This is a genomic window from Photorhabdus kleinii, assembly GCF_025384885.1.
GTDB lineage: Bacteria > Pseudomonadota > Gammaproteobacteria > Enterobacterales > Enterobacteriaceae > Photorhabdus > Photorhabdus kayaii.
The window spans coordinates 1-56,721 of the sequence record NZ_JAJAFY010000034.1; the positions used below are offsets into that span (position 1 = coordinate 1).

General features: G+C 41.5%; 51 protein-coding genes and 1 pseudogene. 24 read left to right on the forward strand and 28 right to left on the reverse strand.

Features of this window, described 5'->3' with window-relative positions; all coding sequences use genetic code 11:
* The first annotated feature begins 275 nt into the window (after positions 1-275).
* Positions 276-452: a hypothetical protein gene (locus LG003_RS15605; protein ID WP_158537826.1), complete on the forward strand. Its 177-nt coding sequence runs from the start codon at positions 276-278 to the stop codon at positions 450-452.
* On the opposite strand, the gene LG003_RS15610 is transcribed toward LG003_RS15605, so the two are convergent.
* The 5 genes from LG003_RS15610 to LG003_RS15630 all read right to left on the reverse strand — a co-directional run bounded on the left by LG003_RS15610 (position 449) and on the right by LG003_RS15630 (position 2,584).
* Entirely contained in the window at positions 449-604 is a 156-nt protein-coding gene (locus tag LG003_RS15610; protein WP_158537825.1) for a hypothetical protein, read from the reverse strand. The two genes, LG003_RS15605 and LG003_RS15610, sit on opposite strands and share 4 nt — an antisense overlap.
* A 141-nt stretch (positions 605-745) precedes the next feature.
* Positions 746-1,195: a lysis protein gene (locus LG003_RS15615; protein ID WP_112879891.1), complete on the reverse strand. Its 450-nt coding sequence runs from the start codon at positions 1,193-1,195 to the stop codon at positions 746-748.
* Entirely contained in the window at positions 1,192-1,617 is a 426-nt protein-coding gene (locus LG003_RS15620) for a lysozyme (protein WP_262981121.1), read from the reverse strand. The genes LG003_RS15615 and LG003_RS15620 overlap by 4 nt, the downstream gene beginning before the upstream one ends.
* The gene (locus LG003_RS15625) at positions 1,604-1,888 is read right to left on the reverse strand and encodes a phage holin, lambda family (protein WP_262981136.1); all 285 of its coding nucleotides are present in this window, start codon (positions 1,886-1,888) and stop codon (positions 1,604-1,606) included. The genes LG003_RS15620 and LG003_RS15625 overlap by 14 nt, the downstream gene beginning before the upstream one ends.
* A 177-nt stretch (positions 1,889-2,065) precedes the next feature.
* Positions 2,066-2,584 carry a hypothetical protein gene (locus tag LG003_RS15630; protein ID WP_112878227.1) on the reverse strand — a complete coding sequence of 173 codons (519 nt, stop codon included), beginning with the start codon at positions 2,582-2,584 and terminating at the stop codon, positions 2,066-2,068.
* Positions 2,585-2,742: 158 nt separating this feature from the next.
* Here LG003_RS15630 and LG003_RS15635 point away from each other — a divergent pair, with 158 nt between their 5' ends.
* The gene (locus LG003_RS15635) at positions 2,743-2,976 is read left to right on the forward strand and encodes a hypothetical protein (RefSeq protein ID WP_036847822.1); all 234 of its coding nucleotides are present in this window, start codon (positions 2,743-2,745) and stop codon (positions 2,974-2,976) included.
* Here the strand turns inward: LG003_RS15635 and LG003_RS15640 are convergent.
* Positions 2,942-3,127 (reverse strand): hypothetical protein, encoded by a 186-nt coding sequence (locus LG003_RS15640; protein ID WP_158537784.1) that lies wholly within the window; start codon positions 3,125-3,127, stop codon positions 2,942-2,944. The two genes, LG003_RS15635 and LG003_RS15640, sit on opposite strands and share 35 nt — an antisense overlap.
* A pseudogene (locus LG003_RS15645) lies at positions 3,127-3,240 on the reverse strand (antitermination protein); the annotation flags it as partial. The gene LG003_RS15640 and the pseudogene LG003_RS15645, both read right to left, overlap by 1 nt.
* A 31-nt stretch (positions 3,241-3,271) precedes the next feature.
* On the opposite strand from LG003_RS15645, the gene LG003_RS15650 reads away from it, so the two are divergent.
* The 4 genes from LG003_RS15650 (at position 3,272) to LG003_RS15665 (ending at position 5,960) form a co-directional block, all read left to right on the forward strand.
* Entirely contained in the window at positions 3,272-4,102 is an 831-nt protein-coding gene (locus LG003_RS15650; RefSeq protein ID WP_262981122.1) for an aminotransferase class I/II-fold pyridoxal phosphate-dependent enzyme, read from the forward strand.
* 28 nt (positions 4,103-4,130) lie between these two features.
* A complete protein-coding gene (locus LG003_RS15655) occupies positions 4,131-4,715 on the forward strand; it encodes a hypothetical protein (protein ID WP_112878225.1) in 585 nt (194 codons plus the stop codon).
* Between the two features lie 118 nt (positions 4,716-4,833).
* The gene (locus LG003_RS15660; RefSeq protein WP_112878224.1) at positions 4,834-5,418 is read left to right on the forward strand and encodes a hypothetical protein; all 585 of its coding nucleotides are present in this window, start codon (positions 4,834-4,836) and stop codon (positions 5,416-5,418) included.
* Positions 5,419-5,462: 44 nt separating this feature from the next.
* Positions 5,463-5,960: a hypothetical protein gene (locus LG003_RS15665; protein ID WP_112878223.1), complete on the forward strand. Its 498-nt coding sequence runs from the start codon at positions 5,463-5,465 to the stop codon at positions 5,958-5,960.
* Here the strand turns inward: LG003_RS15665 and LG003_RS15670 are convergent, their stop codons facing one another.
* Positions 5,961-7,724, reverse strand: coding sequence for an acyl-CoA dehydrogenase family protein (locus LG003_RS15670; protein ID WP_262981123.1), 1,764 nt, complete (start codon positions 7,722-7,724; stop codon positions 5,961-5,963). It abuts the gene before it with no gap.
* Between the two features lie 672 nt (positions 7,725-8,396).
* Here LG003_RS15670 and LG003_RS15675 point away from each other — a divergent pair.
* Positions 8,397-8,711 carry a hypothetical protein gene (locus tag LG003_RS15675; RefSeq protein WP_112878221.1) on the forward strand — a complete coding sequence of 105 codons (315 nt, stop codon included), beginning with the start codon at positions 8,397-8,399 and terminating at the stop codon, positions 8,709-8,711.
* A 156-nt stretch (positions 8,712-8,867) separates the two neighbouring features.
* Here LG003_RS15675 and LG003_RS15680 read toward each other — a convergent pair whose 3' ends face one another.
* The 5 genes from LG003_RS15680 to LG003_RS15700 all read right to left on the reverse strand — a co-directional run bounded on the left by LG003_RS15680 (position 8,868) and on the right by LG003_RS15700 (position 14,480).
* Positions 8,868-9,308 (reverse strand): OsmC family protein, encoded by a 441-nt coding sequence (locus LG003_RS15680; RefSeq protein WP_105399738.1) that lies wholly within the window; start codon positions 9,306-9,308, stop codon positions 8,868-8,870.
* 14 nt (positions 9,309-9,322) lie between these two features.
* Positions 9,323-9,763: a DUF29 domain-containing protein gene (locus LG003_RS15685; protein WP_262981124.1), complete on the reverse strand. Its 441-nt coding sequence runs from the start codon at positions 9,761-9,763 to the stop codon at positions 9,323-9,325.
* 92 nt (positions 9,764-9,855) lie between these two features.
* Positions 9,856-11,064 carry a tyrosine transporter TyrP gene (gene tyrP / locus LG003_RS15690; protein ID WP_112878219.1) on the reverse strand — a complete coding sequence of 403 codons (1,209 nt, stop codon included), beginning with the start codon at positions 11,062-11,064 and terminating at the stop codon, positions 9,856-9,858.
* Positions 11,065-11,108: 44 nt separating this feature from the next.
* A complete protein-coding gene (locus LG003_RS15695; RefSeq protein WP_112893788.1) occupies positions 11,109-13,028 on the reverse strand; it encodes a pyridoxal phosphate-dependent decarboxylase family protein in 1,920 nt (639 codons plus the stop codon).
* 435 nt (positions 13,029-13,463) lie between these two features.
* Positions 13,464-14,480, reverse strand: coding sequence for an NAD(P)H-quinone oxidoreductase (locus LG003_RS15700; protein WP_112878217.1), 1,017 nt, complete (start codon positions 14,478-14,480; stop codon positions 13,464-13,466).
* Between the two features lie 748 nt (positions 14,481-15,228).
* Between LG003_RS15700 and LG003_RS15705 the strand changes: the two genes are divergently transcribed.
* The gene (locus tag LG003_RS15705; RefSeq protein WP_262981125.1) at positions 15,229-15,912 is read left to right on the forward strand and encodes a hypothetical protein; all 684 of its coding nucleotides are present in this window, start codon (positions 15,229-15,231) and stop codon (positions 15,910-15,912) included.
* Positions 15,913-16,115: 203 nt separating this feature from the next.
* On the opposite strand, the gene LG003_RS15710 is transcribed toward LG003_RS15705, so the two are convergent.
* The 7 genes from LG003_RS15710 to LG003_RS15740 form a co-directional block, all read right to left on the reverse strand.
* Entirely contained in the window at positions 16,116-16,886 is a 771-nt protein-coding gene (locus tag LG003_RS15710) for a glucose 1-dehydrogenase (RefSeq protein WP_112878216.1), read from the reverse strand.
* A gap of 273 nt (positions 16,887-17,159) precedes the next feature.
* Positions 17,160-18,701: an NAD(P)/FAD-dependent oxidoreductase gene (locus LG003_RS15715; RefSeq protein WP_262981126.1), complete on the reverse strand. Its 1,542-nt coding sequence runs from the start codon at positions 18,699-18,701 to the stop codon at positions 17,160-17,162.
* Positions 18,702-18,758: 57 nt separating this feature from the next.
* Positions 18,759-19,127, reverse strand: coding sequence for a DUF805 domain-containing protein (locus tag LG003_RS15720; RefSeq protein ID WP_262981127.1), 369 nt, complete (start codon positions 19,125-19,127; stop codon positions 18,759-18,761).
* Between the two features lie 33 nt (positions 19,128-19,160).
* Positions 19,161-20,438 (reverse strand): 4-aminobutyrate--2-oxoglutarate transaminase, encoded by a 1,278-nt coding sequence (locus LG003_RS15725; RefSeq protein ID WP_262981128.1) that lies wholly within the window; start codon positions 20,436-20,438, stop codon positions 19,161-19,163.
* A 178-nt stretch (positions 20,439-20,616) separates the two neighbouring features.
* Positions 20,617-21,390, reverse strand: coding sequence for a nuclear transport factor 2 family protein (locus LG003_RS15730; RefSeq protein WP_262981129.1), 774 nt, complete (start codon positions 21,388-21,390; stop codon positions 20,617-20,619).
* Positions 21,391-21,405: 15 nt separating this feature from the next.
* Positions 21,406-22,836, reverse strand: coding sequence for a gamma-aminobutyraldehyde dehydrogenase (locus LG003_RS15735; protein WP_112878211.1), 1,431 nt, complete (start codon positions 22,834-22,836; stop codon positions 21,406-21,408).
* 507 nt (positions 22,837-23,343) lie between these two features.
* The gene (locus LG003_RS15740; RefSeq protein ID WP_390894145.1) at positions 23,344-25,776 is read right to left on the reverse strand and encodes a DMSO/selenate family reductase complex A subunit; all 2,433 of its coding nucleotides are present in this window, start codon (positions 25,774-25,776) and stop codon (positions 23,344-23,346) included.
* A 539-nt stretch (positions 25,777-26,315) separates the two neighbouring features.
* Between LG003_RS15740 and LG003_RS15745 the strand changes: the two genes are divergently transcribed.
* On the forward strand, positions 26,316-27,923 hold the full coding sequence (locus LG003_RS15745) for an ABC transporter substrate-binding protein (RefSeq protein WP_112878209.1): 1,608 nt from the start codon (positions 26,316-26,318) through the stop codon (positions 27,921-27,923).
* A 453-nt stretch (positions 27,924-28,376) separates the two neighbouring features.
* Complete coding sequence (locus LG003_RS15750) at positions 28,377-28,976, forward strand: lytic polysaccharide monooxygenase (RefSeq protein WP_112878208.1); 600 nt, start codon at positions 28,377-28,379, stop codon at positions 28,974-28,976.
* A 129-nt stretch (positions 28,977-29,105) separates the two neighbouring features.
* Here LG003_RS15750 and LG003_RS15755 read toward each other — a convergent pair whose 3' ends face one another.
* Together LG003_RS15755 and LG003_RS15760 are read right to left on the reverse strand one after the other, a co-directional pair.
* Positions 29,106-30,221 (reverse strand): class II histone deacetylase, encoded by a 1,116-nt coding sequence (locus tag LG003_RS15755; RefSeq protein ID WP_262981131.1) that lies wholly within the window; start codon positions 30,219-30,221, stop codon positions 29,106-29,108.
* A 161-nt stretch (positions 30,222-30,382) separates the two neighbouring features.
* Positions 30,383-30,844 carry a hypothetical protein gene (locus LG003_RS15760; RefSeq protein WP_262981132.1) on the reverse strand — a complete coding sequence of 154 codons (462 nt, stop codon included), beginning with the start codon at positions 30,842-30,844 and terminating at the stop codon, positions 30,383-30,385.
* A 511-nt stretch (positions 30,845-31,355) separates the two neighbouring features.
* Between LG003_RS15760 and tus the strand changes: the two genes are divergently transcribed.
* Positions 31,356-32,282, forward strand: a complete 927-nt coding sequence (gene tus, locus LG003_RS15765) for a DNA replication terminus site-binding protein (protein WP_112878205.1) — start codon at positions 31,356-31,358, stop codon at positions 32,280-32,282.
* A gap of 154 nt (positions 32,283-32,436) precedes the next feature.
* Here the strand turns inward: tus and fumC are convergent, their stop codons facing one another.
* Positions 32,437-33,831 (reverse strand): class II fumarate hydratase, encoded by a 1,395-nt coding sequence (gene fumC, locus LG003_RS15770; protein WP_262981133.1) that lies wholly within the window; start codon positions 33,829-33,831, stop codon positions 32,437-32,439.
* A 295-nt stretch (positions 33,832-34,126) separates the two neighbouring features.
* On the opposite strand from fumC, the gene manA reads away from it, so the two are divergent.
* From manA to add, 3 genes are all read left to right on the forward strand, one after another.
* Entirely contained in the window at positions 34,127-35,299 is a 1,173-nt protein-coding gene (gene manA / locus LG003_RS15775) for a mannose-6-phosphate isomerase (protein WP_112878203.1), read from the forward strand.
* A 139-nt stretch (positions 35,300-35,438) separates the two neighbouring features.
* Positions 35,439-36,989: a YdgA family protein gene (locus LG003_RS15780; protein ID WP_112878202.1), complete on the forward strand. Its 1,551-nt coding sequence runs from the start codon at positions 35,439-35,441 to the stop codon at positions 36,987-36,989.
* A 77-nt stretch (positions 36,990-37,066) separates the two neighbouring features.
* Complete coding sequence (add, locus tag LG003_RS15785) at positions 37,067-38,068, forward strand: adenosine deaminase (RefSeq protein WP_112878201.1); 1,002 nt, start codon at positions 37,067-37,069, stop codon at positions 38,066-38,068.
* Between the two features lie 46 nt (positions 38,069-38,114).
* Here add and LG003_RS15790 read toward each other — a convergent pair whose 3' ends face one another.
* The 5 genes from LG003_RS15790 to LG003_RS15810 all read right to left on the reverse strand — a co-directional run bounded on the left by LG003_RS15790 (position 38,115) and on the right by LG003_RS15810 (position 41,805).
* Complete coding sequence (locus tag LG003_RS15790; RefSeq protein WP_112878200.1) at positions 38,115-38,516, reverse strand: type II toxin-antitoxin system VapC family toxin; 402 nt, start codon at positions 38,514-38,516, stop codon at positions 38,115-38,117.
* Entirely contained in the window at positions 38,516-38,761 is a 246-nt protein-coding gene (locus LG003_RS15795) for a type II toxin-antitoxin system Phd/YefM family antitoxin (protein ID WP_112878199.1), read from the reverse strand. The genes LG003_RS15790 and LG003_RS15795 overlap by 1 nt, the downstream gene beginning before the upstream one ends.
* A gap of 286 nt (positions 38,762-39,047) precedes the next feature.
* The gene (locus tag LG003_RS15800) at positions 39,048-40,019 is read right to left on the reverse strand and encodes a bile acid:sodium symporter family protein (protein ID WP_112878198.1); all 972 of its coding nucleotides are present in this window, start codon (positions 40,017-40,019) and stop codon (positions 39,048-39,050) included.
* A gap of 104 nt (positions 40,020-40,123) precedes the next feature.
* Positions 40,124-40,771: a Qnr family pentapeptide repeat protein gene (locus LG003_RS15805; RefSeq protein WP_112878197.1), complete on the reverse strand. Its 648-nt coding sequence runs from the start codon at positions 40,769-40,771 to the stop codon at positions 40,124-40,126.
* The gene (locus LG003_RS15810) at positions 40,768-41,805 is read right to left on the reverse strand and encodes an oxidoreductase (protein ID WP_112878196.1); all 1,038 of its coding nucleotides are present in this window, start codon (positions 41,803-41,805) and stop codon (positions 40,768-40,770) included. Before LG003_RS15810 ends, LG003_RS15805 begins: the two co-directional genes overlap by 4 nt.
* 183 nt (positions 41,806-41,988) lie before the next feature.
* Here LG003_RS15810 and LG003_RS15815 point away from each other — a divergent pair, with 183 nt between their 5' ends.
* From LG003_RS15815 to LG003_RS15860, 10 genes are all read left to right on the forward strand, one after another.
* Entirely contained in the window at positions 41,989-42,429 is a 441-nt protein-coding gene (locus LG003_RS15815; RefSeq protein ID WP_112878195.1) for a DUF2569 domain-containing protein, read from the forward strand.
* Positions 42,430-42,536: 107 nt separating this feature from the next.
* On the forward strand, positions 42,537-43,118 hold the full coding sequence (gene rsxA / locus LG003_RS15820) for an electron transport complex subunit RsxA (RefSeq protein ID WP_011146612.1): 582 nt from the start codon (positions 42,537-42,539) through the stop codon (positions 43,116-43,118).
* Positions 43,118-43,750 carry an electron transport complex subunit RsxB gene (gene rsxB, locus LG003_RS15825; protein WP_112878194.1) on the forward strand — a complete coding sequence of 211 codons (633 nt, stop codon included), beginning with the start codon at positions 43,118-43,120 and terminating at the stop codon, positions 43,748-43,750. The genes rsxA and rsxB overlap by 1 nt, the downstream gene beginning before the upstream one ends.
* Positions 43,743-46,079 carry an electron transport complex subunit RsxC gene (rsxC, locus tag LG003_RS15830; protein ID WP_262981134.1) on the forward strand — a complete coding sequence of 779 codons (2,337 nt, stop codon included), beginning with the start codon at positions 43,743-43,745 and terminating at the stop codon, positions 46,077-46,079. Before rsxB ends, rsxC begins: the two co-directional genes overlap by 8 nt.
* A 12-nt stretch (positions 46,080-46,091) precedes the next feature.
* Positions 46,092-47,171, forward strand: a complete 1,080-nt coding sequence (rsxD, locus tag LG003_RS15835) for an electron transport complex subunit RsxD (RefSeq protein ID WP_112878192.1) — start codon at positions 46,092-46,094, stop codon at positions 47,169-47,171.
* Positions 47,172-47,180: 9 nt separating this feature from the next.
* Positions 47,181-47,810, forward strand: a complete 630-nt coding sequence (gene rsxG / locus LG003_RS15840; protein ID WP_112878191.1) for an electron transport complex subunit RsxG — start codon at positions 47,181-47,183, stop codon at positions 47,808-47,810.
* Positions 47,807-48,490, forward strand: a complete 684-nt coding sequence (locus tag LG003_RS15845) for an electron transport complex subunit E (RefSeq protein WP_112878190.1) — start codon at positions 47,807-47,809, stop codon at positions 48,488-48,490. The genes rsxG and LG003_RS15845 overlap by 4 nt, the downstream gene beginning before the upstream one ends.
* A gap of 16 nt (positions 48,491-48,506) precedes the next feature.
* The gene (gene nth, locus LG003_RS15850; RefSeq protein WP_112878189.1) at positions 48,507-49,145 is read left to right on the forward strand and encodes an endonuclease III; all 639 of its coding nucleotides are present in this window, start codon (positions 48,507-48,509) and stop codon (positions 49,143-49,145) included.
* Between the two features lie 139 nt (positions 49,146-49,284).
* Entirely contained in the window at positions 49,285-51,228 is a 1,944-nt protein-coding gene (locus LG003_RS15855; protein WP_112878188.1) for an exoribonuclease II, read from the forward strand.
* 508 nt (positions 51,229-51,736) lie between these two features.
* Complete coding sequence (locus tag LG003_RS15860) at positions 51,737-56,653, forward strand: type III secretion system effector protein (RefSeq protein WP_262981135.1); 4,917 nt, start codon at positions 51,737-51,739, stop codon at positions 56,651-56,653.
* The last annotated feature ends 68 nt before the right edge of the window (positions 56,654-56,721 follow it).

Below are 56,721 nucleotides of genomic sequence, written 5' to 3' on the forward strand. Positions count from 1 at the left end.
CTGGGCGACTGTTATCTGATTTTCCACCACGCCCACGCAGCGGATAGACCCCAGCACATTAAGCCGTACAGAAAATTGCCCCACGTACCGTGCAGCATGAACCAGAAACCACCGAGTATCGGAGTTATCCAACAATAGAATTCAAAATCGTTCATATTTTAATTTCCGGTATTACTGCTTCACCATTAACGACTTATCTGATTATATGCCTGCTTTGTTAACCCACTCAGGCGGCGCGGGTTTCTTACTTTCCACAGTCAAAAAAGGAAAGTGAAATGTCTGATGTTATTGATCCTAAAAAGAACCCAGAACAAGCAGCTCAGCAAGTACTTATTGAGTTAATCCGGGCGGGTAAAACTGGTGGTATGCACGGAGCAGGAACAAAAAGCAGTACAGAAGCATTACTGTACGCATACACATCAATTTATAATCACTTCAAAAAGCTCAGTTAATAACTATCTTCATACAATGAAGTAAAAGCTTTGCTAATCGAACAAGCCATTTCTTTGGCTTGTTCTTTGTCTGCGTTATTTTTCTCTATCATTTCCTTTAACGTATTAGCAGCAACTAATTGAATTATTTCTGATAAATCTTCAAATTTCATTTCAAACCCTCTCTAAACCCTTTCCAAATCGAAAACAGTTGGAATTAGAGTTTTATGCTAAAAAGTCAGTCTCCATCCGCCGGGCGCCCATAGCTAAATAACTACTATCGAGCACTCTGTCAGTAGAATGCTCTGGATTAGCTATTGACACTGGGTTTTGATGTAGTCCTGCAAGTATTTTGTTTGTTGCTCGTTCTCAATAATCATTCTTCGGAGATCGAAATAATCTTGTTCAGTTGCCGGGTTAAATCGTGGGGCTCCTGCATAGCCCATGCCTGAGGGGGAAGTGGCTTCTCTCTTTGGACAGGTGGCCGCGATGCGCAACCGACGATGACCAGCGGCAACATCAGTACGAAGAGCATCAATTTCAGATTTCGCATGAGCAAGTTCCTTTGTATGCTGATTATCCAGTTCAGACAAGAGTCTTATCCTCTCCTGCTGATTAACGATTTCATTCTGCTGCTCCAGCAACTCACTCTGTAGCTTAACTGTCGTATCAAGCTGTTGGGTATACTTACCGTAATAGTGGTAAGCCAGAAGCGAGACAAGCGCTAGTGCAATAAGCGTGTAGTAGTGAGCGTTGAATTTCATGATAAAAACATCGTTTTCTCAGCTGCTCGCCTGGCATCTAAGCCGGGTAATACACGTCCACCCGCTTTATTCCACTCCATAAACTGAGACGCGGCGCCTTTGTAGTCACCAGCATTGAGTTTCTTAAGCAGCGTAGAACGAACGAAAGCACCGGTGCCGAGATTGAATATGAATGAACACAAAGCATCGAACTGGCCCTGAGTCAGCGGCACTTTGACTGAGTTTTCCAAAGTAATGTAAACCGGGGCCAAATCATCAAGTAAGAATTGTTCGGCCTGCCGTTCTGTGATTGCATCACCTGGCTTTACTCCGTGAGTGTGACCGTAACCGATAGTCCAAACTCTTGCAGGGCAAAGGTATGCAGTTAGACTGCAACCCTCATAAATTTTGAGTTCCGCTAAACCGTGTTCACTGATTTGCATCTGATACCCCTGCTCTTTTCTCTGCTGATTTACGAAGTAATTGACCAATGAAATCCGTACCAAGATAGCCAATCACCACACTACCGATGTAGGCCAAATCAGGATTCAGACCAAAAAGATTTAAAATGTCACGAATGAACCACGCGAACATGGCACACATAAAGGCATCAATTGAGACACGCAGCCATCCCCCGCCGTTATAGCGACCCCTGAGAAAAGCCATTGTCCCCGATAGTATTGCACCTATACCCTGTTCTTTGACTGACAGCAGCCATAATCATAGCTGCATCCATATATCAGGCTGCTTGTCCATGAGTTTCATATCCACCCCCATAAAATGGGCGTCCGTGGGGGTGAGCTATGTTCGCTCCGTGAATGAGTTAATAGGATGCCGTTATCGGAATTCCGATATCGGCAAGATTTCAATAGATTATAAAAAAGAGGGCGGTTATTCTGGAGCGGTTTGCTTAATAAGATCCATGGTCATTAGCTTCAAAGTTTCAGCCGCCTCGCTGTAGACAGTTAATAAATTCCCCTGCGGAATACGACATGATACTGTTTCAGAGCTACCAGTAAAAACAAACGTGACAACCCCAGATTGCCTGCTTATCGTTATTGGGGATGCAATCCATGTAGATTGAGGGTCTTTCGTTGTGATAACAGTTTTGATAACAAACGACAAACTAAAGTCATCAGATAGCTTGAGTTCATGCAAATGCTTTTCTTTGAATATGCCATTCTCGTTAATACCCAGTGTCACAATTTTCTCTTGCTGGCCTTTGTGATCCCTGAAAGTCCGATCGACTATTGCAAGAGATTGTTCATATTGTTCAATAAAATGACTAATACACCCCCTCAATATCTCTACGTGGGTGAATCTTTTTTCATTGGCTTCCTCTGCGGTTTTTTGTAAGTCCTCATAGGTGATCATGGTTTTTATCTCGCTATATCCAAATAGAACACTCATGTTTATCACCTTTAGAGAAATTTTACTGTGACTAATGCAAAAAAGACCACTCCATGCGCAGCCTCCATAATCAATTGAATTCGTTCCGTTATGGGAGTTCCTGCATCTGCTATTATTAAATCTCGACAAGTAACCATAGCTAATAGAAAGAGGAACTAATGAGCAGAACAATTAATGAAGCTGTCCGCGAGCTGGAAATCAGCATCACAGCTACAGAGCGGATCGTGATTGCAATGTTACAACTACTTTCACCCGTACAAAAAGATGCCCTGAAAGATATTCTCTTTTCAGAATGTCAAATAGCCTCTGAAATAATTCCTGCGGATAACGAACAATTAATCAAAAGAGAAAAACAAATCACTGAGAAGATTCACACTCTTTTGCAACTCTGAGCATAAGTTCCTGGCGTTTTTTCTCCTGTTCAATAAATCCCCCCCACTTGCCATTAGGGTGAGGGGTATTTACTGCTTTCAAAAACGCTTCGCGATCACAATCTCTACTCTCATCTTTGTATTCGTCAGAAACGCTGCTATAGCGCTCCATAACGCTGCCATGATATCAGTACCCGTGATCCGGTCTGTTGACGTGCATTTAGACGAATTATTGATTGCCAGTCCTTTTGGACTGAAATGTTTTAGTGCTGATTCGAGTTTCATTATTCCGCCCACTTCTTAAAAGACAGTTAACATGACCGTTATTGGTCATTTAATGCAGCGTGGCGATCTCATTTTGTACGATGAATATAGCCATGACAGCCTTCTCCAGGGCGGAAATTTGTCTCAGGCAGACATGTTACCGTTTGCGCATAATAATTGGCAAATGGCTGATGAACTTCTTAATAAGAAAAGGAAATATTACAGGAAAGTCATGCTCTTTATAGAAGGTGCTTATAGCATGGATGGTGATATTCCTAATTTGAAGAAATTTTTTGAAATAAAGAAAAAACATAAAGCATTGTTGATGGTAGATGAATGTCTTTCCATTGGAGTTGTGGGAGAAAGTGGACGGGGTGTTTGTGAACATTGCGATGTCATGCCATCTGAAATAGATATTTGTATGGGTGGAATTAGTAAAAGTTTTGCAAGCTGTGGTGGTTATATCGCCGGCAAGCGATCCTTTATAACTTATCTACGGTATATGACGCCGGGTTTTGTTTATACCACAGGCATGCCACCGGCTGTTACCGCATCGGCGCTTACCGCCATTAAAGTGATACAAAAGGAAAAATACAGAGTTCATGAAGTACAAGAATTATCAAAATATTTCGTTAATAAAGCGAATGCACTTGGCTTAGATACAGGATTCAGTAAAGATACCCCAGTTATCCCTCTTATGATAGGCGACGAAAATAAATGTATCTATATTTATCAAAAGCTAAGGGAGAATTTAATCAATGTGCAACCTATCTTGCATCCAGCCGTGCCTGAGAATAAAGCTCGTTTACGTTTTTTTATTAACTATGGACACACGGTTGAGGACATCAATAAGGTTCTTAATATCATAAAAGAGTACATTTAATGAACTTTCGATATAATGGAAACCAACAATGAGCACGATGATGAAAAAAAGAGAGCATTATAAGAACGCATGTCTCTTTTTAGGGCATAATGCTTCAGAGGTCATATGGAATAATGCCGATGATATGTTTGCCATTGAAGATGAAAAAGAGAGTCGCTCAAAAGATGGAGAATATGTTCCCATCCACACAATATTGAAATTGATGAAATATGACGTTGATGAATTGAATGTCATTAATTTTCTTGGCGAGATTGATTATAACCATACTATAAAGGCTTTATGTGGCAACGATAGAGAAATATTTGAGAAATTCATAAAAAGAGTCAATCTGTATGAATTGAAAATAAACCATCATGCTACCCATGCGATAAATGGCATCATTGAAGCCTGGGAACATCATAAAGAAAACAATCTACCTAAAAAATATCATATATTGATTACTGATGGTACGGGAGATGATTATGAATCGACATCTCTCTATACCGTGGTAATTGATAAAAACAAAGCATTGGCAGATTGCATAAAGACCCTACAGCGGGTGAAAAGAATTTCCGCAGCAGATCTTTCATGCGGAATATTATTTGCCCACGCCGATACAGGTTTTCGCCGTTGAAAGACGAATATATATCCGTCATCTTTCAAGTTGCCTCTTTGTTGGCTGCGCTCACTCACCCCGGTCACATAGTTCTCTATGCTCCCGGGGACTCGCTCCCTTGCCGTCGCGATGCATCTTGAAATCTATAGGGTATAAGTCACTTGGTTACGAAACGGAAATAACACGCCTGTTAGACGATAATAAACTTAATAAACTCAACCTAATTATAATAAAATTATCCGATGGTTTTCTGTCAAATAAGAAATGTGGTTTGATGTCAGCTATTAGAAGTGATATCAAATCTTTCCTACCCGGCGTTAATGATGAAAATTTTTCTAAAAAGAAGGTGTATTACCACGAACGTGATAAAATCCAGCTTGAATGGAGCAGTTCTCGTAATCCTGTTACCCTATTGGGGATAAAGAAGTTTCCGTCAGAAATTCTTTTAGAAAAAAGTGAGCATCAGCATTTTTTACATGGCTTTTCTGTTAAATATATGCAGGAAATGGCCGTGAAGCATGTGAGAATGCCGTTGTGGTTGCTGCGGTACTTAAATGGATTAAGTCAATATGAGATCCGTGTTATTTCTTCCTATATTGCTAACAAGTTTTTAGAAACTTACTTGGTAAAACTCATTGCTAGTGAAAAAGTTGAAAACCTGATTGTTGGTGGTGGCGTTCATTTCAATGTCAAACTCCACGCTGTGTTTACCGACTGGTGAGTTGAAGCAAGAAATTAACCATTCTTAATGGCCGGGATGACCATATGCCAATAGCCCCTGTATTAAGATCAGAGAATTTGCCGGTTCTCTTTAACATTAAAGAAGTAAACAGAGTAACAGGCTCACTTCATGGCATGATTATTGCGCTAAGTTATAACGATAATATACTTGAAGAAAAATATGAGGGAGTGATGCATAAAATGCATGATGGTAGAACCACTGGCAGGCCGCTTGTGGTCAAATCAGACGTTGATGTCGAAATGCTACAGAAAGTTGAAAATGAAACTGGCTATGCAGCACCTCTTTCAACATTCATGGTTATTCTACAGTTCAGCGGATGCAACATGCATATCACGACTTCGATTATCAGTGCAGGAAAGCTGAAAAAGCGGGTATCAGTAAGCCTTTTCTTATTATCGGCAACTTTTGAAATCCATAGAGTTATAGGTAATCGCCCTTTCATTAACGGTGACCTTTTAGCTGGCCACCGAATTTTTTCTATATATTCACAACAGTGTCTCGCATTTAAACCTGTTTTATAGTTAATTGTTTTTTAATTGATGGTGATTATTTGCATACCAGGAAATATAATCATCACTGGATATTGGCGTTTCGATTCCAGCCTTATCCACGCCAAAACTGGAAATATAATCATTTATTCTGTCTGCATGCTGACGTATATACTCAATGCGTCTCTCGTCTATTTTTTTAGATTCTTGTAAATTGATCACTTCACTTCTCAGGAGATTGCTCATGCTACGATGAATCCAGTCGAGAAGATAACCTTCGATGATCATATAAAAATCATCATCATTATTGTTGTGGTATGTATCAATAATGGTCGTTACCACGGATAAAACGGCATATGTTTGGCTTAGTTCTAGAAAATCCCTACTATGCTTATTAAGCATATCTAAATTTATTTTTTTATTGTTACTCACTGTTAATCCATTTAGTTTTTTATATAAAAAGTTCATATAATCATTTAAAATGGTAAATAGATTATGTTGGAAAGATGTTTTTTCTATTTCTTTCATCTTATTGAGAATGATCATCCCTCCGGCTTTTAGTGATAATACAAGGTTATCACCTTCCGAAGTAATCGTACCAAAATTAGATATCAAATAATGGGATATCTTGTTAACAGTAAATAATCCCTGTGCGCCGCAACGCTCACGACAATTAATTAATATTTCTTGTGTACGCCATGTGCACAGAGACTTGGTAGTAATGATTTCAATAAGTAGTTCATCTGAAAACTTAAAGTTTTTAACTGATTCTGATAATATAGCTGAAACTTTTCTTATTAATTCTCTTAAGTATAACGCATGAGTGATTGTGCTCAGGGTATCCCAAGCAATACCTTCTTTGAAATGAGAATAATTAATTATTGGCATAGTACCTGAGTAACCGAATGTTTTTCGTTTATTTCCATATGTGCTAGTTATATGAAGAGCTGATTTGGCCCCTGTAACTGAGATCATTGCCATGCATAACTTGCCTGAATGTATTCTATTTGTAATTAACGAAAATCTTTCTCTTAATTCTTTAGTATGCAATGATACTTTACCCTCCCTGGTCAGTGTTATCATATTGCCCGCAAGGATCCCTTCAAAAGGAATTTCGACATTATCAAATGAAGTTATTGCGTTATCTAAATAAAGCCCTGGCTTATCGCCAAGTGGAGTAATTTTAACGCCAGGAGTTAATTTTCCATTTGCAGATAGAGGAAGAATAAATGGGAAAATACCATATTTCTTTCCTGATACATTTAACTGAGCCAAAATTACAGCCACTTTAGGTAATTCACAAGGCATGGTATTAGGCATAAATTTATATGCATTTGGGCTAGGTGAATTCAACATGAATACGCCTTTTTCCGGCAGATAATTAGCCTGTGTTTCGATTGCGATTAGATCATTCCCATGAGCTAGCTCAGTCGCCAGATATACTCCAATGGCACGACCTGAACAAAGTTTTTGGTAAAGATCTTCCACATATGGAGTTTGCATTCCTAAGTTAGCGATAGTGCCGATGGCTAAATTAAAATGAATTGATAGCATAGAAACTACAGCGCAATCATGTGGAGTTACAAGTTCATGAAGCGAAACTAATTCATTAAATGGTTTCGTGTGAATATTATTATTTTGAATATACTCAAGCAGTTCTATGAATTTTTTTACTGACGACTGATAATTGTCACAATTGCTTTTAAGTACCGCTACAAGGTTATCAGATACTCCCTCATTTCCTATACCTAAATAAGATTTTAATGTTGATTTTGAATTGCACAATGATTTATTCATATCGATGGAGCCTTTTACTAGAATAATAATATGTATATACCCAATGGATTTCAAGATGCATCGCGACGGCAAGGGAGTGAATCCCCGGGAGCATAGATAACTATGTGACCGGGGTGAGCGAGTGCAGACAACAAAGAGGCAACTTGAAAGATGACGGGTATATTAACTATTTAATAGTGTAATGGGATACACCAGAAATATATACTTCTACGTTAAAAATTTTTTAATAGAAGTGATTTGTTAAAAATTTTTCTTCTTAGAGTCCAGTAGAGAAAGCGATATTAAAACATATTTATCAAGTAAATAATTCATCGTTGTTATTTTATTTAAACAGATGATTAATCATTTCATCTTCACCATAAAAATTATATTGATATAAATAGTTTGTTATGAGAATGGATTTTTGTTGTTTTAATATAATTAGTTGGTGAATTGGTTATGAACCATTGTAGGTAGAGGTTTTTTATTATTTCAAACAATGTTGATGTTATTTTTATAGATAAAGATTACCATGTTACTTTTATCAATTACTTAATTTTAATGAAAAAAATTTTGGCATTATTTATCATGTGAGGCACCTATTATATTAATGTGAAGTTGGTGCAAAGATTATTTGCATAATTTACACTTCAAATGCGTCAGATTTTCTTTATTATTAACTAGGAGTAGAATATGAAAAAATTGATATCTATGTTATTTATTTTCATTGGTATGATTAGCGCCCCTGCATTTTCTGCGGAAACGAATAGTGGCATTGTCAGAGTCGCAGAAATTAAAGCTGATTGGGACAATCCTGCACATTATTTTTATACATTCAGTGGAAGCTTAGCCGGTAACTGTGGAAAACCAGGTTATATTTGGTCAGGATCAAGCGCTGATAACATTAACAAGCTATTAAGCCAGGCTTATGCACAGGGTTTAAATATTAAAGTTGGTATAGAAAATGTAAGTTGTAATATAACTACAGTTTACGTCATTAAACAATAGTAATTATTTCTTATGCTGTTATCAATGGGATAAAGAGATAGATAAACATTGATTTACCTAACTTTATAACGAATCCCTCTACTGTAAAGTAGAGGGATTTTTAAATTAACTTAAATGATTTTTCCTTTTCAGAATTATTTCAACTCAGAATTTATCTTATTCGCAATATATTTCAGTGACAAAACTTGGTGCATTTTCGATAGTATCATGAACCGGGCAGGTTCTATTAATAAAGTCGACAAAGGCATGAATTTCTTCTTCACTATTATCAGCTTTAATATGAAATTTTGTCACTATTTTGGAGAAACCTAATTTCGCTTGTTTATTTCTACCAGTGAAACCATCAGTATCAAGCTCACCTTCCAGATCAACGTGAATATCAATTAAGTTGATTTTGTGCAGTTTAGCAAAAGCCTTTGCTACGATACATTTACAGGCCCCGAGAGAACAGAGTAAAGCTTCAACTGGATTCATCCCCTGATCAGTACCACCTAAATTACGCGGTTCATCCAAATAAAAGGAGAAATCTCTTGATGTACATTCAACTTTCAATCCAGCTACAGATTTTACTGTGGCAGTAAATAATTCTTTCGCCATGATGATCTAACTCCTTAATTGTTTTCCGGATAAAACTCAGGGGACAGTATCTGGGACATACCCCAAATGGATACATCGGGAAACACGTCTAACCCGGTTTCGTTCATTGCTGAGGCAACGGCTTTAGACCAGACAACATCAACCCAATTTGAATCATCTAACTTTGTCTTTAAACTAGGTGATTCTTTTAAACCATAAAGAATCTCTTTTCTTTGCGCTTTAATTGTTCTTTCCCAACTTGTTCCTCTATGACTTGGCTGGTATTTCCATTTTAATAAGTGAGCAATTAATACTGCCATGCAGCTAGCCAATTCACGCTGTTCACTCTTGCCCACGTCTTCGATCTCCTCAGCAATATTGGCTATATCAATCTCAGAGAGTTTACCGGCACGTAATAACGCTGCCTGCTCATTTGCCCAAGCGACCACATCAGTTTCGTAACGGGTATGATTCATAATTGCCTCCGCTAATTAGGTCTATTATGCTAGCAGTCTGTCAGAGAATACGCTTTAGGTCAAAAAAGAACTTATCTTCGATAACCCAGTGTCTACCCTACTTCCGGCAACATTCCACTCACTATGCCAATCTGGATTGCTATTACTGCAATACCGCAGGTAAATACCAGCAAGAGTACAGGTTTACCGCCAGGTACCCGATATCGACGTTCATTTTGTTGACGGGATTTATATGCCAGGAGGCTAGGCAATACTAACGCCAAAATTGATAGCGCGACCGCGGCATATCCCAACGCCATCACAAATCCTTTTGGGTAAAATAGCGCGAAAATCAACGGCGGAACGAAAGTTAACAAACCAGTTTGCATACGCCCGGCTACGCTATTTCTGCGTTTAAACAGATCACCCAGAAAATCAAACAGGCCAAGTGTGACACCGAGGAATGAGGTTGCGAGCGCCAGGTTGGCAAACATTTGTACTGCAAGCTCAGTTTTCGGTGAAGCAACAACTTCGCGAATGCTGTGTAATAAGCCATTCAACCCTGCGTTTTCAGCTAAGATATCGACGAATGTGCTGGAATTAATACTTCCGAGTGTCGCCAATTGCCAGAGGATATAAGCAAGTAGCGGAATTGCGCTGCCGATGATAAACACCCAGCGGAGTCGACGGATATCGCCATCCATATATTTCACAATACTGGGAACACTACCGTGAAAACCAAACGATGTGAATATCACAGGAATTGAAGATAGTATTAATCCTTGTTCTAATGGCATGGTCAGTAAGTTAATATGCTGAACATGCGGCATCATCATCCCCAACATCAATACTAGGAAAATAATTTTTGCACTGAAAATAACCCGATTAACCATATCTACTGAACTGGTGCCAATACAAACAACTCCTCCGCCAATCACTGTAAACAGGATAACACCTGCTGAGGCAGGAAGAGATAGATTCAGCCATTTGTTGAGGCTGACTGTCAGTAATTCCCCGGCGCCACTAATATAGGCTGATGTTAATGCATACATTAGAAACATCATGCTGAAACCGGCTAACATTTTGCCACCGTTGCCAAGATAACGTTGAGCAAGTGTCCCTAACCCCGTATCAGGGGATTCATATTGGTAAGTTTCAACCAGCAATAACGCGGTGTAACTCATCAAAACCCACAAGCTAACCAACATGATCAAACTTACGCCAAATCCTACACCGGCGGTTGCTAATGGCATGGCCAACATACCAGCGCCGATGGTTGTTCCTGCTATGATAAAAGTACTGCCAAAAGTACGGTTCTTCACGTTTTTTCCCTTCGAATCAACAGCAAATATTTAATAATAGAAAATCAGGCCACTTTCTTTTTTTCTTCTTCATCAACAATTTGAGTCAGTTTTTGAATAAAAATTTTCTGGAGCCTTTCCCAATACTCGTCAAAATCGTCAGCATTATGTAAACAGTGAGTCATCACAGCAGCACGTAAGACATATAAACTGTGGACTTTCTGCCATTCTTCTTGGGCAAAACCGCAACGTTCAACATAATGCCAGGGAGTATCACCATACTCTTCATAACTAAGGGAGGTGGAAGAAGTCAAAAAATCATTGGTATAAGTGCGTCCAGAGGCATATGAACAAAGTTCGTACATCCGTTTATTAAGACGATTATGATGCATTAAGTCATCATTTCCTTGCTCTTTAAAAGTAAAATTGACCATATGGAAATCAGGATTCGGCATGGCATGAATTTCAAACCGGCGTTTATCAACAACCAATGGTTCTGTGGTTAAAAGTTTTTTAACCATCCAATTGGCCGTCACAATACCGGCAGCAATTACTTTTCCGTAGCCACTGATATTAAGTGGAACCAATCGATGCGCAGCCCAAATTGCGGCGGCGATAGCTCCGGCTTTAGATCCCTCCATAATAGAAGCACCGAGCACGACACGCCGGTTAACGGCTTGATCCTGTTGAGTATCAACATCTTCAAAAACATAAGCTGCACGGTAGGAAATTAGGTCAACAATACGCCTATCTTTCATACATACCGCACCGGCTGCATATTGAATAAATCCAACTTTGTGAGGATCTACGGTGATTGAATCAGCCTGACACATGGCCCGGAAACTTTGATAAATTTCAGGTTTAGGCCAAATAATATCTTCCGGAATGATTGCCAATTCACGATAACGGCGGATAAGTTCATCATATTCCATAAACTCTCCCCGCTCATTAAGGAACATTGCGCTGGCATAACCTGCATAAGCAGCATCAATATGCACATAAAATGAGACGCCATAACGCTCTTCACACTCTTTACGCAACGCAATAACTTCATCAACTCGATCAATGGCACCCACTTCCGTAGTTCCAACTACGGTTACCATAGCTAGAATAGGTTCTCCCTGCTCTATCAGACTGAACGTAATTTCACGCATTTTTTCAACATCGGTACGATAATTTGCATCGACCGGCAATGGCACAATATGCTGTTGACCAATCCCTAGAACATCCATTGCTTTCATCCATGAATAATGTTTCGACTGCGGCACCAAGACTTTGCCAAACATTCCCTGTTTTATCCCAACACCACGGCAAGAAAGTTCACGAACTTCTTCGAAAATGCCCCGCTTTTTTAATTCATCCGTTAAATCCAGAATGTCTGACGGAGATATATTCAACAGTTGTTGTTCTGATTTATTTGCAACCAAATCACTGGATTGCGGGTGTTGTGCCATAGCAAGAGGAATGGTTTTTAAATTACGTGCAACCCATAGCCCTTCATAATTGGCGACAGTTCCGCCCGATGTGATATGTCCCCAGGCTCGGCGAGGGTCATAACCAAACATCTGACATAAATCTAGTCCTGCTTCAATTTCTAGCTCCGTTGTTGTCGGTGATGACTCGTGGGCACAATTGTTCGGGTTGTACATCATAGCCATAACATAAGCGAGATTGGAAACCATCAAGGTATCGGCATTCATATGCCCCATATAACGAGGAGAAAACCAGGGAACAGAGGTGTTTTTCAGTTTGGCAGATAGCTGGTTCAGAATACCTTCTGTCCGATAAAGGGTTTCTCTATAATCAGGTGCGTAACGATCAACTGAGGTTACCAAGGCGGGATCTTCTGGGTGAAAATCAGAACGCCAGTGCATGTGCTCACTTACGGCATATTCCATCATTTCTCTAAAAAAAACCGCATTTTCTGATTTAGGGCCTAAAAACAACGCATCAATGTTTAAGTGCGAAGTAAACTGTTTGGTCATAATCACATACCCTTTTCCAACTAACAAAAACGGCTGTCAGCAACAGAGAGATTTATTTGTTAATGAAATTACTATCATCCTCTGATAGGCAGACAGAAAATTATATGCCACCTAACTTATCAATAGCTGGTCATACCTCATTATTCCAGATATTCAGAAAAATCTATCAGGTGTAATAGATCAATCATTAACATATCTATAAATGATCATTTTTTAATAGATATAGACTATATTTGTTAAAATATTAACAATGACGTTGAATATAAATTCTGATTTTGTGCGCAAGGACAAAGAACGAATAAAAACCAATCAAAAAATAGAGATTTATTTGTCATTAACCTTATTAAATATAGGTGTTTATTCTAACGCGAAGAGGTTAGTAGATAGAATGCAGGGCTACAAGTTAAAATAGCCCTGATTTAAGCAGAAGTACTATTAAGATGATACATTTACCAGCATAACCTTGCCGATAACATCACCGGCTTCCATCATTCGATGCGCATCAGCAGCATCTTTCAGATCAAATACTTTACAAATTAGTGGACTGACTTTTCCTGATTTCAATAATGGCCAGACCTGTTGTTCCAATTCCCTGGCTATCTCTGCTTTTTCCTCTACACTGCGAGAACGTAATGTAGAACCTGTGTGAGTCAGACGTTTTAGCATTAAGGGCATCAGATTAAGATTTTCAGGGTCTCCTTTCATCATACCAATTTGAATAATTCTCCCGAATTTAGCAGCAACCTTATAGTTTTTATTGACATAATCACCACCGATTAAATCAACAACCATATCAACCCCATGATTACCTGTGATTTTCAATACTCGATCAACAAAATCTTCTTTATGGTAATTAATAACAAAGTCAGCACCTAAACTGTGTGCAACTTTAGCTTTCTCATCAGAGCCGACGGTAGTAATAACTTTGGCGCCAAAGGCTTTTGCTAACATAATCGTGACACTACCTATCCCAGAAGTACCACCATGAATCAGCAAATTTTCTCCTTGTTTCAGTTTACCAGTCTGAAAAACATTAGCCCAGACGGTAAAAAAGTTTTCTGGCAATGCGGCTGCCTGAACAAAATCCAAGCTATAGATGGGTAAGGCAATGGAGTCATGTACCAGACAATACTCGGCATAACCGCCTCCGGCAACAAGGGCACAAACTTTATCACCAAGGTTCCAGCGTTCACAACCTTCACCCTTGGCAACCACCTCTCCTGCAATCTCCAAACCCGGTAATGGTGATGCATCAGGGGGTGGTGGGTAAGAACCCATTCTCTGAAATATATCAGGCCGATTAACACCTGCCGCCGCTACTTTTACCAACAAGTAGCCTTTTCCTGGCCGCGGCAGCGGAACCTGAACCAGATGCAATTTCTCCGGGCCTCCGGGCTTAATAATGCTGATCGCTAACATATATTGGGGCAATGAATTAATTTGGCTATGCATATATACCTCTTATTTCTTTTGACGATCCTTTTTATTGGGTTATGTTTAATATGATAAGTGAGATTTAAACAGGTTTTTCCATTTTGCTAGATAACTTGGCATTTTAAGGATCAGTTGTAACCTTGCCTAAGTCAACTAATATTCACCATTTTTGCGATTGAACTATCGGTAGATAATCTTAGTAAATTTCAACCTCCAGTATCCACATCCACTTCGATTTTTCTTTCAGACCTGGTGACGTATGGATCTTAACCGGAAAAAACGTCAAATATCTCAACGCTATAACAGTGAAATTTAGCATTTCGCCCATTACCAGACAGATCGTTATAATTCATCCTACAAATTTTCATAGCTATCCTCTTATAATATACCTGCGAGTTGTTTTCAGTCTGGAATTGATTAAATTATTATGCTCTTTTCCATAGAGTATGTTTTCGTATAGTTGGATTTTAATACTATAATAAGGTTCACTTTTATCTGGAAAACTTCATTTTAAAATAAATATGGATTATGACTATCGTCAAAACTGCAAAATAAACCGATATTAACTCTTCATCTCTATACTTTGAAACTTTTTCACAAACGATTAAAAATATAGAAATATCAAAGTAGTAAAAGGAAAACTGTACTGAGTTAGCGCATCACCAACTAATATGACTGTTTAAAAAGAGATTGGTGAAAAAGCTTTCCTATCTTACAATTTCCTATAAGCTAATTTTCAAAATTGTAAAATACCATTGAGGTGCTAATGGAAACATCAGCAAAACAACCCAATGACCGGACAGTAAAACTGAAAAGCGGATTTGATCAGTTTGAACTGGTCAAAGCACGCATCATCAATCTTGCTGATCATTTTATTAATGTGCTTAAAAACAAAGATTCAGAAAGTATTTCCCAGTTGTTAACCTTCTCTGATGATGAATTTTGGACAGAAGTCAAAGGACGAGCTAACTATATTGAAATAGTGGCAAATATCACACCGGAAAAGAAGGAACACGAAGAATTTATCGAAACTAGAAACGCTTTTCTTGCCCATCTTGGGGAATATGGTGGTGTTTATAAGTCCAGTAAGGTTGCTGATATATTAGGAGTGACCCGCCCAACAGTAAATAAGTATGGTGAAAATCATAAACTCATTGTATTAAATTGGGGAATAGAGAATTTATATCCTGTATTTCAGTTTTCGGTAAATAAAAAAACTAGCAATAAAGGATATTTAAAAGGTGTTCCAGAAATACTGGCTAATCTAGGTCCAGTCAGTGGTGTAAAAAAGTGCGGTTTTTTCCTGCGTAAAATCAAGACATTTAATCTTGGTATCGATCTGGCTGAATCCACGATGGTACTGGATATCCTCAGAAATGGCGCCTCCAATGATGAAATTGCTCAATTGGTAAAACTGGCGAAAATGTTCGGTTCTGTTGATTCTATATAAAAAATTCCAGCATATATACCCTATAGATTTCAAGATGCATCGCGGCGGCAAGGGAGCGAATCCCCGGGAGCATAGATAACGATGTGACCGGGGTGAGTGCAGCCAACAAAGAGGCAACTTGAAAGATGACGGGTATAATTGAAAAACAGCCATTTTACCCTACCCTCCTTTGGAATATATCAACTGCTCAAAAATGCGTGTTCTCACAGTACTACCGTTTGTCCGCCATCGACTAGCAGTGATACGCCGGTTATAAACGATGCGAGATCCGATCCTAACCATACGACCGCATTTCCTACCTCTTCCGGCTCTCCCAATCTTCGGAGAGGCATCCTTTCCCGTAACCCATCAAACATTTTCGCCACTTCCGGCGAGGAAAGAGGAAGTGCTGTATTGATCAGTCCTGGGCAGACTGCATTAACACGAATACCTGACGGCCCGAAGGCATCGGCCAGTGCAGCCACCATCATATTCACGCCAGCTTTGCTAGTGGAATAGGCGGTTGTAAGTTGTCCTGTTCTAATGGACCCCATACTTGACGTTGCCACAATACTTCCGCGTTTACCTAGTTTTATCATCTGTTCAGCAGCAGCTTGTGCGCCAAATAGAACGCCATCCAAGTTGACCGTAAGCAGCTTGTGAAAATCATCTGCACTAATCTGTGGGCCATCGGTAGCTAATGCAATTCCTGCATTGCAAGCCATCAGATCAACACCGCCGAACGGTGTAGCGACATCGACCAATGCATCCATCTCGCTTCGCGAGGTGACATCACACCGGTGGAATATGGCTTTTGTACCAAGCGAATTGAGACGCTGAAGCACTGGTGTTCCTCCCTCTCGAGGCTGATCAGTGATATCGCCAATAATTACGGTTGCTGCGCCATGACGCGCCGCAGCTAAAGCAATGCCTGCTCCGATGCCACTTGCGCCGCCAGTGACAATGACAACCTTACCTTCTAGCATACGGTCCATTTGATGTTCCTCATTAGTATCGCGTTATCACAGGCGCTATTTGAGATATTTATTGACCCAGATCATGGGGCAGCATATACCCAATGGATTTCAAGATGCATCGCGACGGCAAGGGAGTGAATCCCCGGGAGCATAGGTAACTATGTGACCGGGGTGAGCGAGTGCAGCCAACAAAGAGGCAACTTGAAAGATGACGGGTATAAAACACACATATAATCATTAACCAATGCAAATATAACCGACATTGGCTCCCGAAACCCTACGCCCTGTTGCTCAGAACGAAACTATCTCTGCCGGATTAAGCGTACTTATCACTCCCAGAATACCTTTAGCCAACGGAATGGCTACCGGAGAGAGATAGGAACCCAGCGGGATACTCGCGTGGGCAATGGAGGTAAGCATGGTAAAGTCGTCGTTGCGTCCGGTAAGATCGTCACTGATAGCTTTGCCAATGCGCACCGTCTGCGCCACGCCATGACCACTCCAGCCATGTACCATATACACGGGTACTCTGTCGCCGCTCTTGCGGGCATCGGTGGCACCGTTTAGGGTCAGATCGCTGATCCCGCCCCAAGAATATTCTAGTTCGGCTTTTTCCAACTGCGGGAACACGGTTCTGATACGCTCAAGCAGATAGTTGTTCACATCACGCGGTGACCAAGAATTGCCAGTACCCTGTCCACCGAACAGCAGGCGGTTGTTGCGCACCGCACGATAGTAGTCGACCTGTAACTGTGTATCGTAGACCGGCAGATTCGACGGGATCAGCTCTTTGACATCCACTGGCAACGGCGGCGTTACCGCTACGTAGGAGAAAAAAGGCACCGTGGTGGAAGGGCCAGAGATAAACTCACCCGTGGAGACATGCACACCCAACACCACAGCTTTACTTGCCCTGATAGTTCCCCGCTCAGTTTCTACGACTGTACCACCAGCATCCTGCCTGATGCCCTTTACTTTCGTGCTGTCATAGATTCGCCCACCCAGTCTGGCGAAACCATAAACCAGGCCACGCAACAGTGCCAGAGGATGAACCTGCCCACCGATACTGTCGACATTTGCTCCATGGTAGATGCCCGAACGCACATACTCTTCCTGCAATTCGTGCGGTCCGATAACCTTCATCGCCGTGTCTCCCAGTTGACGCCGGGCATCGGCATTAGCCACCAGCGGCCCCATGTGGCCTGCGTGCACCGCAACAGTGATATGACCATATTTGCGGTCACATTCGAAACTATAACGCTCACGGAGTTCATCCACGAGATTCATCGCTTCAACAGAGGCAAAACGCCATAAGCGTTTAGCCTCATCGAATGAAAGTTTTTCCAGTATGGTCTTAGCTTCCCAGCGTGCAAGCCCAGGGGTTATCTGTCCCCCGTTGCGGCCAGAAGCGCCTGAACCAATGTTATCCTTTTCAACCAGAATCACGTCCACTCCTGCTTCAGCAAGATGCAATGCCGTGGAAGCACCCAGCAACCCACCGCCGATAACCACAACCTCGCAGTTCTGGTCTTCAGGCAGGCTTCCAAAAGTGGGCCAGTCAGCCAAAGAAGCTTCATAATAATTGGCTGGCATGGTGCCAGCAGCAGCGTCTTTATGCCAGCTCCAGATGCGCGGATCCAGCCCCAACCGGCTGGCTCTATGCTGTGCATCCTTCAACAGTGTTGGCCGGAGCTTATCAACATTGACGGCGGGAGCATCGGCCGCGGTTAAGGTCCTGGCGAGCAGGGATAAGTTGGGAAATACGGATGAAAGCACTCCTGCCCCCGCGAGCGTCGCGACGGTAGAAATAAAGTCTCTTCTATTCATTGTCATTTCAACACTCCTGTCATGATCTTGAAATCACCTGCTGACTTGGTCTGGAGAGTTTCCCTATGAGTGAGTCCGGCTCTCTGAGCTGTATTTATTGCTGCCAGGGTTCCCTTTCAGGCCGGCGAGAATCAGCAGGATAACAGTGCCGATAAACGGTATGAGATGCAGCAGTAACCACCAAGCGCTACAGTTGATGTCGTGCAGGCGGCGGGCATTCACTGCTAGCGTGGGCAAAAACGTGAGCAGCAAATAGACAGCGCTGAACCAGCCCATATAAATTTCAGGATTGGCAACGGCAAAGTAGCTTTCAAGGAAAGAGATAATAAATACAGCCAAGATCTGGAACAAAAAAAAGTACCAGAACTCCTTACGCCTGGCTCGCCCCCTGAAACATGCATAGTTCTTTAATACATTTAAATACCAGTGCATTGTTATCCCCTCTTGTGAGGTAGCAGATTCTATCTATTGTTCAGTCAGATCGAGCAGCACAGACTCCAGAATGTTGAGCGCTTCATGAAAAACGTTATTTTGTATGGTCAGCGGCGGAAGGAAACGGATCACGTTGCCGTGTACACCGCACATCAGTAGGATCAGACCACGCTCCAGCGCTTTCTGACGTACCGCGTTGGTAAAGCTGGCATTGGGTTCCTGACTGTCCGCATGGTTAAACTCCACCGCAATCATCAGCCCGAGCCCTCGCACGTCAGCAATCTGCGGGACACGCGGTCGCAGTTCATGCAGACGCTGTTTTAGCTGCTCTCCCAGCTGTGTCGCTCGCGCATTCAGCTTTTCTTCTTCGATCACATCCAGCACCGCATGGGCGGCTGCAATCGCCACCGGGTTACCGCCATAAGTTCCCCCCAGACCACCAGGCACTACAGCGTCCATCAACTCTGCCCGTCCCGTTACAGCCGCCAGCGGCAAACCGCCCGCCAGACCTTTCGCCATAGTGGTCAGATCGGCAACAACCTCATGATGCTCCATGGCAAACAGTTTGCCCGTACGCGCGAAACCGGTCTGAATCTCATCGGCGATAAGTACAATGCCGTGGCAATCGGCGATCTCACGCAGCGCTTTGAGCAGCTCGGGAGGAGCAGGATAGAAACCGCCTTCGCCTTGTACCGGTTCGATGATGATGGCCGCGACGCGCGTGGGCTGAATGTCGGCTTTAAAGAGATTTTCCAGCGCATTCAGCGTTTGTTCCACACCAATGCCATGCAGCCCGACCGGAAACGGAACATGGTAAACGTCGTTAACCAATGGGCCGAACCCCATTTTGTACGGTGCAACTTTGCCAGTTAATGACATACCTAGGAAGGTACGGCCATGGAAAGCGCCGCTGAAAGCTACCACGCCACTGCGCCCGGTAGCGGCACGCGCGATCTTCACGGCATTTTCCACTGCCTCGGCCCCGGTAGTGACAAAGACGGTTTTCTTCGCAAAATTACCAGGCACCAAACGGTTCAGACGTTCGGCCAGCGCTACATAATTTTCGTAGGGCACCACCTGATGACAGGTGTGGGTAAACTGTTCCATTTGTTCTCTGGCTGCCGCGATGACGCGCGGATGGCAGTGGCCGGTATTCACCACGGCGATACCGGCGGCAAAATCGATATAACGTTGCCCTTGAACGTCCCAAATTTCAGCGTTTTCTGCACGCTCCGCATAGACTTGTGTGGTCACGCCCACGCCTTTTGCAATAGCCGCGTTGCGTCTTTTGGCTAGCATAGATTCAGTCATAAATGAAAACTCCTCAGCAATCTGAAATAAGCGAGCTTCAACAGACAGACGCCGGATGTGAATAGCTATCCAAAGCTGGTAAAAGTAACCGATCCAGCGTCGAAACCAGCATATCTGCCTGTGTATGGGCATCCGGTTGCGGCGCTACCGCAAGCTTCGCGCTGGGTATCGATCAACTCTAAAAAATACCGTGGCGATGCAGCGCTTTTGCATCCTCCGGTACCGGGGTGATAGCATCCCAAAGTTCGGCCACTTTGCCGTTCTCAATGCGCCATAGCTCGAAGTAGCTGTGACGCGCTCCGACGATACTCCCCTCCGAATGGGTCAGAACAAACTGCCCATCGGCTACCGTACGGTGAATTTTAGCGTAATGCAGGCCCTGCCCCTCATCCCTGAGTTGCTCAAGAAACGAGATGAGTGCCACCGTACCATCGGGAATATCGGGGCTGTGCTGGCGAAACAATTCACCATTAGTGTAGTTTCCAAGCTCTTCGTAGTGACCCTCGATCAGGGTACGTGTAAAAAAGTTGACCACCAGCTCGCGATTCTTCTCTCGGTCATGGTCATGGCCTGCTTCAGTCGGGCCGTCTAACTGAGTTCGGCCACTGACGTTAGGTGCAGCCTGCGGCACCAGGCCGTCCCAGTGCTCTACGATTAAGCCGTCGGCAACCCGGTACAGATCGAAACCAACCAACGGCCAGTCGTCTAATCCCGTAAAACGACCATGGATGGCGACTAGATCACCATCCTGCAATACACGATACGTTTCGTGGCGCAGTTCGGGATGTGTCCAGACCAGCTCACGTAATCCGGCAAGGCCTTCTTTGACCAACGGGGAATGTTCGATGAAATGCGGCGCAAAATAACGCTCAAGCGCCCCTACATCACGGTCAGTAAACAGCTCGTGGTGCGCACGCGACACCAAGTCGCGTGGAGATCTATTCTGAATCATTGCGGATGTCCTGTGTCAGTCGTTGGAACTCATCACGTGTTTGATACGCGTATATTCATCGAAGCCATAAGCCGACAGATCTTTACCATATCCGGAACTCTTGAAGCCGCCGTGCGGCGCTTCTGCCGTAAGAGGAATATGGGTGTTAATCCAGACGGTACCGAAATCGAGTTCACGTGACAGGCGCAACGCGCGGCCATGGTCGCGGGTCCAGACACTGGAGGCCAGTCCGTATTTCACGTCGTTAGCTTTCTCTATGGCCTCCTGTTCATCGCGGAACTTCTGCACCGTGATAACCGGGCCGAAAATCTCGGTCTGGATTGCTTCGTCGTGCTGTTCCAGACCGGTAATTACCGTAGGTTCAAAGTAGTAACCCGAACGTTCGGCCTGACGGCCTCCGGTCTCGATACAGGCATGCGCGGGCAAACGCGCAATGAACCCTTTGACCTGCTCCAGCTGACGAGCATTATTGAGCGGCCCATACAGCGCTTTTTCATCTTCCGGATAGCCAAAGCGGGTAGCTTTAGCTGCCGCCACCAGTTTGGCGACGAAGGTATCGTAAACAGAGTCATGCACCAGCACACGCGAGGCTGCCGTACAATCCTGACCCGCATTGAAATATCCCGCGGTAGCAATGGTCTCTACCGCTTTGTCCATATCTGCATCGGCGAAAACAACCACTGGCGCTTTGCCACCTAGCTCCAAATGTGCTCTGGTGAGATTAGCCGCCGCCGAAGAGGCAACCTGCAAACCTGCTCGCACGGAACCCGTGATGGAAACCATAGCTGGCGTTTTGTGTGAAACGACCAAAGCACCCGCGCTGGCATTACCCAACACCACGTTGAATGCACCTATAGGAAAGAACGGAGCGGCCAGTTCAGCCAGCAACAGAGTACTTTCCGGCGTGGTATCGCTCGGTTTGAGTACCACGGTATTACCCGCTGCCAGCGCAGGCGCTATCTTCCATACTGCCATCATCAGCGGGTAGTTCCACGGCGTGACTTGCCCCACCACGCCCAGTGGTTCGCGCCGGATGCTGGTCGTCATATCAGAAAGATATTCAGCAGTCGCTTTACCTTCCAGAAAACGGGCGGCGCCAGCGAAGAAACGGATATGATCCACTGAAGTCGCAATTTCCTCAGAGGCAATCAGATGCTTGAGCTGCCCTGTATTGCGGCTTTGCGCTTCGATCAGACGTTCAGAGTTTTTTTCCACCGCATCGGCTAATGCCAGCAACGCCTGCTGACGTGCTGACGGTGTACTGCGCCTCCAGATCTTGAATGCCTCTTTAGCCGATGCATAAGCTTCATCAACATCCGCTACAGTCGCGTTAGGAGAACACGCATAGATTTCACCTGTGACCGGGCTTACTAGGTCAAAATATTCGGAGCCTTTAGATTCAACATACTGACTATTAATGAAATGCCTGAGCGTTGGTACCGCCATGGTTACCTCCTGATAGATGGGATAACATAAAATATAACCTATAACTTAATATGTTCAATTTTTATATAGATGTTAATTTTTCAACTAAAAAACAAAAATAAAAGAGTAATTAGATACATAGATGTACCTCTCGACACTCCTGTTCAGGAAAATATGCCGATCTGTGAGCAGGATCGATGATTTTTTTAACTTAAAGAAAAGGTTTGGGGGCTATTTCTCGGCAGGATTATTTACAATCGAGTTAATATCAGAGATTGCTCAATTTGCAACATCAATATTAAAAAACGAAGTCTGAGAGAAATTACGTTAAATAACTCGCGACTGAAGTCGCAGCCTTTTAACTGCGACTACGGCGACGAGCCTTATTATTCTATACCCTATGGATTTCAAGATGGATCGCGGCGGCAAGGGAGCGAATCCCCGGGAGCATAGGTAACTATGTGACCGGGGTGAGTGAGTGCAGCCAACAAAGAGGCAACTTGAAAGATGACGGGTATATACATTCACTCATGCTTTATTGACCTCAACCAATAATGTTTGATGAGAGTTTCCGTGTGCAAGCGGGGTTTTACGGGATGATGTCAGCACATTGACACAACCTCCCCAATCAACACCATTTTTATCCGGTTGCCACCATGCGCCGGTCGGCATTGCCACTACGCCGGGAATAATACGTTGAGTTACCTCCGCCGGGATCATAGAAACACCGCGATCATTAAATACCCGAACTAAATCCCCTTGTTTAATTTTGCGTTTTTGCGCATCTAATGGATTAATCCATAACCTCTGGGTTTGTACTTCCTTTAACCAAGGATTTGAATATTGGGTTGAATTAGAGCGGTTTTTCCCTTTCCAGGTAATTAATTGCAACGGATATTTTTCAGTTAATTTATCCTCCGGCCCTTCGAATGCAGGTATATAATGTGACAATGCAGGGATTTCAGGATGTTGCATGTCGTATAGACGCTTAGAAAATATCTCTATTTTTCCTGAGGGTGTTGGAAATGGATGATTTTCTAGGTCACGAATATTTTTTTCAAAAGCGACATAAGGCGGTATTTTGAAAAGATGTTTGTTTGTCCGTTGTAATTCCTCAAAAGTAGGTAAATTTTCTTTTGGCATAGCTCGACGATTAGATTCCATAATATGAGCTATCCACGCTTTTTCGTCACGACCTTGGCTGAATTCCTGTTCAACTCCCAGCTTTGCGGCCACTTCACGTATCCATTCATAATCAGAACGCCGTTCGAATTCAGGTTCAATCAATTTTGATGACAAAATGAAATAGCTGCCGGTGCCCCAAGGATAGGCAATATTCCAGCGTTCCATAAAACTGGTTTCCGGCAATAAAATATCGGCATATCGGGTGCTTGGTGTTAGATAAAGATCACTGGAGACAATAAATTCAATTTTAGATTCATCTGCCAATATTTTTACTGCCTGATTAATATCCGGGTTTTGATTTGCAAGGTAATTACCGGCCAGTGAGAATAACATACGGATATTGGTATTCAGCTTATCTGCACCAACTAAACCATCTGCCGGAGTAACTTTACTGGCATCATCGGCTGCTTGGACCCAGTTCATTACAGAGATTTTTTCTTTTACCGGGTTTTTACCAAGATCAAGTCCGTAAAGATATTTATTACCCGCAACACTACCGAAACCGGCTGCCCATCCCCCTTTTTTACCCACATTACCGGTTATTGTGGCTAAAATTGTTGAACCACGTGCAACACGTTCACCACAGATATGACGTTGTGGCCCCCATCCCTGAATCAGAGCCGCGGGTTTCGTGCCGGCATATTCGCGGGCAAGTTGACAAATGATATTTGCCGGCACTTTAGTGATTTTTTCAGCCCATGCCGGTGTTTTTACAATGCCATCTTTAGCGCCTGTCAGGTAAGCAACCAAAGATTCATTGGCAGGAACGCCATCCGGCATGTTGTTTTCATCAAAACCAATCGTATAGCGATCAATAAACCCTTTATCGTGCAAATTTTCACTGACAATCACATACATCATTGCATCCATTAATGCGTTATCAGTTGTTGGCAGCAAAGGAATCCATTGGTCAGCCAACGAGGAAGCAGAATCAGAATAACGGGGATCGACAACAATAAATTTGGTGCCGTTTTTTTTCATCTTCTGGAAATAGTGATTGGTGTGACCAAAAATAGTTTCAGCCGGATTATGGCCCCAAAGGATCACCAACGGGGTATCTTCTAAGGTATCCAGTGTGCTACCCGAAGTTGCCACACCGTAGGTATAGGGCGTGGCTGCCGCGGTATTGCCCATACTCACGGAATGGTAATATTGTAAATGTCCGCCGGTAATATTGAGTAAACGACGTAACATTTTATCACCTGATGATACACCGCCAATTATCGCGGTATTAACGCTAACATAGCGGCAAGCTGGGCCATATTTCTCAGTAATGCTTTTTAGCTTATCTGCAATAATGGTTGTCGCCTCATCCCAGGAGATTCGTTCAAATTTTCCTTCTCCCCGCTTACCAACTCGTTTCATCGGATATTTTAAACGATCAGGATGATAAACAAATTTGCGATAGCCCTTGCCGCGGACACAAGCTCGCATGATCGGCATTGCTTCATCAAGTTCATGATCAGGTCTGGTGGTTATACGGGTGACAACGCCTTCTCGGACATGTGCTCGGATATCGCATCTTCCTCCACAATCAAATGTACTACAGGTGGGTATGACTTTCGTTTCACTTGTATCAATAACATTAATCGGTAGTGAGCTCTGGTCTGTTTTCTCGCCGGCGGTTGTTTGGCGGGTAGAAACAAAGGGAATAGATATAAGCGCCGCACTCGCTTGAATAAAACGACGACGGCTGGCCCTCAGATCATTATTCTGTTCATCGGCTTCATCACTTATTTTTTTATGTTTCATATTAGCCTCCACATTGCATCTCATCCGTTGAATGTTATTTAGGAAAAAGGGTTTAAATGCTGATATACCCGTTATCTTTCAAGTTGCCTCTTTGTTGGCTGCACTCATTCACTCCGGTCACATAGTTCGCTATGTTCCCGGGGATTCGCTCCTTTGCCGTCGCGATCCATCTTGAAATCCATTGGGTATAGATCACATTTTATTGAAAATTTTTGCTAAATCTGATTAATAAATTAACGCTGAAATGAATGCCTTAAAATAATTCATGTGATAAGTGAATATTTCAAGGTGTATAATTAAAAAATAAATTAGATTTATTGCTTAAATTTCATGATATTGATGAAGTAGCCCTAAGTATTTTATGCTAATACTTAATTATAGTTATACCTCTTACATTCAAAATAGGGTATTCAATAGAATCACGTAATTTTAACTTAATATCTTAAATAGTCATAAACATTCTGAGGTTTGGTTTGCAAAATTATATAAAAACCTTAATTATCAAAAAATTGACTTCCCTGAAATAGATATCCCCAAAATGAAATTCTCTTGGAGAACAAACGATGAATAAAACATTAAGGAATATATCCTTATTCACAGGTATTATATTTGGCAATCTGGCATTATCTCATGCCGCAATTATTCCAGCAGGTACATTATTGTCAGTTAATCAAGATATCGTTCGCAATAATGGTTCAGAACCTGTGTCTCTTGATGTTCATAAAGTTGAAAATGATGTTGAATTTAATATTATTCATGATTTTTTTAGTGGATTAATCAGAGCGGGCAGTGATGGAAAAATCAATCCTGATTTAGCGATCAGTTGGGAAGCCAAAGATCATAAAGTGTGGTTATTTCATCTAAGAAAAGGAATAAAGTGGTCTGATGGCTCCCCTATTACTGCCCATGATGTGGTTTTTAGCTGGCGACGTTTAGTTGATCCCAAAATTGCCTCTCCGTATGGCAGTTATCTTGGAAACATGCATGTAGTCAATGCCAAAGATATTGTTGCTGGCAAGAAAAAAACCGATGAATTAGGTGTAAAAGCGCTGGATAATTTAACTTTGGAAGTGACGTTAGAACAACCCGTATCCTATTTTTTACAGATGTTGGCCTACCCTGTTATGGTACCTATAAGCCAAAAAGCGGTTGAAAAGTATGGCGAAAAATGGACTCATTCCGATGTATTTGTCAGTAGTGGGCCATTTAAGTTATCCGAATGGGTTGTTAATGAGAAAGTTGTGGGTATCAGGAATTCACAATATTGGGATAGTGCTCATACTGTTATTAATAAAGTCACCTACCTTCCAATAGCATCAGAAACGGCAGATATCAATCGTTATCTAGCCGGAGAAATTGATATCACCAAGAATATCCCGTCGATTTTATTTAAATCCTTAAAGACAAAATTAGGTAATCAAGTTCATATCACACCAGCATTAGGTGTTTATTATTATGATTTTAATAATAAAAAACCACCTTTTAATGATTTCAGAGTCAGGCAGGCATTAAATTTGGCTTTAGATAAAGAGATTATAGCGAATAAAGTTTTGGGGCAAGGTCAAGAACCTGCTTATAATCATACTCCACCAAATACTGGAGGAATGAATTTAGGGCAACCTGATTATGCATCATGGACACAACAAGCAAGAATTGAGAAAGCTAGGAAGTTATTAAATGAAGCGGGTTATAATAGAAGTAACCCATTGAAATTTAAACTTCTTTATAATACGTCAGAAGAGCATAAACGGATTGCTATTGCGGCGACTTCAATGTGGAAAAAAAGTCTGGATGTAGATATTATTTTGCAGAACCAAGAACGAAAAGCTATGTTGGATGTTATTCATCAAGGTAATTTTGAGATGGTGAGATATGCACGGATCGCTGATTACGATAATCCTGCCTCGTTTTTAAATAATTTTGTTACTGATAGTTCTAATAATACATTCTTATATAGCAATCATACTTATGATGATTTGATAAATAAAGCTAAAGCAACAAATGATCGAAAATATTTTCAGCAAGCAGAAGATATTTTGGCAAAAGATGTACCAGCAATTCCTGTTTATTACTATATCGGTGTCAGATTAGTCAAACCTTATATTGGTGGGTATTATATGAGCCCATTGGGTTTTGTGTCGACAAAAGATCTTTATGTTATTAAACATTAGTAGAATATTATTATAGTACTTAAGTAGATATTACGGTTTTGGACAGGTTGGTTGTTTTAAACCGTAATATGAGATGATTTAATATTTTAATCAATTGTTTTTATTACCTTATATCGATAATTTTTTATTTTAATTATCTGAATAGGAATATTCTGATGAAAATATATCACCATAACTATAAATAAGTGTTTTTAAGATAGCGGGCGTTACCTAAGATGCATCAACTGTCTATTATATGAACCATATCGAATAAATTAGAAAAATCATATCGTTTTATATTACAAAAAATAGTAACAGGCATATTTCAAACAAAATTTCAATAACTTAATATAATTAGATTGTTAATCAATTTATGAAATGGATAATCATATTATATTTATCTAGAATTGATAGCTAAGTCCTGGGGCTTTATTTGTCGTAGATAAATTATCCTGTAAAATGGAGGACACTATTATGTATAAACATAAAGTGAAAGTGATGACTTTATCCGCTACGATAATTACAGCTTTATTTAATGGCGCATGGGCTCATGGTTATATTGATAGTCCAGGAAGTCGTGCATTCCTTTGTTCTGCACAGGGAAATGAACAAAATACGGATTGTGGGTTAGTTAAGTATGAGCCTCAATCTCTTGAAGCTAAGAAAGGCTTTCCGCAAACTGGTCCGGAAGATGGCCATATTGCTAGCGCTGGCATTGGTCATTTTGGCTCATTGGATGTTCAAACTGAAGATCGCTGGAGAAAAATTCCTATTACTGCCGGTGATATTGAGTTTCAGTGGGAAATTATGATTCAACACAAAACCTCAAGTTGGGAATATTTTATTACCAAACCTAATTGGGATCCCAATAAACCTTTAACCAGAGAGCAATTTAATAGTACACCTTTCTGCTTTGAGGATTATCAGGAAAAAATGCCGGGCAACCGAGTTATTAATAAATGTACCTTACCAGAGGGTTATCAAGGCTATCACGTTATACTGGGTATTTGGACAATCTCAGATACCCTAAATGCATTTTACCAAGTAATTGACACAACAATTAGCCCTGCTTGATTATAAAATAACTATTATCGGGAACAGCATGATGCTGTTCCTGTTTATCGAACTTCTTGTTCCATCTATTGAACTCAATTAATATAGGTTTGCTCCCAAACTATGTGGAACAAACCTACGCAACAAAGCTCAAAGACCGAATTTTTCTTTAAGTTTATCAAGCTGTTGTTGTTGAAATAGCTCAAACTTAGCTCTTGGCTGCTGCAAGCGTATAGAATCTAACATTGGATCTTTGACTTCCGTACGAATGCCGCTCATCTGTTCAAGTACAGCCAATCCACAGAATGGTACATAAGACTCCGCATACCCGCCTTCATGAACAACGACTAGTTTTCCGTCGCATAAACTATCTGCTGCCTGTTGTTGCACTAGCTGGGTCATCTCCCGAAAACTTTCACTATGGAGCTGCATCCTGGCCAAAGGATCCACCGCATTCGCATCATAGCCACAGGCAACAATAATCAGTTCCGGTTTAAAACGTTCAAGCGCTGGAAGTATTATCTGTGTCATTGCATAGATATAGCTATTATGTCCGGCTCCAGCAAGTAATGGGATATTCAGGTTATAACCTATTCCTTCACCTTCCCCAATATCATCTTCACCGCTGTATCCTGGAGGGAAGCAACCATCCTGATGTATCGAGATGGTCAAAACATCAGAACGCTCCCAATAAATATGCTGAGTACCATTACCGTGGTGAACATCCCAATCAATGACCGCAACTCGTTTTAAATCAAAACGTGCTTTTGCCTGTTCAATTGCCAATGGGATATTTGCTAGAAAACAAAATCCCATGGACTTATCAGGTAAACAGTGATGACCTGGTGGTCGAGAAAGGCTGTAAGCATTATCAAGCTCACCGCTAAGCACTGCTTCCACCGCCGCACAAGCAAGGCTGGCTGAAAGCTTAGCAATTTCATAACTTCCCGGTCCCAGAGAGGCTTCTATACCAAGCATTCCTCCACCATTATCACTGACTTGCTTAAACCGCTTCAGGTACTCTTCCGGATGAATTTTACGTAGTGTTTGCTCATCAATAGGCGATGCCGAAGAAAGGTGCAAAGAGTGGCTCAAGCCCGATACATCCATCAAATTTTTTAGCCGCCTTTTTGTTTCCGGCGATTCAGCATGTGCAGTTCCAGAAGTAGGTTGAACCCAACCACCGACAGGTAAAGTAACTACATACGCGCCAGTACTATGCCAAAAACAATGTTCATCAAAGAAAAACCCTGTTTTTCGTTTCATCACCCTTCCTTATATATTAAATTAATTAACATATCATTAATATAATCAAAACAAAAACAGATTATGCCTAAGCCTCCCTAATATTCGTGGGCACCGATGAGATAACCCGAACAAGTATGTTCTGACCTCTAAATCCAGCAGTTAAGTGCTGGATTTAGAGGTCAGAACCACTCGGTGAAGCCCCATGTCGTGGTAAAGTCTCTAAGTATTTTCAGTTGTATGTTGCCCTGAATTCCAACAAATGCAAGATGGTCATCCTTTCTCATACACCACTCGAATCCTCCAGACGAACGCTTAACCACAGCCATATCTTCCCATTTTTGTTGGTACTGAGCTTTACAGATAAGTATCTCGTGAGCGTTGTAGCCAAGGTAAGCCCCGTGATCACTTACAGGGGAGGCCCGGCAAATAAAGCCAAGGTAGCCTCCCCTCTTTCCTTCCCAGACGCACTCAAATTTTTGGTGTGGTATAGTGCTCTCCCATATTGCCAATGACACGCTCCCCGGCGCTGCATGAAACTTACTAGCCACCGTTACAGCAGTCGCGTAATCACCCGCTGGATACGGATGAATAATATAGGATTTTCCTGGGATCGGAGTATCGTTGCCTGTGAGTATTCCCATAATCATTCTTCGTTAGTTTATGTGGTATTCACATTCATTTAGGTAGATATTTTAATTATTGTGTCTTTTTAATGAAGCTCAATAATCAACATCAGTATCCTGATATATAAATATCTAAAAAATTCATAATAAATGACATCTACAATCCAACCATGAATTTCGACACAAGGATATTATAACTTTTATTGTTTATTTGAATTTTAATATTCGATGGCTTTGTGTGGCGTATGGCACAAAGGTGACAGTAAAAATCCGCCTTCGCCCCACCCCGAGTATTGTTTCTGTGCTGCTGAAATGAACATTTCCACCAAACAGTCTTGTTCATAGTAACGTTCAATGCATTGATATTTTGTGTTTTTTCTCTCAGTGGTATCATTTAGTGACATTCCTGACCACATTGTCGCCTTCAAATTTTATAGGTGGTTGAATGTGCATTTGACATATTTGAGTTTGATGTTTGCTCCTTTTGTTTTATAATAAAAAGTATGTTGTAACTAATTGTGTTATTCAAATGAGTAAATATTTATCAATTGAAGATTTGAATAGTTGTTTTCAAAGACAAGAGAATAAGTTGAAACAACTGTATGAACAATTAAATAGCTATTCTTTGTTGGCCGCTCATGTGTTTATTCTGCCTGATGTAGAAAAAGGCAGTGAACATGAGCCAGTAACGAAAATAATTGTTAATGAAGCGACGGATAATGACGCATTAAATATAGGGTTAAATCATTACCAGAAGCTATTTATATATCACAACAACCAAAATATCAGCAGTAAAGCTGCCGTTCGTCTTCCCGGTGTATTATGTTTTTCTGTGAACCAACAACAATATCGCTCTGCTTTACTTTTGATTGAGGAAATTAATAAGTTGAAAGCAGAACTTGAACATATCGTAACTGTGCAATCAGGAGTGGATAAAGAACAACGGTTTGAGTTTGTTCACAGTCAGTTACATGGTTTGATAACTTTAAACGCTTACAGAACCATCACTCCCCTTATCAATCCCGATTCAGTTCGCTTTGGTTGGGCAAATAAAAATATCATCAATAAAGTCACAAAAGATCAAATTCTACAACGTTTAGAGAAAAGCTATAACGCTGGACGAGCAGTTTCCCCCTATTCTCGTGAACAGTGGGCAGCATTAGTCGCCAAAGAAATTATCGACATAAAAAAATTACCTAATGATGTGGTTTTAAAAATCAAACGTCCAGTGAAAGTGCAGCCCATTGCACGAGTCTGGTATGCGGAACAACAAAAACAGGTGCAGTATGCTTGTCCCCTGCCAATAATTGCATTTTATGTTAACTATGGCGATAACCAACCAAAGATAGGTAGACTTGCCAACTACGATGCCAATGCCATAGTGCATCGTTATAAACCCAAAGCCAAACCACTGGAATTGATTATTCCAAGGCTACATTTATATCGTGAGATTTAGCAAAAACCGCCGTAAACCCTTGTCCAGTGCGAGGGTGTCAGAAAGCGGTTGCTCCAGCATCTGCATGAACGCATGATATTTTTCCAGAATGCTCCCGTACATTCTACTAACCGGAGCACTCGTCTCCGGTCAGTTTTTCATGTCTAAACAACAATTACTTCAAGCTGCCAACCATATCTTCCGGACGAACCCACTCATCAAACTCTGCGTCTGTCAGATAACCCAGTTTCATCGCCGATTGTTTCAATGTCAGCCCTTCTTTATGGGCTTTCTTAGCAATTTCTGCGGCTTTGTCATAACCGATATGTGTATTCAGCGCTGTTACCAGCATCAGAGATTCATTCAGCAACTGAGTAATGCGATCACGGTTAGGTTCGATACCAACTGCACAATGTTCATTGAAACTACGCATACCATCCGCCAGCAAGCGAACAGATTGCAGGAAGTTATTAATCACCATTGGACGGAACACATTCAGCTCAAAGTTGCCAGATGCACCGCCAATATTAATAGCAACATCATTACCCATCACCTGAGCACAAAGCATTGTCACCGCTTCACACTGAGTTGGGTTAACTTTACCTGGCATGATTGAACTACCCGGTTCGTTTTCAGGAATTGAAATTTCGCCGATACCACAGCGAGGGCCGGAAGCCAACCAACGAACATCGTTTGCAATTTTCATCATGGATGCAGCCAGACCTTTTAATGCCCCATGAGAATGAACCAGCGCATCACAAGTCGCCAGTGCTTCAAATTTATTTGGTGCAGTAACAAACGGATGATTGGTCAATTCAGCCAATTTTTTAGCAACACGAACAGCATATTCAGGATGAGTATTTAAACCGGTGCCAACCGCAGTTCCCCCTAGCGCCAGTTCACAAACATGGGGAATACTGTCTTCAATGTGTTTCAGATTATGCATTAACATTGCAGCCCAACCAGAAATTTCCTGACCAAGGGTCAATGGCGTCGCATCTTGCAGGTGGGTACGACCAATTTTAACGATATCCTTATAAGCTTCAGCTTTATCAGCCAATGTTTTTTGTAATATTTTCAGCTCAGGAATAAGGTGTTCACGCAACGCGATAACAGCGGCAACATGCATTGCTGTTGGGAAAACGTCGTTAGAACTCTGACTTTTATTGACATCATCGTTAGGATGGATAAGGCGTTCATTCCCCCTCACCCCACCAAGGATCTCGCTACCACGGTTCGCCAACACTTCGTTCATGTTCATGTTACTTTGTGTTCCAGAACCGGTCTGCCAGATAGCAAGCGGAAATTCTGTCGGATGTTTACCTTCCAGCACTTCTTTCGCAGCAGCAATAATTGCTTCTCCACGTTCTTGCGGCAGAAGGCCTAAACCCATATTGACACCGGCCGCAGCCTGTTTGGTCAATGCCAGAGCATGAATTAATGCAACCGGCATTTTCTCCTGCGAAATGCGGAAATGCTCAAGTGAGCGTTGAGTTTGCGCTCCCCACAATTGGTCAGCAGGTACTTCGATAGGCCCCATTGAGTCTTTTTCAATGCGAGTGGCTGCCATTACTATCTCTCCTTAACACACAGAATAATCGAATATGCATATACCCGTCATCTTTCAAGTTGCCTCTTTGTTGGCTGCACTCGGTCACATAGTTACCTATGCTCCCAGGGATTCGCTCTCTTGCCGTCGCGATGCATCTTGAAATCAATAGGGTATAATCAGTCTTTGCAGATAAACTGATTAGCATTCTGTTATCATGCCACATATTAGTTCCTGATTATGCCAACCAAGTCGTATTTATCGTATTGTGGTAGAAAGGAAATAGATTGATTTTTTTAAAAAGAGAGTAACGGCCATGTTGAAGATGATAAATCAGATCCAGCGCTATTCATGGGGAAGCAAAACCGCCCTGATGGATATTTATGGTGTTGAAAATCCAGATAATCTGCCAATGGCTGAATTATGGATGGGTGCCCATCCTAAAAGCAGTTCACTTGTAGTCAATCCAGAAACGGGAAAACCCATTGCCTTAAATGAATTAATAGCCAGTGATCCGGAAAAATATCTGGGGAAAAAAGTTTCAGATAGATTTCACCGTTTGCCTTTCCTATTTAAGGTATTGTGCGCCGCTCAACCTCTTTCAATTCAGGTTCATCCTGATAAAAAATCCGCAGAAGAGGGGTTTGCCAAAGAAAATATCGCCGGTATTCCGTTGGATTCCCCGGAAAGAAATTACAAAGATGATAACCATAAGCCCGAATTGGTTTATGCCCTTACCCCTTTCCGGGCAATGAATGGGTTCCGTCCATTAAACGAAATCGCGCAATTACTGAAATTTATTACTGCGGCCCATCCCAAAATTCCGTTCTTTATTCAGACACCAAATGAACAGAATCTTGCCTGCTTATTTTCCCAATTACTGAATATGAGTGGTAAACAAAAGCAGTTAGCTCTTGGCGTATTGAAATCAGCATTGAATAGTCGGCTCGGAGAACCTTGGGATTCCATCAAAAAAATGACGGCATTTTACCCTGACGACAATGGCCTATTTATTCCACTTTTACTTAATGTCATCGAACTTGAACCTGGTCAAGCCATGTTTCTATGCGCCCGCACGCCTCACGCTTATCTGGAAGGCGTTGCTCTTGAAGTGATGGCAAACTCAGATAATGTCCTACGAGCGGGCTTAACCAACAAATATATTGATATTCCTGAGCTAATGGCAAACCTTGACTTTATTTCAAAACCAACAAACACCTTATTTATGCTACCAAGACAGGAAAAAACAGCTAAAAATTTCCATATTCCAGTGGATGATTTTGCATTTTCTATTTATTCTCTATCGGAACAGTCAATTACGCTTGATAACAATTCAGCATCGATTGTTTTTTGTGTTGAAGGTCAAACAGTTATACAATCTGGCGAACACCAATTGAGAATTTTCCCAGGTGAGTCAGTATTCATATCTGCTGCCGAAAAGGCTGTGATAATTCACGGTGATGGTTTTACCGCCCGGGTTTTTAATTAATAATACCAATCTGGGCCTAAAACTTATTCACAGGCGCTGTTAAGCACTACTTACACTCCAAGTTGTGTTAACGGCCATTTTTATACCAAGAGAATGCATATTACCTGCAAAATATGCATTAAAAGGATGGATTTGCATTATGAAAAAATCGTTAGTGGCAATAGGCATTATTGTTGCCTTGGGAGCAGCCTGGACTGGAGCTTCATGGTATACAGGTAAACAGATTGAACAACGTATAGATCAATCTATTTCCCGCGCCAATGCTGAGATGAAAAAAGCCTTCCCTGAAACAGGTCTGATGTTACAGAGTAAAGATTTCCACCGTGGCGTGTTCAGTTCTGATGTCCGTCTTGTTCTGACAGCTAAAGACGGCGTTAAAAACGCAGAAATCAAACCCGGTGAAGAGATTTCAATTAAATCGGTGATTGATCACGGGCCTTTCCCACTTGCACAAGTGAAAAAATTAACCTTAATTCCTAGTATGGCTTCCGTACATTCCGAGCTGGAAAATAATGAATCTTTAAAACCCCTGTTTGAAATCACTAAAGGAAAATCACTGTTCACTTCTGATTCACGTGTCAGTTATAGTGGTTCTGTTATTTCTGATGTTGATATCGTCCCTGTCGATTTTGAAAAAAATGGTGCTAAGTTCAATTTTTCCGGCGCCAAACTGACTTCCGATCTCAGCCGTGATCTGAAAGAGATATCACTGGCAATCAAGAGTGACCAGTTAGTCATCAATAAAAATGACGAAAATTTCCTTGTCAAAGGTATTGATTTAAACCTAGCTAACAAAAAAGGCAAATTTGATATCTATATTGGCGATCAAAGCATCAAAATTCAGGAAATCAGCCTAAAAGGCATCGGCAATGAAGATATGATGCTTTCCGGAGTTAAAATAGATTCAAATATCGGTGAAGATGAAACTAATCTGAAAGGAAAAATCACTTATAGTTTAGATGGTCTTAAACTGAAAAACATTGATTTTGGTTCTGGTAAGTTTGCAATTACTGCGGATCGTCTGGATGGTGAATCTGTCCGTAAGTTCACCCAAGCATATAATGATGCCACAGCTAAATCCCTCGCGTCTGGTGATCTCTCTTCCGATGCGGCAAACACAGCGATTATTGACGCGGTATTTTCTAACCTGCCTATTTTGCTGAAAAACAATCCACAATTTGGTATTGAGCCATTGACCTGGAAGAATACTAAAGGTGAAAGCACCATTAATTACCAAGTGGGTTTGAAGAGCTTGCCGAAAGATAAAAGTAGCTTGTCTTCAATGAAAACAGAAGAAGCTATTCGCACTTTAATTCAAAACATGTCTCTGAATGTTACATTACCAAAACCTATGATGATTGAGTTCGCTACTCAGTCGATGATAATGAATGGTGTGGATAAAGCAAAAGCTGAACATAATGCTGAACAACAGATAAAACAGTTTGAACAATTAGGACAGTTGTTTAAAATTACCACGGTTGATAAAGATGCTATCAGCATTAAATTCAACTATGTAGACGGTAATGTAGAAATGAATGGTAAGAAAATGCCCTTACATCAGTTCATGTCTGAATACAATTTATCCGACCCTTCTGATGATGAAGCACCAGAGCAAATAGTGCCAGAAGGCGACACCCCCCACGACAATGGAAAAGTGAAAGCAGAAGGTACTGTGAAACCTGTGCAATAAAACGCGCCCATAAACGTTTTGTTAAATTGCCAGTCAACGTATGTGACTGGCTTTTTTATATAAAAAAGGACTGGAATGTGATTGACATAAAACTCCCACTAACAGATTTACACCGCCATCTCGATGGAAATATCCGACCGGAGACTATCTTAGATCTTGCCAACCAGCATAATATTCAGCTTCCAGCAAATGATCTGGAATCACTACTCCCTCACGTACAAATTATTGAAAATGAACCAAGCTTAGTAAGTTTTTTGCAAAAACTTGATTGGGGTGTGGCAGTATTAGCTGATTTGGACGCTTGTCGTCGTGTTGCTATCGAAAATGTTGAAGATGCCATCAATACTGGGCTAGATTATGCTGAATTACGTTTTTCCCCTTATTACATGGCGATGAACCACAGATTGCCGGTTGAAGGGGTCGTTGAAGCGATTATTGATGGTATCCGTTCTGCCCGTCAAAATAACGATATCGACATCCGTCTTATCGGAATTTTAAGCAGAACTTTTGGTGAACAAGCCTGTACTGAGGAATTAGCTAGCCTGCTGGCTCACCAGCAACATATTACTGCATTGGATCTCGCGGGTGACGAGTTAGGTTTTCCCGGCCATCTTTTTCAATCTCATTTTACCAAAGCCCGTGATGCTGGATGGCATATAACCATTCATGCCGGCGAAGCCGCTGGTGCTGAAAGTATTTGGCAAGCAATTAGGGAATTAGGAGCTTCTCGTATTGGTCATGGGGTAAAAGCCATTACCGATCCCGTATTGATGGATTATTTGGTTGAAAACCGTATTGGTATTGAAGCCTGTTTAACCTCAAACCTTCAAACCAGCACCGTCAATTCTTTATTGGACCATCCACTGAAACGATTCCTGGAAAAAGGTATTCTTGCTTCCATTAATACCGATGATCCGGCCGTTGAAGGCATCGATATCCGCCACGAATATGAAGTTGCCGCACCTGCCGCGGGTTTATCTATTGCTCAAATTCGCCAGGCTCAGATAAATGGGCTGGAAACCGCTTTTATCAGTGATGCAGAAAAACAGGCATTACGTATGAAAGCAGCAAGTCGTTAAATATAAACAGTGCAGGAATGGAGATTCCATTCCTGACTTATTTTGGCTATTTATTAGGGATCACGGTTATATAATCACTGACACAATTTATCAGCTTACTATCACTTGTGATCAGTGGAATCTTGTTGTGCTTCGCCTGAGCGACAATTAACCGGTCAAACGGGTCTTTATGTAGTTTTTCAGGTAAATCGCTCACAACAAGCGTATGCTCGCTTTTTATGGGGATTTCTATCAAACCAGCCTCAAACAACCCATCCCTGAACTGTTTGGGATCTACGGAAAAATCAGGCTTGTTGAGACTATTTTTGATGACCACTTCCCATACTGACGCCGCACTAAAACAAAGAGTTTTGTCGGTATCTTCAAGTATATCAACAATATCTGCTTTCAATTTTTCCGGTTCATATGCCATGAACAGCAGGATATTGGTATCTAACAACAAATCCATTAGGAGTATTTTCCTTCAAACATATCAATAACTTCGGTGCTGTTCATATCGTCAAAATTGGCGGGGACGCTACCTTTGCCTTTGAGAAAACCAAGCTTGCGCTTAGGTTTATCTTCTCTGTATGCGATGACTTTAACCAATGCATGACCATTCTTGGCGATCACTACGGGCTCACCGGTGCGAGCGACTTCCTGGATAATTCTGGACAGGTTAGTTTTCGCGTCGTAGATGTTAACCTTTTCCATAAAATGACCTCTTGTTGTACATACTTTAAGCATAGTTATTTTTATTGGTCTAGTCAATTTAGTTAGACTAATGGTTTGCTTACAACTTGCTAATTACTCAATTTAAAGGATATATCCCATGACCGTATATCATTACGGATTGCCTCAGAAGAAAAATCGCTGTTAGTGCCTACAATATAGGTTTATTGTTAAATGATTTTTTATATACCCTAGTCGCCTCAATTCGTCATATTAACTATCTTTTTGGATAATTGAATCATTCCCTACCATAGATTTATATCTATTTTTATTTTAACCCCTTGGCATAACGTTGCGCCAATACTGCACACACCATCAACTGAATTTGATGAAAAATCATCAACGGCAACAACATTACACCAACCGTCGTAGCGGGGAATAAAACATTTGCCATTGGCACGCCATTAGCCAGACTCTTTTTCGAACCACAAAAAACAATCGTAATTTCGTCTTCTTTATTAAAACCTAACCAACGGGCAATATAAGTATTAATAACCAACACAACCGCCAATAAAACACAGCAAACCACCCCAATCATCAGTAGCGAATAACCATCAATTTTATGCCAGATACCTTCTACCACCGCCTCACTAAAAGCCACATAAACCACTAAAAGAATCGATGACCGGTCAGTCATATTAACCAGTTTTTTATGTTTTTCTACCCAACGGGCAATCAATGGCCGCGACAAATGCCCAATAATAAAAGGAACCATCAATTGAAGAATTATGGATTTTATTGCTTCCAGCGTATCGGGGCTGCCTTCGCCTTGTGTATGGATCATCAACCCGACTAATATTGGCGATAAAAACACGCCCAGAATACTGGACGCCGAAGCACTGCAAATGGCAGCGGCAACATTACCACCAGCAACAGAGGTAAAAGCAATAGCTGACTGAACCGTAGCCGGTAATGCACAAAGATAAAGGAATCCCCAATAAATCGTTGATGTCATGATTTCGGGTACTAGCAAATTCAACCCTAATCCGATAATTGGGAATAAGACAAAAGTACTGAGAAAAACAACTAAATGAAGCCGCCAATGTCCCATGCCGGCAATAATGGCCTGACGGGATAATTTAGCTCCATGCATAAAAAACAGCAAAGCAATAGCAGCCGTCGTTAGCCGTTGAAGCCAGACTTTAATTTCTCCCTCGCAAGGCAAGAATGTCGCAATAACGACTACCGTCACTAATATCATCAAAAAAGGATCTATTCTTATCTTTTGCCACCAAGTCATTAGTTATTTTCCTTGCTTTGCAAATAGTTAGCCCGGTTTACCAAGCTAACTACTAAGAATTAAATAGCTGAAAATAGACAAATCTTAAGAAATTCTGCGGGAGTTTATTCCATCACCACGATACCAAGCCGTTCCATCAGCTCCGACGCTTGATAGGTATCGATTTTCACGCCCTCCAGATTAATGCTACGAATGTCGAGTTCACCCAGCATTGAGTTAGTTAGATTACAGTGTGTAAAATTTGCTGCACGCCAATCAAAAGCGGCAAATTCACCACCAGAAAGATCGGAGCCACTGAAATTTGCACCAAGAATATTCGCACCGTTCCAACGGTTTTCCCATAACTCACACTTTTCAAGAATAACCTTAGAAAAGTTGGCATAGCTCAAGTTACTTTTGGTTATGTACGCACGACAAAACCAGACACGAGAACTAATCATATTCACAAAACTGGTTCCACGAAAATCTGAACCTTGAGCCCTACATTCCCTGATCTCTATACCAAGGGCGTTAGCATTCCTGAAATTAACCATTGACAGATCACAGCTTTTAAAGCTGGCGTCCTTTAGCACAGCATGGCTGAAGTTACACCCCATCTGACTTTCCTGGTCATAAAACTGACAACCGATAAACTGCGTTTCGCTCAGATCGGCCCCTGAAAAATCGCAGTTAAGGAATTTACTGTTTTCAATTACCTTTCCAGTAAACTGGTTACGTCCAATCTTCTCATCACACAGTATTAACGTTTTCATATAATGACTGTTCGTTGTTGTTTTGCCGACTGAATACCGGCTTCAATTAATTTCATAATTTGAATGGCTTCACTTGCCGTGACTGGATTAGGTTTACCTAGCGTAATCGCATCACGGATAGCAGCATAATAAGCAGAATAATTACCAGGCAAAGTCGGCACATGTTCAGTCACTAACTCCTCTCCACTTAACAGTGTCATAACACCGTCACGAATATCATATCCCCAATCGGCATGCAGTGGCCTTTCCCCCGCTTTCAATCGCTCTTCCTGAGGATCAAGACCATATTTTACGTAACTACCTTCCATACCATGCAACGTATAAACAGCAGATTCAGCCGCCGCCACAGTTGTTGCATGAAGAACTACTTTGATATCCGGGTAATTCAGCAATACATGAAAATAATCCACCGCTTCCGCTTGTGGGCGAATCATTCCCAAATCAGCCGTAATAGATTGCGGTTTACCAAACAGTTGAACCGCTTGATCGAGTAAGTGAGGGCCTAAATCATACCAAATGCCACTTCCTTGCCCTGCCGCTTCACGCCATCTTTGACGTATAACCGGACGATAACGATCAAAATGGGATGCGAAATATTTTAATTTACCCAAACGATTCTCTTTAATTAACGACTTTATCGTCAAAAAACCGGAATCCCAACGGCGGTTATGAAATACAGAAAGTAATAAATTCGCTTTTTCTGCCTGCTCTTTTAAAGATTCAGCTTGTTCAACTGTGATAGTAAACGGTTTATCCACCACAACATGCTTACCCGCTGCCAATGCCTTCTGTGCTAGAGGATAATGCGTATCATTAGGTGTCGGAATAACGATTAAGTCAATGTCGGGATCATTAAAAAGATCCTCAGTGCGGGATATCACCGGGATATTTGGCCAATCTGATTTCACTTTCTCAGCATCACTACTGGAAATAGCGGCCAATTTAACACCAGCAGTGCCAGCAATTAATGGTGCATGAAACGTTTTACTCGCATAACCATACCCCACCAGCCCAACCTTTAACAGTTCACGCATAACAGCCTCTCAAACTCATTAATAATATGCAGCAATTCAGCATCCGTAAAAAATATCATCGGTGATGACCGCTGCGCAAATTATCTCTGAATCTACCCTTGAAGATCTTTCAATCAATCTATTTCCTAAGTTATCAGAATCGCCTATTATTCTTTTTTCATATAGCTTCAAGTGGAATGATTTATGTATCAAACCAATGATTACCATCGAATTAATGGTTGGATTCTGGCTCCGGCGGCTTATCTGATTATGACCTTTCTCAGCGCCAGTATAATGCTCGCCTTATATATTGTGGCATTTTTTAGTCAAAACAATGCATTGAGTGCCGGGAATAATCACTTTACTTTAATGTGGTTTCTTTCTGTTGCCATTACTGCGGTAATGTGGTGTTACACCCTATGGGTATTGAAACTGCTTTTCATTCGATCAAAAAGATTTCCCCAAATTTTTATTATTTGGCTTATTGTTACCGTATTAATTGCATTGAAAACTTTCGCTTTCTCCCCTATTCCTGATCAAATAGCTTTGCGTGCATTAGCATGGCCACTATTGGCAACTGCTATTTTTGTCCCCTACATTAAACGCTCTCATCGAGTCAAAATGACTTTCACACAAGATCGATAACCTCAACTTTCTTTGGTTGTTATCATTAACAATAGATTGCCCCTGGTAAAACGAGGGCATACTTATAATTTAATAAAAAGTCAACAAACTCATTTTCAGGCACAGCAATGACTGACTATTTTCTTTTATTTGTTGGAACCGTATTGGTTAACAATTTCGTCTTGGTGAAATTCCTCGGTTTATGCCCTTTCATGGGCGTATCTAAAAAACTGGAAACTGCCATCGGGATGGGGTTTGCGACAACATTTGTTATGACACTAGCCTCTGTATGTTCATGGCTGGTGAATACCTTTATTTTATTACCACTGGACTTAATCTATTTGCGTACTCTGAGCTTTATTCTTGTCATTGCAGTCGTGGTGCAATTCACAGAGCTTGTTGTACGCAAAACCAGCCCGACGTTATACCGGTTATTGGGTATTTTCTTGCCGTTGATTACGACTAACTGTGCTGTACTGGGTGTGGCGCTGCTGAATATCAATCAATCACACGATTTTTTACAATCCGCTATCTATGGTTTCGGTGCTGCCGCCGGTTTCTCTCTTGTTATGGTATTGTTTGCCGCTATTCGCGAACGTCTGGCTGTTGCTGATGTACCCGCCCCTTTCAAGGGGTCATCTATTGGTCTTATTACTGCGGGTTTAATGTCCTTGGCTTTTATGGGCTTTAGTGGTTTGGTGAAATTCTGATGACATCGTTATGGATTGCTATTGGTGCACTCAGTGCGCTAGGGTTAATTTTTGGGTTAATCCTAGGGTTTGCTGCCCGCCGTTTTCAGGTGGAAGAGGACCCCATTGTTGAAAACATTGATGATATTCTGCCGCAAAGCCAGTGTGGACAATGCGGTTACCCAGGCTGTCGCCCTTATGCTGAAGCCGTAGCGAATAATGGCGAGATGATTAACAAATGTGCACCGGGTGGTGAGCAAGTCATGCTGAAAATTTCAGAGCTGCTCGGTATCGATCCTCAACCATTAGATGGTGATGCAAACATACAAAACCCTGCACGCAAAGTCGCCTTTATTGATGAAGAAAATTGCATTGGTTGCACTAAATGTATTCAGGCATGTCCTGTAGACGCTATCGTCGGTGCTACACGCGCCATGCATACCATTGTTGAAGATTTATGTACCGGTTGTGACCTGTGCGTTGCTCCTTGTCCAACAGACTGTATTACGATGATCCCTGTAGCAACAACCACTTCCAACTGGAAATGGGATTTAAAAGCTATTCCAGTTAGAAATATTCCTGTTCAGCCACCTCTCGCCACTTCCATTAAAAGTACCCCGGTCAAAAATATTGAGGCTGAACACCATGTTTAATTTATTTAATTTGCTCAATAAGAATAAAATCTGGGATTTCGCCGGTGGTATTCATCCACCTGAAATGAAGCTGCAATCCAGCCAGACCCCTTTACGCATTGCGCCACTACCGGAAGAGTTAATCATCCCATTGCAACAACATTTGGGTACGGAAGGCGAGTTGCTGGTTAAAGTGGGTGATGAAGTGCTTAAAGGCCAACCTTTGACATTTGGCACTGGTCGTACTGTACCGGTGCATGCATCGACTTCCGGCACAATCATTGCCATTGAACCGTGTATTACAGCGCACCCATCCGGGTTGAAAGAGTTATGCGTTCGTTTGTGCCCTGATGGGAAAGATCAATGGGGTGAACGCATTCAAGCACCGGATTATCAATCACTGGATACAGATACGATTCTTGACCGAATCCATCGGGCCGGTATCGCAGGTTTAGGTGGAGCCGGCTTTCCTACCGCAGCCAAACTACAAAGCGGCCGTCATGGTCTTAAGACACTGATCATTAATGCCGCAGAATGCGAGCCTTATATCACCGCGGATGACCGCCTGATGCAGGAACATGCCGGCGAACTTATTGAGGGCATTCGTATTCTGGAACATCTGCTTAAACCGGAGCAGATCCTGATTGGTATCGAAGATAATAAACCAGCAGCAATAAAAGAACTCAAAACCGTTCTAAAGGGCGATAAATCGATTATCGTCCGGGTTATCCCAACCAAATATCCTTCTGGCGGTGCCAAACAACTGACCAAGATACTGACCGGTAAAGAAGTCCCCTCCGGTGGCCGTTCCTCTACTATCGGTGTACTGATGCAGAACGTAGGTACAGTGGTTGCAATCAAACGTGCCATTATTGATGGAGAACCTTTGATTGAGCGCATCGTCACAATTACTGGCGAAGCCATCACCTCGCCGGGTAACTTTTGGGCGCGGCTCGGTACTCCGGTACAATTTCTTCTCCAGTTAGCCGGCTTTGCACCACAATCAGAACAGATGGTCATTATGGGTGGGCCCTTAATGGGATTTACGCTACCTGACCTCAACGTGCCCATCGTTAAGATCAGTAACTGTATTCTGGCTCCATCCCATCAGGAAATGGATTCAAATACAACGGAAGAAGCTTGTATCCGTTGTGGATTATGTGTGGAAGCCTGCCCTGCCCGTTTATTGCCACAACAGCTCTATTGGTTCAGTCGGGGACAAGAGCACGAAAAAGCCAGAGATCACAATCTGTTCGACTGTATTGAATGCGGCGCCTGTGCTTATGTCTGCCCAAGCAATATTCCTCTAGTGCAATATTATCGCCAAGAGAAAGCCGAAATTCGGGCCTTGGATCAGGAAAACCGCCGTTCAACCGAAGCCAAAATTCGTTTCGAAGCTAAGCAGGCGCGCATGGAACGAGAAAAACTGGCCCGAGAGGAAAGGCACAAAAAATCGACCGTCCAAATTGATAATAAAGATAAGAGCGCTGTACAAGATGCGCTTTCCCGCGTGAAGGAAAAACAGGCTAACGCGGGTAAAATTGTTGCTATAGAACCGGGGCAAATACCTGATAATGCCGCAGTAATAGCTGCTCGTCAGGCAAGAAAAGAGCAGCTTCGCGCTCGTCAAGCGGAAAAACAGGCGGTGGAAAATATTAGTATTGCTCCATCTGAACCACCAAGTGCAGAAGATCCACGCAAAGCCGCATTAGCAGCAGCAATTGCCAGAGCTAAAGCGAAAAAAGCAGCTCAAAATCAAGAAGTAACACCATCACCAGAAGCGAGAGAACCAGAAACTACCGCTAGTGAAAAACAAGATCTTCATAAAGATGCGGTCGCTGCCGCTATTGCCCGTGTCAAAGCCAAGAAAGCTCAGACTCAACAATTAGCTGAAACTCAAGCAGAACCACCGCCAGCGGAAGAAACTGATCCGCGTAAAGCTGCCGCCGCGGCTGCCATTGCTCGTGTTAAAGCCAAGAAAGTCCAAACACAGCAATTAGCTGAAACTCAAGCAGAACCACCGCCAGCGGAAGAAACTGAGCCACGTAAAGCTGCCGTCGCCGCTGCCATTGCTCGTGTTAAAGCCAAGAAAGTCCAAACACAGCAATTAGCTGAAACTCAAGCAGAGCCACCGTCAGCGGAAGAAACCGAGCCACGTAAAGCTGCCGTCGCCGCTGCCATTGCTCGTGTCAAAGCCAAGAAAGTCCAAACACAGCAATTAACTGAAACTCAGGCAGAAACACCGTCAGCGGAAGAAACCGATCCACGTAAAGCTGCCGTCGCCGCCGCTATTGCCAGGGTTAAGGCCAAAAAAGACGCTCAGGAACAACAGAAAATTTCAATAGAATAGTGATTGTTATAAATGAAATTCAGACCCGTTCAAATTGACAATAAAAAACTAAAAGTCGCAAGTTCGCCTTTTACACACGATCAGCAAAGTACCAGCCGCATTATGCTGTGGGTTGTGCTGGCAGCGATCCCCGGTATTGCAGTACAAACTTACTTCTTTAGTTACGGTACCTTGTTCCAGCTCCTGCTTGCAGTGATTACCGCCCTACTTGCAGAATCATTTGCCCTATCTTTGCGTAAACAGGCAATTATGCCTCGTTTGCAGGATAATTCTGCATTACTGACAGGTTTACTTTTAGGGATCAGCCTTCCACCACTGGCTCCTTGGTGGCTGATTGTATTGGGAACTGCCTTTGCGGTAATTATTGCCAAACACTTATACGGTGGCCTTGGTCAAAACCCATTCAATCCGGCAATGGTCGGTTATGTCGTACTGCTAATATCATTCCCAGTGCAAATGACCAGCTGGTTGCCTCCTATGGATTTACTGGCAACACAAATCACACCGCTAGACAGTCTGATGGTGATCTTCAGCGGTCATACTCCCGATGGCACAACATTACAGCAGTTGCAACAAGGTTTCGATGGAATTAGCCAGGCTACACCGCTGGATAGTTTCAAAACCGGTTTATTGACTCACAATATTGATGACGTTCTTCGCCAACCTATATTGCAAGGATCTCTGGCTGGCATTGGCTGGCAATGGGTCAACATTGCTTATCTTGTTGGTGGGTTGATTCTGCTGAACAGAAAAGTGATAACCTGGCAAATTCCTGTGGCATTTATCCTGGTATTAGGCTTATGCGCACTCATTAGCTGGTTGATTGATCCATCTCATTATTCGCCACCATTATTACAACTGTTTTCCGGTGCAACCATGCTAGGTGCATTCTTTATTGCAACCGATCCCGTCAGTGCTTCCACGACACCCAAAGGTCGTTTGGTTTTTGGTGCCATGATCGGCTTATTAGTCTGGGTTATCCGTGTTTATGGTGGTTATCCTGATGCCATAGCATTTGCGGTCTTATTGGCGAATATCACCGTGCCACTCATTGATCATTACACCCAACCCCGCGTTTACGGGCATAAATAAGGAGCCGTTATGTTAGAAACCATGCGACGTCACGGCATCACACTAGCCATTTTTGCTGCAATTACCACCGGGTTGACGGCTGTCGTGAATTCACTCACCAAAAGTACTATCGCAGAACAAGCCGCACTACAGCACAAGTCGCTGCTTGATCAGGTTATTCCGCCTGCCCTATACGACAATGATATACAAAACGAGTGTTATCTAGTCAATGCGGATGCTCTGGGCAATAACTTGCCTCATCGTCTCTATCTAGCCCGTAAAAATAGTCAACCCGTAGCGGCAGCGTTAGAAAGTACTGCACCGGATGGTTATTCCGGTGCTATTCAATTACTGGTTGGCGCAGATTTCTCGGGAAAAGTACTTGGTGTACGGGTTACAGAACATCATGAAACCCCAGGACTAGGGGATAAAATTGAAACCCGGATTTCAAACTGGATTAATGTATTCTCAGGGAAAACCATCACATCAAATCATGACCAGCACTGGGCAGTGAAAAAAGATGGCGGTGAATTTGATCAATTTACCGGCGCCACTATTACCCCACGCGCCGTGGTAAACTCAGTCAAACGAACCACACTTTATTTACAAACTATACCTAAACATCTCTCTTCTCTAGAATCCTGTGGAGAAAAATCATGAGTGAAACCAAAAAATTATTTATCCAAGGGCTATGGAAAAACAATTCCGCTTTAGTACAACTGCTAGGATTGTGCCCACTGTTAGCCGTATCTTCCACTGCAACCAATGCGCTCGGCTTAGGGCTGGCAACGACACTGGTTCTAGTCTGTACCAACATTGCGGTTTCCAGCTTGCGTCGTTGGGTACCCAATGAGATCCGTATTCCAATTTATGTTATGATCATCGCCTCGGTTGTAAGTGCTGTCCAGATGTTGATTAACGCCTACGCTTTTGGTCTGTATGAATCATTGGGGATTTTCATTCCACTGATTGTGACTAACTGTATTGTTATCGGCCGTGCTGAAGCCTATGCAGCGAAAAATCCAATTATGCCCTCTGCGATTGATGGCTTAGCAATGGGATTAGGAGCCACTTTTGCCCTGTTTGTTCTTGGTGCTATTAGAGAAATTCTCGGCAATGGAACCCTATTTGATGGCGCTGATTTACTGCTGGGTAATTGGGCTAAAGTATTACGAATAGAAATCGTTCATATGGATTCCCCTTTCCTGTTAGCGATCTTACCACCCGGCGCTTTTATCGGTTTGGGATTAATGCTGGCAGCGAAATATCTTATTGACGAAAAAATGAAAACTAGGGCAATAAAAGAAAAAAGCCGTGCAATAACCATGTTACCAGAATAGGACAGTTCCATTTGATATGAACAAGCAGAAACGTATCGACATTTTAACGCGTTTACGGGATAACAACCCAAAGCCAACAACTGAATTAGTTTTCACAACACCATTTGAGTTACTTATTTCAGTACTGCTTTCAGCGCAAGCAACAGATGTGAGCGTTAATAAAGCCACAGCGAAACTCTATTCGGTTGCTAATACCCCCAAGGCAATACTTGACCTTGGTGTAGATGGGCTGAAAGAGTATATAAAAACTATCGGTCTGTATAACACCAAAGCGGAAAATACAATTAAAACCTGCCAGATATTACTGGAAAAACATGCTGGCGAGGTTCCCGAAGATCGTGCTGCATTGGAGGCATTGCCAGGTGTTGGCCGCAAAACAGCCAATGTGGTATTAAACACCGCTTTCGGCTGGCCGACTATTGCAGTCGATACCCATATTTTTCGCGTTTGTAATCGTACTCAATTCGCGCCCGGTAAAAATGTCAATGAAGTCGAAAATAAATTACTACAAGTTGTCCCGGCTGAATTTAAAGTTGATTGTCATCATTGGCTTATTTTACACGGTCGTTATACCTGCATAGCCCGTAAACCTCGTTGTGGTTCCTGTATTATTGAAGATCTATGTGAATTTAAAGAAAAAATTTACCCTGAGTAACTATTGTAATTTTCATTGCAATTTCCATACTGTTTTACGCTATTTTGCAGATGTTGCTTGCTCGACATCATCAATTCGCGTAAAACTGTTATTCTAAAAAACTATCTGATAATAACCCTCAACTTTCTCCGCGGATATTATGTTTCAAAACAACCCGCTGCTTGCACAGCTAAAACAGCAACTTCATTCCCAAACACTTCGAGTAGAAGGTTTGGTCAAAGGTACCGAAAAAGGATTCGGATTCTTAGAAGTCGATGGGCAAAAAAGTTATTTTATTCCTCCCCCACACATGAAAAAAGTTATGCATGGCGATCGAGTGACTGCCGCTATTCATACTGATAAAGAAAGAGAGATCGCCGAGCCAGAAACATTGGTCGAACCATTTCTAAGTCGCTTCGTTGGCCGTGTCCAGAAAAAAGAAAATGATAACCGTTTATGGATCATTCCTGATCACCCACTGCTAAAAGATGCTATCCCTTGCCGGCCGACCAATCAGGTCACTCATCCATTTCAACATGGTGATTGGGCTGTCGCTGAAATGCGTCATCATCCATTGAAAGGCAGCCGTGGTTTTCATGCAGAAATTACCGGCTATATCACTGAAGGCGACAATCACTACGCCCCTTGGTGGGTAACACTCACTCGCCATAACCTGGAACGTGATGCTCCCGCTATGGCTACCGATTGCCAGATGAACGATGGCGATCTTGAGCGCATTGACTTAACGTCGCTGGATTTTGTCACTATTGACAGTGCAACCACGGAAGATATGGACGATGCTTTGCATATTGCTAAGCAAGATGACGGTAGCCTGAAACTCAGCATCGCCATTGCTGATCCAACAGCTTATATTGCGGCTGACAGCGAACTGGATCAAATCGCCCATCAACGTGCTTTCACTAACTACCTGCCGGGTTTTAATATCCCCATGTTGCCACGCGACCTGTCAGAGAATTTATGCTCTCTGCGCCCTAACGCTCGTCGTCCGGCATTGGTTTGTCAAGTTTCTATTCTGGAAGATGGTCAACTGAGTGATGATATTGCGTTTTTCTCTACCTGGGTTGAATCAAAAGCTAAATTAGTTTACGACGAAGTTTCTGACTGGCTGGAAGAAACCGGGACTTGGGAACCTGCTTCCGAAGCGATTAAGGCTCAAATCACGCTCCTGAAGGAAATGAGTGATCGCCGTAACCAATGGCGCCACCAAAATGCGCTTATTTTCAAAGATCGTCCTGATTATCGCTTCATCCTCGATGATAATGGTTACGTACTGGATATCGTAGTAGAACAACGCCGCACAGCTAACCGTATTGTTGAAGAAGCCATGATCACTTCTAACCTGTGCGCCGCAAAAATACTACGCGATAAGTTAGGTTTTGGTATTTACAATGTCCATATGGGTTTTGAGCCACTGCAAATTGAACAAGTGGTTGAATTACTGAAAGAAAATGGTGTCGATGCTAACACAGAAGAATTGTTAACCTTAAACGGCTTCTGCAAATTACGCCGTGAATTGGATAAACAGCCAACACAATTCCTTGATAGTCGCATTCGTCGTTTCCAGACTTTCGCAGAAATTAGACCTGAACCCGGCCCTCATTTTGGTCTCGGTTTTGATGCTTACGCCACCTGGACGTCACCGATCCGTAAATACAGCGACATGATTAACCACCGTTTACTGAAAGCGATTATTCAAAAAACGGATGTGAAACAACCCTCAGAAGAAACCTGTTTACAACTGGCTGAACGTCGCAGACTGAATCGTATGGCTGAACGAGATGTAGGGGATTGGCTGTATGCCCGCTTCCTGCAACCACACGCAGGAACAGAACAACGATTTACCGCAGAAGTCATTGATATCACCCGTGGTGGTTTACGTGTCCGACTGGTCGATAACGGTGCAGTGGCCTTTATACCGGCACCATTCCTACATGCCGTGCGTGATGAGCTGCAATGTAGCCAAGAGACCGGTACAGTGATTATCAAAGGTGAAGTCGCTTACCAATTGAACGATATTCTTGATGTTCGTATTGATGAAGTCAGAATGGAAACGCGTAATATTGTCGCCCGCCCTACGGCCTGATTTCCCTTAATTGAACCCTTTCTGAGTCAAACTACAGTTTAATCGCTGTAGTTTGTTCTAACCTTACATCTCGTTCTGTTCGATACGAGGTGTCACTATATTGAACCATTATCATTATCCCCTCACAGTGATAACATTTCCCTTTCCACTTCTTTACAAATATTTACTATTTCTACTGTTTACTACTCGCTATAGAGTGTTTTTAATAAATACCCCGTATTAACCACAGAGACCTTATCAGCCCACTCCTCAACGGATACATTGTCTTATATTTAACCATATTATAAAAAACTATAAATAAATATTTATATATAGTTATACTAATTAATAATTTTACAATGTTATTAATTGGTATTTGATATTAACTGATATTAACTATAATTACCCTGCCTTACGATTGTGACTTTAAAATCAAAAAATAATATTTTTATATGAGCAATCATTTCTATAAATCAGATGGATACGGTAGCTATATAGCTAAATAAATTTAATCAACTTGGAGGGTTATATGTCACATTTTGAATATGATGTAGAAAATAAAAACGATGCCTATCAATCAAAAGAAAATGAATATACCGTGGTCAATGGAGAGTATTTTAAATATAATACGAAAAATTATAAAAATAGTGACAATATTTTTACTTACCTATTAAAAGGCAATCAAGACTATCCAACTTGGATAACCTCTGATATTAAAAAAGTGAGTCTATATATCATAGAAAATTTATTTTCTTATAATAAATACTCAACTAAATTACAACAAACTTTAAAACAAGCTGTGAACGCCGTTTTCAATGAATATTCCGAAATAAAATACTCTGAGTTACTGCATAACATTAACAATATATTCAACCTTTTTTTCATAAAAAATTATGATAGTTCTGATATCGATACAGCAATCAATATTTTAATATCAAAAATAGAAATTCATGAAAAATTAGCAAGCATAAATAAAAATAAAGTCAATTCAGATCAAACTAAAGCCGATATATGGCAGGAACTGGGTATCAATGCGGAAGAACCTTTACTAAAAATATATCGTCAGGCATTCTCTACCGGAGAAATCGATGATGAGGTCTATTCAGATGTATTGCTAACTTTTATGTCAGATGGCAATGTAACGTTAAGTGATAAAGAAAAATCAGATTATAACCAACGAATCAAAGATAAAGAAGATCTTTTCAAATCCTATAAAAAAGGCATTGAAAAGGTGAATAGTTTAATTTCTGCTAATAATATTAATCCAGGCATTCCGATTACTCATCCAGAAACAAACCAAAGTATCAGCATTGGAGATGACATACTATTAGCTCTACTAGCCAAAGAAGAGGTAGCATTAAAAAAACAACATCGTACCGAGTATAGTCAGAAAGATATTTTTGAACTGCAAACTCTACAAGCTGCTAAGTATCATTTATTAGTCTTATCTTCATTAGGTGCCCTATTATATCAGATTGCCCCTAAAATCGGAAAAATGACTCAAGGTCATGGTGATTATCGCGATATCATTTTTGCCCAAGATCAGGCTGAATTATTATTTAAAAAACATAATATTCACTATGATACTGATCATGTTCTTTCTCAAGAATCAAAACATATTGAAATGGAAGGCTGTATTATTTTAACAGCCGCAATCATTTATCGAATGAGAAAAGAGAATTCCAATGAGGAACAAGCATTTAAGTATTCTACATTAGAAACAATAAAATTATTTGAAAATGACAAGCAAAAACTTAATCCTTTCAATAAAAGCAACGTAAAGCCAGCAGGATATTTTTCTTTTATTGATTTCAAAAAGAGAGATAAATTTGATTCACAATATAATTTTAATGAGCAATTTAATGTTTATAAAAACAAATACAGTCATTATGAATCCATTTCACTCAGTAAGTTAATACTTTCATCTCCGGCTGCGCAATTAACTGCCGAAGAAATTGTTAATCCACCAGAAGAAGCCTTTCTCTATTCAGTCGAACACGGCATGGGAAATGTCGCCATGATAAAAATGTATCAGGGTAATTGGTTGGTTGTCTCAACAATACAAGGAGGAGTGAAAGCAAAAAAATATTCCCAACAACAAGTTGATAGCCAACCCACCTTACGTGCTATGTCTAGACCCAATGCACTATTTTTAATTGAGCAAAAAATAGAGATAGGTATGGGGATATTAATGGCAAATAGAATGGTTCGTACAGGAAAAAGACTTTTCCCGATTGGCTATGTACGGGCCAAAACCTTGAGTGGTTTCTCAGAAACAAACAGATATAAATATTCTTACGACGCATTTTGGAATGATTATTACGGTATAACTTCAGGAATGAATGTCGGAATTAGCTTCACAGGTTCACCTAAATTTAATTTTCATAAAGAAGAGAACTTACTTTCTGTTACCACAACAATAATACAGCAAGGCTTAAACGATATTGCAATAAAAAGTAAACAGGCGCTGGATATTACCTCTGGTTGGCATATCGCGGCAACCATTCTTATTCCTTTCTATAATGTTATCTATAAAGCAACAACCGATAGTGAATATAAATTAACTGGAGAGGATATTGGCTCCATTGTCTTTGATACAGCAAATGTGCTGTTAGTTGTTGCTACCCTAGGTATGTCATTGACTGAATCAATGGCCGCAAAAGTCACACAGACCACATTGCGCCTCAGACAAGCCGGTCTAACCGGAAGAGCTTTAATTACAGCGGTTATCAGAACATTACCAGAGCATGGCGTAATCACTTTGCGTCAATCTTCTCGCATTCTGCTCGGCGGATTAATTGATTTAATCGAGCCTTTACCGATTAGATCAACACTGACCTTAACTTACCGAGGAGTTGTAAGCGCAGTAGGTGTGATAAAAAATAGCATTAAACTTGAGAAAAGTTTCGCCGATATTTTTAGCAAAAGTACCAGAGGGATTGGTAAACTTAAAAATGAATGGAAAGTCAGCAATATTTCACTCGACGAAATGGTCCCTCATGCAAATGAGGGAATATATAAAGGGGTCTATTCAATACACCCTGCTAATGTGGAAACAGCAATTAAACAGAACTACTATATAAAGGAATCTGGTGCTAATTATCAAGTCAAATGGGATGAAGCAAACCACACCTGGCGAGTAGCCAACCCGGCTTATCCAGAACAATTTAGTTACTGGCCTGCGGTGAAATTAGATAAAAATGGCCATTGGATTACTCATACCGATGTATCTAATAAATTTCTTATCCTGGAGCAGAGTAAAAAAATAGATCAGGAACTTGAAGCAGCACGCAGTAATATTAATAATGATAAAATATTGGATGCATTTATTCATATCAATACCGCATTCAAAGATCATGAAAAGTATGATATCGATAAACTATCAGATATTACTGACACATTAACCCATTTCTTGGAGAAATCCCTAAAACTTGGAAATAAACAAGCCCTACTCAACACAGAGATAGTGAATATCCAACAAGCCTGGATACGTGAAGTCACCTTACCATTACAAAACAATCCATTACCAAAAAACCTCAGTATTTCGGCTGAAAAAATTAATGCCATCAAAACCGAACTGCCTTATCTATTGAGAGAAATCTATCCTGTTGGAAATCAATTACCTAATGCATCAGCAATCAATAAAATTGCCCTAGCTATTGAAGAAATACCTAGCACACCGATGCCAAAATACTCTTCGGGTAATATCCCAAAAACTATACAATACACATCCATAGAGAGTAACCGTGTAGATATTCCTCCTGTCGGGATCACAATAACAGGTAATGATCTATTTATTAATCAAGTCACTCACGTACTAGATGAAATAAGTGAAATCCCTTCCGGAAATATCGTTATTCAGGAATTGGAAAAACAGGGTATAAATATACAACCTCCAATGATGAGTGCCATTGTACGCGAAAAAGATGGTCAATTTTATGCCCGTAATAGCGCCGGTAGCAGTATTGCCTTTGATCCAGAGAATCACCTGATTGGCACAGAAGAAAAACTTGTCGAGGAGCCCTGGCGTTCCCGTGAACCTGCTATCGCTTTATATCATGAGATGCTACATATCTATTATAATCGTTACCCAACATGGTTTACCTCTATCGATAATAAAATAATTGATCAAAAAGTCAGTGGCGGTTTTTCTTTACTGGAAGAATCACGCATTGTGGGAACAAAATATTACTCCAATGATAAAAATACGTTATTTGATTTCAGTAATTCCGACTATTTATTAGAAAACAATTCTGCCTTATTGACTGAAAATAGATTCAGAACAGAATATGCCATATTCAAAGGTGAAAGCGAGTATGTTATTCAACCTTATTATGGTAAAGGCGATAGTCAAATTCCATTGACAGACATCAAAATAAACATAAATGAATCACATCGCAATGTCATGGGTGTGGGTAGTGGAAAACCTGAAAAAATGCCCGGTGAATCAGCTACTGATTACCGTAATAGAGTGAAGGAATGGCGAAAAGAGAATAAAAAACCAGGGATGGATATAGATATTGGATCAGCTGATATTAGAAAAAGAAAAGCACAATTCAGAATTGGACTTTTACAAAAAGAATATCCTCAACTTGAACCACAAAAAATTGAGCTTGGCGGTGCATTCGAATTATGGACAGTACCTAATGAACCAGCGAATAGATTAATGCTGAGTTCACATGGATATTTTTTCTCTGATAGTGCAACGACGCAAGTCCCCGCGGGAAAAACGATTCAATTTCTTGGTCCTCACGGTCAGACATTATTGGAATCACCGGAAAATCTATTGAATTCTCCCTTTGATGTTACATTAGGTAATAGCGGCTTAACTGTACAACCTTATGCAACAATTAAAGCAGGCAACACAGCAAGTCTGGCTAATGTAAGAATAGGTGATAAAACGTTTACCATGAACGATATTCAGAATATGGCTACTAATGATATTGAAAATTATCGGCTAGCCACTGGAGTAGAAGCCAATACAGTTAATCATAGCAGGGTAAGAAATTACGGTATCAAATATTATGAGAAAATGCCTGATGAGGAAGTGAAGGCGGCAGTATGGAAAAATAGAACAGACAGTACGAATATCAATAAATATGACGCACTGTTAGTCAGCCCGGAAGCGGGGAATCGTAAAAAATTGTCCGATATTTTTACGCTGCTGAAAACCGATGAAAGGATGGCAAAATATGATGAAATAACCTTTGTTGCCTGTCGTGAAGAATTAAACAGAATAAATATGAAATCAGTACATGATACCGGTCTTGGCGGTGGTTATGAACCCAAACTACAAGCAACGGTGATTCTTTCACGCTCTAAACGATCGGCGACTCTCACGCCGGATGGAGCAATTATTTATTCTATTATTGCAGTAAATCTACATCATAATCTCATAACAGAAAAAATTATCGGCATAGCACCTTTCTTATTGATAGATAATTAAAAGGTTTTTGTATTACTTGAAACACTAAATTAAGGCGAGAAATGTTTTCTCGCCTTATTTATTTTAAA

What these genes read in the sequence shown, in the direction of transcription:
- LG003_RS15605 (WP_158537826.1), top strand. Translation starts at nt 276, where the DNA reads ATGTCTGATGTTATTGATCCTAAAAAGAACCCAGAACAAGCAGCTCAG.
- LG003_RS15610 (WP_158537825.1), bottom strand. Translation starts at nt 604, where the DNA reads ATGAAATTTGAAGATTTATCAGAAATAATTCAATTAGTTGCTGCTAAT.
- LG003_RS15615 (WP_112879891.1), bottom strand. Translation starts at nt 1,195, where the DNA reads ATGAAATTCAACGCTCACTACTACACGCTTATTGCACTAGCGCTTGTC.
- LG003_RS15620 (WP_262981121.1), bottom strand. Translation starts at nt 1,617, where the DNA reads ATGCAAATCAGTGAACACGGTTTAGCGGAACTCAAAATTTATGAGGGT.
- LG003_RS15630 (WP_112878227.1), bottom strand. Translation starts at nt 2,584, where the DNA reads ATGAGTGTTCTATTTGGATATAGCGAGATAAAAACCATGATCACCTAT.
- LG003_RS15635 (WP_036847822.1), top strand. Translation starts at nt 2,743, where the DNA reads ATGAGCAGAACAATTAATGAAGCTGTCCGCGAGCTGGAAATCAGCATC.
- LG003_RS15640 (WP_158537784.1), bottom strand. Translation starts at nt 3,127, where the DNA reads ATGGAGCGCTATAGCAGCGTTTCTGACGAATACAAAGATGAGAGTAGA.
- LG003_RS15650 (WP_262981122.1), top strand. Translation starts at nt 3,272, where the DNA reads ATGACCGTTATTGGTCATTTAATGCAGCGTGGCGATCTCATTTTGTAC.
- LG003_RS15655 (WP_112878225.1), top strand. Translation starts at nt 4,131, where the DNA reads ATGAGCACGATGATGAAAAAAAGAGAGCATTATAAGAACGCATGTCTC.
- LG003_RS15665 (WP_112878223.1), top strand. Translation starts at nt 5,463, where the DNA reads ATGCCAATAGCCCCTGTATTAAGATCAGAGAATTTGCCGGTTCTCTTT.
- LG003_RS15670 (WP_262981123.1), bottom strand. Translation starts at nt 7,724, where the DNA reads ATGAATAAATCATTGTGCAATTCAAAATCAACATTAAAATCTTATTTA.
- LG003_RS15675 (WP_112878221.1), top strand. Translation starts at nt 8,397, where the DNA reads ATGAAAAAATTGATATCTATGTTATTTATTTTCATTGGTATGATTAGC.
- LG003_RS15680 (WP_105399738.1), bottom strand. Translation starts at nt 9,308, where the DNA reads ATGGCGAAAGAATTATTTACTGCCACAGTAAAATCTGTAGCTGGATTG.
- LG003_RS15685 (WP_262981124.1), bottom strand. Translation starts at nt 9,763, where the DNA reads ATGAATCATACCCGTTACGAAACTGATGTGGTCGCTTGGGCAAATGAG.
- LG003_RS15695 (WP_112893788.1), bottom strand. Translation starts at nt 13,028, where the DNA reads ATGACCAAACAGTTTACTTCGCACTTAAACATTGATGCGTTGTTTTTA.
- LG003_RS15700 (WP_112878217.1), bottom strand. Translation starts at nt 14,480, where the DNA reads ATGCATAGCCAAATTAATTCATTGCCCCAATATATGTTAGCGATCAGC.
- LG003_RS15705 (WP_262981125.1), top strand. Translation starts at nt 15,229, where the DNA reads ATGGAAACATCAGCAAAACAACCCAATGACCGGACAGTAAAACTGAAA.
- LG003_RS15710 (WP_112878216.1), bottom strand. Translation starts at nt 16,886, where the DNA reads ATGGACCGTATGCTAGAAGGTAAGGTTGTCATTGTCACTGGCGGCGCA.
- LG003_RS15715 (WP_262981126.1), bottom strand. Translation starts at nt 18,701, where the DNA reads ATGACAATGAATAGAAGAGACTTTATTTCTACCGTCGCGACGCTCGCG.
- LG003_RS15720 (WP_262981127.1), bottom strand. Translation starts at nt 19,127, where the DNA reads ATGCACTGGTATTTAAATGTATTAAAGAACTATGCATGTTTCAGGGGG.
- LG003_RS15725 (WP_262981128.1), bottom strand. Translation starts at nt 20,438, where the DNA reads ATGACTGAATCTATGCTAGCCAAAAGACGCAACGCGGCTATTGCAAAA.
- LG003_RS15730 (WP_262981129.1), bottom strand. Translation starts at nt 21,390, where the DNA reads ATGATTCAGAATAGATCTCCACGCGACTTGGTGTCGCGTGCGCACCAC.
- LG003_RS15735 (WP_112878211.1), bottom strand. Translation starts at nt 22,836, where the DNA reads ATGGCGGTACCAACGCTCAGGCATTTCATTAATAGTCAGTATGTTGAA.
- LG003_RS15740 (WP_390894145.1), bottom strand. Translation starts at nt 25,776, where the DNA reads ATGAGATGCAATGTGGAGGCTAATATGAAACATAAAAAAATAAGTGAT.
- LG003_RS15745 (WP_112878209.1), top strand. Translation starts at nt 26,316, where the DNA reads ATGAATAAAACATTAAGGAATATATCCTTATTCACAGGTATTATATTT.
- LG003_RS15750 (WP_112878208.1), top strand. Translation starts at nt 28,377, where the DNA reads ATGTATAAACATAAAGTGAAAGTGATGACTTTATCCGCTACGATAATT.
- LG003_RS15755 (WP_262981131.1), bottom strand. Translation starts at nt 30,221, where the DNA reads ATGAAACGAAAAACAGGGTTTTTCTTTGATGAACATTGTTTTTGGCAT.
- LG003_RS15760 (WP_262981132.1), bottom strand. Translation starts at nt 30,844, where the DNA reads ATGGGAATACTCACAGGCAACGATACTCCGATCCCAGGAAAATCCTAT.
- tus (WP_112878205.1), top strand. Translation starts at nt 31,356, where the DNA reads ATGAGTAAATATTTATCAATTGAAGATTTGAATAGTTGTTTTCAAAGA.
- fumC (WP_262981133.1), bottom strand. Translation starts at nt 33,831, where the DNA reads ATGGCAGCCACTCGCATTGAAAAAGACTCAATGGGGCCTATCGAAGTA.
- manA (WP_112878203.1), top strand. Translation starts at nt 34,127, where the DNA reads ATGTTGAAGATGATAAATCAGATCCAGCGCTATTCATGGGGAAGCAAA.
- LG003_RS15780 (WP_112878202.1), top strand. Translation starts at nt 35,439, where the DNA reads ATGAAAAAATCGTTAGTGGCAATAGGCATTATTGTTGCCTTGGGAGCA.
- LG003_RS15790 (WP_112878200.1), bottom strand. Translation starts at nt 38,516, where the DNA reads ATGGATTTGTTGTTAGATACCAATATCCTGCTGTTCATGGCATATGAA.
- LG003_RS15795 (WP_112878199.1), bottom strand. Translation starts at nt 38,761, where the DNA reads ATGGAAAAGGTTAACATCTACGACGCGAAAACTAACCTGTCCAGAATT.
- LG003_RS15800 (WP_112878198.1), bottom strand. Translation starts at nt 40,019, where the DNA reads ATGACTTGGTGGCAAAAGATAAGAATAGATCCTTTTTTGATGATATTA.
- LG003_RS15805 (WP_112878197.1), bottom strand. Translation starts at nt 40,771, where the DNA reads ATGAAAACGTTAATACTGTGTGATGAGAAGATTGGACGTAACCAGTTT.
- LG003_RS15810 (WP_112878196.1), bottom strand. Translation starts at nt 41,805, where the DNA reads ATGCGTGAACTGTTAAAGGTTGGGCTGGTGGGGTATGGTTATGCGAGT.
- LG003_RS15815 (WP_112878195.1), top strand. Translation starts at nt 41,989, where the DNA reads ATGTATCAAACCAATGATTACCATCGAATTAATGGTTGGATTCTGGCT.
- rsxA (WP_011146612.1), top strand. Translation starts at nt 42,537, where the DNA reads ATGACTGACTATTTTCTTTTATTTGTTGGAACCGTATTGGTTAACAAT.
- rsxB (WP_112878194.1), top strand. Translation starts at nt 43,118, where the DNA reads ATGACATCGTTATGGATTGCTATTGGTGCACTCAGTGCGCTAGGGTTA.
- rsxC (WP_262981134.1), top strand. Translation starts at nt 43,743, where the DNA reads ATGTTTAATTTATTTAATTTGCTCAATAAGAATAAAATCTGGGATTTC.
- rsxD (WP_112878192.1), top strand. Translation starts at nt 46,092, where the DNA reads ATGAAATTCAGACCCGTTCAAATTGACAATAAAAAACTAAAAGTCGCA.
- rsxG (WP_112878191.1), top strand. Translation starts at nt 47,181, where the DNA reads ATGTTAGAAACCATGCGACGTCACGGCATCACACTAGCCATTTTTGCT.
- LG003_RS15845 (WP_112878190.1), top strand. Translation starts at nt 47,807, where the DNA reads ATGAGTGAAACCAAAAAATTATTTATCCAAGGGCTATGGAAAAACAAT.
- nth (WP_112878189.1), top strand. Translation starts at nt 48,507, where the DNA reads ATGAACAAGCAGAAACGTATCGACATTTTAACGCGTTTACGGGATAAC.
- LG003_RS15855 (WP_112878188.1), top strand. Translation starts at nt 49,285, where the DNA reads ATGTTTCAAAACAACCCGCTGCTTGCACAGCTAAAACAGCAACTTCAT.
- LG003_RS15860 (WP_262981135.1), top strand. Translation starts at nt 51,737, where the DNA reads ATGTCACATTTTGAATATGATGTAGAAAATAAAAACGATGCCTATCAA.